The organism is Porcipelethomonas ammoniilytica (genome assembly GCF_025567485.1).
GTDB classification, from domain to species: Bacteria; Bacillota; Clostridia; order Oscillospirales; family Ruminococcaceae; genus Porcipelethomonas; species Porcipelethomonas ammoniilytica.
In genome coordinates, this window is sequence record NZ_JAOQKH010000001.1 from 288,357 (window position 1) to 333,975 (window position 45,619).

At 40.9% G+C, this 45,619-nt stretch carries 51 protein-coding genes and 1 tRNA gene (1 of these 52 running past the window's edge); 7 read left to right on the plus strand and 45 right to left on the minus strand.

Annotated features, from left to right (window positions below):
* Nucleotides 1-87 carry the end of an Lrp/AsnC family transcriptional regulator gene (locus OCV67_RS01320; RefSeq protein ID WP_147642046.1) on the plus strand. The gene continues 351 nt to the left of window position 1, outside the view, so the window shows 87 of its 438 coding nt (coding positions 352-438); the start codon falls outside the window, past its left edge; the stop codon is at nt 85-87.
* Between the two features lie 2 nt (nt 88-89).
* Here OCV67_RS01320 and OCV67_RS01325 read toward each other — a convergent pair whose 3' ends face one another.
* Complete coding sequence (locus tag OCV67_RS01325; RefSeq protein WP_147642047.1) at nt 90-1,070, minus strand: tyrosine recombinase XerC; 981 nt, start codon at nt 1,068-1,070, stop codon at nt 90-92.
* Nucleotides 1,071-1,268: 198 nt separating this feature from the next.
* On the opposite strand from OCV67_RS01325, the gene OCV67_RS01330 reads away from it, so the two are divergent.
* The 3 genes from OCV67_RS01330 to OCV67_RS01340 are packed head-to-tail and all read left to right on the plus strand — an operon-like array spanning nt 1,269 to nt 5,379.
* Nucleotides 1,269-2,936 (plus strand): DEAD/DEAH box helicase, encoded by a 1,668-nt coding sequence (locus tag OCV67_RS01330; RefSeq protein ID WP_262644147.1) that lies wholly within the window; start codon nt 1,269-1,271, stop codon nt 2,934-2,936.
* 14 nt (nt 2,937-2,950) lie between these two features.
* A complete protein-coding gene (locus OCV67_RS01335; RefSeq protein WP_147642048.1) occupies nt 2,951-3,625 on the plus strand; it encodes a response regulator transcription factor in 675 nt (224 codons plus the stop codon).
* A gap of 2 nt (nt 3,626-3,627) precedes the next feature.
* Complete coding sequence (locus tag OCV67_RS01340) at nt 3,628-5,379, plus strand: sensor histidine kinase (RefSeq protein ID WP_147642049.1); 1,752 nt, start codon at nt 3,628-3,630, stop codon at nt 5,377-5,379.
* A 63-nt stretch (nt 5,380-5,442) separates the two neighbouring features.
* Here the strand turns inward: OCV67_RS01340 and nrdG are convergent, their stop codons facing one another.
* The 10 genes from nrdG to OCV67_RS01390 form a co-directional block, all read right to left on the minus strand.
* Nucleotides 5,443-5,967 (minus strand): anaerobic ribonucleoside-triphosphate reductase activating protein, encoded by a 525-nt coding sequence (nrdG, locus tag OCV67_RS01345; protein ID WP_147642050.1) that lies wholly within the window; start codon nt 5,965-5,967, stop codon nt 5,443-5,445.
* Between the two features lie 15 nt (nt 5,968-5,982).
* Nucleotides 5,983-8,160 (minus strand): anaerobic ribonucleoside-triphosphate reductase, encoded by a 2,178-nt coding sequence (gene nrdD / locus OCV67_RS01350; RefSeq protein WP_147642051.1) that lies wholly within the window; start codon nt 8,158-8,160, stop codon nt 5,983-5,985.
* 169 nt (nt 8,161-8,329) lie between these two features.
* Nucleotides 8,330-9,487 carry a peptidase U32 family protein gene (locus tag OCV67_RS01355; RefSeq protein WP_147642110.1) on the minus strand — a complete coding sequence of 386 codons (1,158 nt, stop codon included), beginning with the start codon at nt 9,485-9,487 and terminating at the stop codon, nt 8,330-8,332.
* 62 nt (nt 9,488-9,549) lie between these two features.
* Entirely contained in the window at nt 9,550-11,052 is a 1,503-nt protein-coding gene (mltG, locus tag OCV67_RS01360) for an endolytic transglycosylase MltG (RefSeq protein WP_147642052.1), read from the minus strand.
* A complete protein-coding gene (locus OCV67_RS01365) occupies nt 11,039-11,617 on the minus strand; it encodes a 5-formyltetrahydrofolate cyclo-ligase (RefSeq protein WP_147642053.1) in 579 nt (192 codons plus the stop codon). The genes mltG and OCV67_RS01365 overlap by 14 nt, the downstream gene beginning before the upstream one ends.
* A complete protein-coding gene (locus tag OCV67_RS01370) occupies nt 11,614-12,156 on the minus strand; it encodes a DJ-1 family glyoxalase III (protein ID WP_147642054.1) in 543 nt (180 codons plus the stop codon). The genes OCV67_RS01365 and OCV67_RS01370 overlap by 4 nt, the downstream gene beginning before the upstream one ends.
* A gap of 15 nt (nt 12,157-12,171) precedes the next feature.
* A complete protein-coding gene (locus OCV67_RS01375; protein ID WP_147642055.1) occupies nt 12,172-13,056 on the minus strand; it encodes a DUF2156 domain-containing protein in 885 nt (294 codons plus the stop codon).
* Complete coding sequence (locus OCV67_RS01380; protein ID WP_147642056.1) at nt 13,056-13,724, minus strand: dTMP kinase; 669 nt, start codon at nt 13,722-13,724, stop codon at nt 13,056-13,058. The genes OCV67_RS01375 and OCV67_RS01380 overlap by 1 nt, the downstream gene beginning before the upstream one ends.
* Nucleotides 13,711-14,499: an FAD-dependent thymidylate synthase gene (gene thyX / locus OCV67_RS01385; protein ID WP_147642057.1), complete on the minus strand. Its 789-nt coding sequence runs from the start codon at nt 14,497-14,499 to the stop codon at nt 13,711-13,713. The genes OCV67_RS01380 and thyX overlap by 14 nt, the downstream gene beginning before the upstream one ends.
* A 223-nt stretch (nt 14,500-14,722) precedes the next feature.
* A complete protein-coding gene (locus OCV67_RS01390) occupies nt 14,723-15,934 on the minus strand; it encodes a cofactor-independent phosphoglycerate mutase (RefSeq protein ID WP_147642058.1) in 1,212 nt (403 codons plus the stop codon).
* A 144-nt stretch (nt 15,935-16,078) separates the two neighbouring features.
* Between OCV67_RS01390 and OCV67_RS01395 the strand changes: the two genes are divergently transcribed.
* Nucleotides 16,079-16,165, plus strand: a tRNA-Leu gene (locus OCV67_RS01395).
* A 146-nt stretch (nt 16,166-16,311) separates the two neighbouring features.
* Here the strand turns inward: OCV67_RS01395 and OCV67_RS01400 are convergent.
* From OCV67_RS01400 to OCV67_RS01450, 11 genes are all read right to left on the minus strand, one after another.
* Nucleotides 16,312-17,505 (minus strand): site-specific integrase, encoded by a 1,194-nt coding sequence (locus OCV67_RS01400; protein ID WP_147642059.1) that lies wholly within the window; start codon nt 17,503-17,505, stop codon nt 16,312-16,314.
* 99 nt (nt 17,506-17,604) lie between these two features.
* Entirely contained in the window at nt 17,605-17,823 is a 219-nt protein-coding gene (locus OCV67_RS01405; RefSeq protein WP_015523979.1) for a helix-turn-helix domain-containing protein, read from the minus strand.
* Nucleotides 17,824-17,834: 11 nt separating this feature from the next.
* Nucleotides 17,835-18,359 carry a type II toxin-antitoxin system PemK/MazF family toxin gene (locus tag OCV67_RS01410; protein WP_147642060.1) on the minus strand — a complete coding sequence of 175 codons (525 nt, stop codon included), beginning with the start codon at nt 18,357-18,359 and terminating at the stop codon, nt 17,835-17,837.
* 610 nt (nt 18,360-18,969) lie between these two features.
* Nucleotides 18,970-19,419: an RNA polymerase sigma factor gene (locus tag OCV67_RS01415; protein WP_147642061.1), complete on the minus strand. Its 450-nt coding sequence runs from the start codon at nt 19,417-19,419 to the stop codon at nt 18,970-18,972.
* A gap of 562 nt (nt 19,420-19,981) precedes the next feature.
* Complete coding sequence (locus OCV67_RS01420; protein ID WP_262644149.1) at nt 19,982-20,386, minus strand: winged helix-turn-helix domain-containing protein; 405 nt, start codon at nt 20,384-20,386, stop codon at nt 19,982-19,984.
* Nucleotides 20,387-20,436: 50 nt separating this feature from the next.
* On the minus strand, nt 20,437-21,213 hold the full coding sequence (locus OCV67_RS01425) for a methyltransferase domain-containing protein (RefSeq protein WP_147642063.1): 777 nt from the start codon (nt 21,211-21,213) through the stop codon (nt 20,437-20,439).
* Entirely contained in the window at nt 21,210-21,743 is a 534-nt protein-coding gene (locus tag OCV67_RS01430) for a methylated-DNA--[protein]-cysteine S-methyltransferase (RefSeq protein ID WP_147642064.1), read from the minus strand. The genes OCV67_RS01425 and OCV67_RS01430 overlap by 4 nt, the downstream gene beginning before the upstream one ends.
* 2 nt (nt 21,744-21,745) lie before the next feature.
* The gene (locus OCV67_RS01435; RefSeq protein ID WP_147642065.1) at nt 21,746-22,336 is read right to left on the minus strand and encodes a GNAT family N-acetyltransferase; all 591 of its coding nucleotides are present in this window, start codon (nt 22,334-22,336) and stop codon (nt 21,746-21,748) included.
* Between the two features lie 15 nt (nt 22,337-22,351).
* Nucleotides 22,352-22,708: an antibiotic biosynthesis monooxygenase family protein gene (locus tag OCV67_RS01440; protein WP_147642066.1), complete on the minus strand. Its 357-nt coding sequence runs from the start codon at nt 22,706-22,708 to the stop codon at nt 22,352-22,354.
* Nucleotides 22,709-22,945 carry an Ada metal-binding domain-containing protein gene (locus OCV67_RS01445; protein WP_147642067.1) on the minus strand — a complete coding sequence of 79 codons (237 nt, stop codon included), beginning with the start codon at nt 22,943-22,945 and terminating at the stop codon, nt 22,709-22,711. It abuts the gene before it with no gap.
* On the minus strand, nt 22,908-23,591 hold the full coding sequence (locus OCV67_RS01450) for a DNA-3-methyladenine glycosylase family protein (RefSeq protein WP_147642068.1): 684 nt from the start codon (nt 23,589-23,591) through the stop codon (nt 22,908-22,910). Before OCV67_RS01450 ends, OCV67_RS01445 begins: the two co-directional genes overlap by 38 nt.
* A 127-nt stretch (nt 23,592-23,718) precedes the next feature.
* Here OCV67_RS01450 and OCV67_RS01455 point away from each other — a divergent pair, with 127 nt between their 5' ends.
* Entirely contained in the window at nt 23,719-24,603 is an 885-nt protein-coding gene (locus tag OCV67_RS01455) for an AraC family transcriptional regulator (RefSeq protein ID WP_147642069.1), read from the plus strand.
* 185 nt (nt 24,604-24,788) lie between these two features.
* Here OCV67_RS01455 and OCV67_RS01460 read toward each other — a convergent pair whose 3' ends face one another.
* From OCV67_RS01460 to OCV67_RS01475, 4 genes are all read right to left on the minus strand, one after another.
* The gene (locus OCV67_RS01460) at nt 24,789-25,187 is read right to left on the minus strand and encodes a winged helix-turn-helix domain-containing protein (protein WP_262644153.1); all 399 of its coding nucleotides are present in this window, start codon (nt 25,185-25,187) and stop codon (nt 24,789-24,791) included.
* A 98-nt stretch (nt 25,188-25,285) separates the two neighbouring features.
* Nucleotides 25,286-26,386, minus strand: coding sequence for an aldo/keto reductase (locus OCV67_RS01465; protein ID WP_147642070.1), 1,101 nt, complete (start codon nt 26,384-26,386; stop codon nt 25,286-25,288).
* Between the two features lie 76 nt (nt 26,387-26,462).
* On the minus strand, nt 26,463-27,830 hold the full coding sequence (locus tag OCV67_RS01470; protein WP_147642071.1) for an MATE family efflux transporter: 1,368 nt from the start codon (nt 27,828-27,830) through the stop codon (nt 26,463-26,465).
* Nucleotides 27,824-28,657, minus strand: coding sequence for an aldo/keto reductase (locus tag OCV67_RS01475; RefSeq protein ID WP_147642072.1), 834 nt, complete (start codon nt 28,655-28,657; stop codon nt 27,824-27,826). Before OCV67_RS01475 ends, OCV67_RS01470 begins: the two co-directional genes overlap by 7 nt.
* Before the next feature lie 125 nt (nt 28,658-28,782).
* On the opposite strand from OCV67_RS01475, the gene OCV67_RS01480 reads away from it, so the two are divergent.
* Nucleotides 28,783-29,208, plus strand: coding sequence for a MerR family transcriptional regulator (locus OCV67_RS01480; protein ID WP_147642073.1), 426 nt, complete (start codon nt 28,783-28,785; stop codon nt 29,206-29,208).
* A gap of 135 nt (nt 29,209-29,343) precedes the next feature.
* On the opposite strand, the gene OCV67_RS01485 is transcribed toward OCV67_RS01480, so the two are convergent.
* The 19 genes from OCV67_RS01485 to OCV67_RS01575 all read right to left on the minus strand — a co-directional run bounded on the left by OCV67_RS01485 (nt 29,344) and on the right by OCV67_RS01575 (nt 45,447).
* Entirely contained in the window at nt 29,344-31,089 is a 1,746-nt protein-coding gene (locus OCV67_RS01485; RefSeq protein WP_147642074.1) for a CHAP domain-containing protein, read from the minus strand.
* Nucleotides 31,077-31,871: a phosphoadenosine phosphosulfate reductase domain-containing protein gene (locus OCV67_RS01490; RefSeq protein ID WP_147642112.1), complete on the minus strand. Its 795-nt coding sequence runs from the start codon at nt 31,869-31,871 to the stop codon at nt 31,077-31,079. The genes OCV67_RS01485 and OCV67_RS01490 overlap by 13 nt, the downstream gene beginning before the upstream one ends.
* Nucleotides 31,861-32,661, minus strand: coding sequence for a class B sortase (gene srtB / locus OCV67_RS01495; RefSeq protein WP_147642075.1), 801 nt, complete (start codon nt 32,659-32,661; stop codon nt 31,861-31,863). The genes OCV67_RS01490 and srtB overlap by 11 nt, the downstream gene beginning before the upstream one ends.
* A 24-nt stretch (nt 32,662-32,685) precedes the next feature.
* Nucleotides 32,686-35,031 (minus strand): VirB4-like conjugal transfer ATPase, CD1110 family, encoded by a 2,346-nt coding sequence (locus tag OCV67_RS01500; protein WP_147642076.1) that lies wholly within the window; start codon nt 35,029-35,031, stop codon nt 32,686-32,688.
* Nucleotides 35,028-35,375 (minus strand): PrgI family protein, encoded by a 348-nt coding sequence (locus OCV67_RS01505; RefSeq protein ID WP_147642077.1) that lies wholly within the window; start codon nt 35,373-35,375, stop codon nt 35,028-35,030. The genes OCV67_RS01500 and OCV67_RS01505 overlap by 4 nt, the downstream gene beginning before the upstream one ends.
* A gap of 15 nt (nt 35,376-35,390) precedes the next feature.
* On the minus strand, nt 35,391-36,227 hold the full coding sequence (locus OCV67_RS01510) for a hypothetical protein (protein ID WP_147642113.1): 837 nt from the start codon (nt 36,225-36,227) through the stop codon (nt 35,391-35,393).
* Complete coding sequence (locus OCV67_RS01515; protein ID WP_147642078.1) at nt 36,217-36,801, minus strand: MT-A70 family methyltransferase; 585 nt, start codon at nt 36,799-36,801, stop codon at nt 36,217-36,219. The genes OCV67_RS01510 and OCV67_RS01515 overlap by 11 nt, the downstream gene beginning before the upstream one ends.
* A 71-nt stretch (nt 36,802-36,872) precedes the next feature.
* The gene (locus tag OCV67_RS01520) at nt 36,873-37,088 is read right to left on the minus strand and encodes a hypothetical protein (RefSeq protein WP_147642079.1); all 216 of its coding nucleotides are present in this window, start codon (nt 37,086-37,088) and stop codon (nt 36,873-36,875) included.
* A gap of 17 nt (nt 37,089-37,105) precedes the next feature.
* Nucleotides 37,106-37,456, minus strand: coding sequence for a glutamyl-tRNA amidotransferase (locus OCV67_RS01525; protein WP_147642080.1), 351 nt, complete (start codon nt 37,454-37,456; stop codon nt 37,106-37,108).
* A gap of 14 nt (nt 37,457-37,470) precedes the next feature.
* Nucleotides 37,471-39,258 (minus strand): VirD4-like conjugal transfer protein, CD1115 family, encoded by a 1,788-nt coding sequence (locus OCV67_RS01530; RefSeq protein ID WP_147642081.1) that lies wholly within the window; start codon nt 39,256-39,258, stop codon nt 37,471-37,473.
* Nucleotides 39,242-39,436 carry a hypothetical protein gene (locus tag OCV67_RS01535; protein ID WP_015523962.1) on the minus strand — a complete coding sequence of 65 codons (195 nt, stop codon included), beginning with the start codon at nt 39,434-39,436 and terminating at the stop codon, nt 39,242-39,244. The genes OCV67_RS01530 and OCV67_RS01535 overlap by 17 nt, the downstream gene beginning before the upstream one ends.
* 2 nt (nt 39,437-39,438) lie before the next feature.
* On the minus strand, nt 39,439-40,323 hold the full coding sequence (locus tag OCV67_RS01540) for a hypothetical protein (protein WP_147642082.1): 885 nt from the start codon (nt 40,321-40,323) through the stop codon (nt 39,439-39,441).
* 145 nt (nt 40,324-40,468) lie between these two features.
* Nucleotides 40,469-41,293: a PcfB family protein gene (locus tag OCV67_RS01545; RefSeq protein WP_147642083.1), complete on the minus strand. Its 825-nt coding sequence runs from the start codon at nt 41,291-41,293 to the stop codon at nt 40,469-40,471.
* Nucleotides 41,277-42,695 carry a relaxase/mobilization nuclease domain-containing protein gene (locus tag OCV67_RS01550; RefSeq protein WP_147642084.1) on the minus strand — a complete coding sequence of 473 codons (1,419 nt, stop codon included), beginning with the start codon at nt 42,693-42,695 and terminating at the stop codon, nt 41,277-41,279. The genes OCV67_RS01545 and OCV67_RS01550 overlap by 17 nt, the downstream gene beginning before the upstream one ends.
* The gene (locus OCV67_RS01555; RefSeq protein ID WP_147642085.1) at nt 42,695-43,024 is read right to left on the minus strand and encodes a MobC family plasmid mobilization relaxosome protein; all 330 of its coding nucleotides are present in this window, start codon (nt 43,022-43,024) and stop codon (nt 42,695-42,697) included. Before OCV67_RS01555 ends, OCV67_RS01550 begins: the two co-directional genes overlap by 1 nt.
* A complete protein-coding gene (gene dcm / locus OCV67_RS01560) occupies nt 43,021-44,493 on the minus strand; it encodes a DNA (cytosine-5-)-methyltransferase (protein WP_147642086.1) in 1,473 nt (490 codons plus the stop codon). Before dcm ends, OCV67_RS01555 begins: the two co-directional genes overlap by 4 nt.
* Nucleotides 44,490-44,603, minus strand: a complete 114-nt coding sequence (locus OCV67_RS01565; RefSeq protein WP_147642087.1) for a DUF3789 domain-containing protein — start codon at nt 44,601-44,603, stop codon at nt 44,490-44,492. Before OCV67_RS01565 ends, dcm begins: the two co-directional genes overlap by 4 nt.
* Before the next feature lie 187 nt (nt 44,604-44,790).
* On the minus strand, nt 44,791-45,168 hold the full coding sequence (locus OCV67_RS01570; RefSeq protein WP_178084954.1) for a DUF3846 domain-containing protein: 378 nt from the start codon (nt 45,166-45,168) through the stop codon (nt 44,791-44,793).
* 39 nt (nt 45,169-45,207) lie between these two features.
* Nucleotides 45,208-45,447 carry a DpnD/PcfM family protein gene (locus OCV67_RS01575; RefSeq protein ID WP_262644161.1) on the minus strand — a complete coding sequence of 80 codons (240 nt, stop codon included), beginning with the start codon at nt 45,445-45,447 and terminating at the stop codon, nt 45,208-45,210.
* Between the last annotated feature and the right edge of the window lie 172 nt (nt 45,448-45,619).

Consider the following 45,619-nt stretch of genomic DNA (forward strand, 5'->3'; position numbering starts at 1 on the left):
GGGAAACTTCAGCACTTTGGAAATACATCGACACAAATTGTTTTTTCAACACCTGTTCCAAACAGAGAAATTAAAATTAGTGAATAAATTTATTTTTTCTTATTTTTAATATTTGCAAGAGGTGAACTGTCTGCGGCATTTTTTAGTATATCGTTCGACAAATGAGTATATATCTCTGTCGTTGCAATACTTTTATGTCCAAGTATTTCTTTTAGAGTTAACGTGTCAACATTTCCGTATTGATACATCAATGTTGCAGCAGTATGTCTTAATTTATGTACTGAAATTCCTTTTCCAGATAATCCCGTTGCTTGTAAAGTTTCTTCTACAATTTGTTCAACACGTCTGCGGCTGATACGTCTGCCTTTTTTACTTAAAAATAATGCGTCAGGTTCTAATATTGAATTTTCACGTGATTCTATGTAGTCCTGAAGCGATTGTATGCATGCGTCATTGAGGTAGATCATACGTTCTTTATTGCCTTTACCCAATAATTTAATTTTTCGTTCCTTAAAATTAATATCAGATATATTGATTCCAACTAATTCACTTAAACGCATACCACAATTTAAAAAAAGAGTAATCATACAGTAATCACGCAATGAATTAAATTTATTATTGGCAGCATTTTCAAGAAGCTCCTGACTTTCTTCAAGTGTTAAATATTTTGGTAAGGATTTTTTTAGACTTGGAAGCTCAAGATTTACGGTAGGATCGTTTTTTAATATACATGCTTGCTTAGTAAGATACTTAAATAAACTTTTAATAGAAGAAATTTTTCTTGCGATAGTTTTGTCGTTGTTTTTACGTTCATCTCTTAAAAAATAAATGTATTCATATATTTTATGAAGATTTACATTTTCAAGAACTTTTAAATCAAAATTTTGTATATCAATTTTATTAAAATCTATATCTTCGGATGAATTCATATATATCAGATATCTAAAAAAAACTCTTATATCTATCAGATATCCTTCAGCTGTTCGTTCAGATTTTGCTTTTACTAGTGTTAAATGAAACCAGTAATCATTAATAAAATCCGGAAATTCTTTTAAATTAATTTTTTTCATTTTTTTGCACCTCTAATTTCGCTAAATTTGTATTTAGCGAAATAAATAAAATTTTATTTTTCTTCTTTCCTACCAGTTTTTAAATTAAAATTCAATTTTATTATATCATATTTTTTACAGAATTTTCAAGGTACTATTTGACTTTTTTTAAAAATTATGATATGATTAATTAAGTATAAGATTGAAAGGAACAAACAAATGCAATTTAAAGAATTAGGATTATCAGATGAATTATTATCTGCCGTAAAATCTATGGGATTTGACGAAATGACTGAAATACAGGAAAAAAGTATTCCAGTAATTATGAAAGGTTTGGACATAATTGGCCGTTCAAATACAGGAACTGGAAAAACTGCTGCTTTTGGTATTCCTGTTATAGAAAAAATATTACAAAATGATTCGGATTTTATTCAAACACTTATTTTATGTCCAACGCGTGAACTGGCTCAGCAAGCATGTGAAGAAATAAAAAAATTCAGTAAATATAAAAATTGGGTTAAACCATTAGCTATTTTCGGAGGCGTTTCAATTGATAAACAGATATATCAATTGAAACGAGGAGTTAATATTATTATAGGTACTCCGGGCAGAATTATTGATCATATAAATCGACATACATTAAAATTGCAAAATTTAAAAACTATAGTACTTGACGAAGCCGATGAAATGCTGCAAATGGGATTTCGTGAAGATATTGAAAATATTTTGCAATATATTCCTAAAGAACGCCAAACTATACTTTTTTCCGCAACAATGCCTCCTGAAATTTTGGCTATCACACATAAATATCAAAATAATCCTATTTTAATTAAAACAAATACTAAAAGTAAAACCGTTGAATCTATCGAACAATACTATTATATAGTGCCAATGGGAAAAAAATTTGACGCTTTAGATTTGCTATTAATAAAAAATCAGCCAAAATCTTCTATGATTTTTTGTAATACAAAAAAAATGGTTGATGAATTAACAAATATACTGGTTTCAAAAGGATATAAGGCCGCAGGAATTCATGGAGATATGAAACAATTACAGCGAACTTCAGTTATGAATTCTTTTAAATCCGGTAAAACTTCTATTTTAGTTGCTACAGATGTTGCTGCCCGAGGTATTGACGTTAATGGAATTGATGCTGTTTTTAATTTTGATTTACCACAGGATAATGAATATTATATTCATCGTATCGGCCGAACGGGACGTGCCGGCAAATCCGGAACAGCATATACATTAGTATGTAACCGTAAACAAGTTAGCGATTTAAATATGATTGCTAAAAATACTAAATCTGTAATAAAAGAAAGTGAATTACCAAATAAGTCTGAATTAGTTGATATTGAAATTGAAAATTATGAAAAATTTATTTCACATCTTGCTGATAAAAAAATTTATAAAGAATCATATGATCTTATTAATAGCCTTTTGGAAAAGGGCTGGACTTATGAGAACATTTCAGTTTATTTATTAAATTACTTGTTTGGGGCAAAACTGCAAAATATTCCTGATGTTAAGGTAATTAAATATAATAATTTTTATTTACCAGATAATAAAAATATTAATAAAAGAACTGCTAAAGTCAATATTAATTTAGGAAAAAATCAAAAAATAAATCCTAATTATATTTTAGGCGCTTTAGTTGATGCTACTGGAATTTCCGGTAAAAGTTTTGGAAAAATCAATATCCATGATAACTTTACTACCGTTGATGTACCAATTAATAAAATAGACTATATTGTGAAGTCTATGAAAAACAGTAAAATTAACGGAAATAGGGTCATTGTAAAAAAAGTAGATATGAAAAAAGATATTAGAAATGTTAATAAAAACAAAAAGCAAAAAAATAAAAGCCAGATCTATAAAAAAGGCTGATATTGAGGGAATTTATGAAGATCCTTGTTATTGAAGATGAAGAAGCTATTGCTGATGCTCTTATTCATATGTTGATAAAAAATAAATATCTTGCTGATGCATGCTATGATGGCGAAAGTGGTCTGGACAATGCGTTAACAGGTATTTATGATTTGATAATTTTAGATATAATGCTTCCTAAAATAAATGGATTGGATGTTTTAAAACAAATACGAAATCAACATATTAAGTGTCCTGTTATATTATTGACAGCAAAAGATGAAATTTCAGATAAAGTTACCGGATTGGATTACGGTGCTGACGATTACATAACTAAACCTTTTGCTATTGATGAATTACTGGCTCGAATAAGAAGTATACAAAGAAGAATGAATAATAATATTACAAATGAAAATATTATTAAATTTTCTGATATTTCACTTGATCTTCAAACGTATACGTTATCTTGTAATTCAGATTCTCTTCACCTTGGTCTTAAAGAATTTTGTATTATGGAAGTTTTCATAAATAATCCAAATAAAGTTATAAGTAAAGAACTGCTTATTGAAAAAATTTGGGGATATGAAAGCGATGCTGAATATAATAATGTTGAAGTTTATATTTCTTTTTTAAGAAAAAAACTAAACCATATTCATTCTAATTCATTTATAAAAACTATTAGGGGCGTTGGTTATCGTTTGGAGGATTAAAAATGATAAAACGTCTTAAGCTCAGATTTATTATTGTTAATATGAGTATATTAACATGTGTTTTAATTAGTATACTCGTATCAATTTTCATTCTAATGTACAGTTCTGAAGTAAAGTTATCATATGAATTGATGGAATCCATAAGCAATCAAAAAAATAAAGTTATAAATAACTTTGATAATGTTAGCTCAAATATTATTGATTATGGTACTAATGAATTTAGATTACTTAATAATGAATTTGATGATTATTTCAATAAGGATGAAAAAAACCAAGAACCTCCTTGGCGTCCGCCTGATTCGGATCCAAATAATTATCCTGATGACAATATGTGGCCATTTCCAGATGAACATCCAAAAGATGATGATAAACCATTTGTATATACTAGTCCCCCGCTTACTTCTGAACCTTACAATATTATTACTGAATTTCAAAATAATCAAAATAATACTGAAACAACTGTAGTTAAAGATAAAGAAGAAACAAAAAAATATAATTCTGTAACAGAACCTGCAATCACAAATCCAGTTAATGAAAACAATGTTAATAATGAAACAGAGAAAAAAAATCAAAATGACATAAAGAATAGTACTGAATCATCACAAAATAAAATAACAAAAGTTTCATCTTTATCTAAGACAACGGTTGTAACAAATATCGTTTCTAAAAAAATTCCCGATGAAAAACAACATGATGAAAATTTTCCGGATCCGTTTAAAGGGAAAGTAAAAAGAACTTATATATATATAGAATTTAATGATATTAATCATGTAGATTCCATAATTTACCAGTATTGTGATTCTGAGAATGATGAAGCTGTAAAAAAAGCAGCTGTACAAATTTTTAATTCAAAGAAAGATCGTGGGAAAATAAGTATAGATAAAAACAAATATCGATATCTGTTAAAATACAATCCTCCAAAAGATAATTATTCTATAGTTTTTTTAGACAGAACATTAGAAATATCTACAATAAACAGGCTCTTATTTATTTTTATAATTATTACTGGAATAGGATTAATTTTTATATTTTTTATTAGTGTATTATTAGCTAATTGGACAATAAAACCGGTTGCGAAGGCTTGGGATCAGCAAAAACAGTTTATCGCCGATGCTTCTCATGAGTTAAAAACACCGCTGACAGTTATTTCAACAAACACAGATGTTATTTTATCTAATTCAAGCGATACAGTCGAAAGTCAATCAAAGTGGTTAAATTATATAAAAAATGAAACGATCAGAATGACTAAACTTGTAAATAGTTTACTTTACATTGCCAAATATGATGCTAATGAAACTAAAATTTTATTTAAAAAAATAAATTTAAGCAATATAATTTCTAGTATTTGTCTTCAATACGAGCCTTTAATTTATGAAAATAATAAAAAGTTAATAACTGATATAGATAATAATATTACAATTATGGGTGATGAAGATAAAATTAAACAGTTGTTAAATATATTAATGGATAATGCTTTAAAGTATTCATTAAATAATGGTATTATTAAAATTTCACTGAAAAAAAACAAGCAGTCCAATGTTTATATTACCGTATCAAATTCAAGTGAAACAATCAATAAAGAACAACTCAATAAAATATTTAATAGATTTTTCAGAATTGACAGTTCAAGGAACAGAAAAACCGGTGGTTCAGGATTAGGTTTAAATATCGCTAAGTCAATCGTTGAAATTCATAAAGGTTCAATTAATGTTATGAATAAAGATAATATTACAAGCTTTATTATCACATTTTAAAAAGTGTAAAAAGACCTGAGAAAAGTTATTTTCTTCTCAGGTCTTTTTAATTGCCATAAATTTTCAGTTTAAATCAGATAAGATTGTTGTTTTAGCTTTTAATGATTCTTGAACTAAAATAATTCTTTGATTTTCAGAACCACGAAATTTTAAATTTATATTTTTTTTATTTATTTCAAATTTACCGTCTACTAATATATCAATATAACTTAAAAGTTCATCTGTAAATTGACATCGTACCCTGCTATTTTGTAATAAATCATTTTCAAAATTATAGCCTGTATAACACCATATATTTTTATTAGGAAATATATTTTTTGATTCTTTTACTAAACCTACTAATACTTCTTGGTTTGATGGTTCAAAAGGTTCTCCTCCTATGAGAGTTAATCCAGATATATATTCATGATTCAGGGCTTCAATAATTTCTTTTTGAGTTTCAGACGTATACTTAATTCCATAATTAAAATCCCATGTTTCTTGATTAAAACATCCTGGACAATGATGTGTACATCCTGAAACAAATAGTGAAACTCTTACTCCTAAACCATTTGCAATATCATGTTTTTTTATAGAACCGTAATTCACCTGACCACTTCCCTTTTAAAGATGCAGAACTCTTTCTTTAATTTCCTGTGTTCTTCCCTGATTCCAAAATTGTGTTCCTATATAACCGCATGTCCTTCTTGCAACATTCATTTTATCTTGATCTGTATTGCTGCAATTAGGGCATTGCCAAATTAATTTTCCATCTTTATCGTTTACGATCTGAATTTCACCTTCATAGCCGCATTCACAGCAATAATCGCTTTTAGTATTTAATTCAGCATACATAATGTTCTCATAAATATGTTTCATTAATGTAAGAACAGCTTCAATGTTGTTCTGCATATTGGGTACTTCAACATAGCTTACAGCACCGCCAGGCGATAATTTCTGAAACTTTGATTCAAATGTCAATTTACTGAAAGCATCAATTTCTTCAGTAACATGAACATGATAGCTATTTGTAATATAGTTTCTGTCAGTAACTCCTTTAATAAATCCAAAACGTTTTTGCAGACATTTTGCAAACTTGTAAGTAGTAGATTCTAATGGTGTTCCATATAGACTAAAATCAATATTAGTTTCCTGTTTCCATTTACTGCACACATCGTTTAAGTGCTGCATTACCTGTAAAGCAAATTTTGTACCCTCTTCATCAGTATGTGATTTTCCTGTCATGTATTTAGTACATTCACACAACCCTGCATATCCCAGAGAAATTGTCGAGTAACCGTTAAACAGTAATTTATTAATGGTTTCACCTTTGTGTAATCTTGCTAATGCACCATACTGCCATAGTATCGGGGCAACATCAGACGGAGTATCTAATAATCTTTCATGACGGCACATTAATGCTCGTCTGCATAATTCTAAGCGTTCATCAAAAATTTCCCAGAATTTTTTTTCGTCTTTATTTGAAGAACAAGCCACATCCACCAAATTAATTGTAACAACACCCTGATTAAATCTGCCGTAATATTTCGGATTACCATTTTCATCTATATAAGGGGTAAGAAAGCTGCGGCATCCCATACATGGATAGCAGTGCCCGTTTCCGTTTTTGTCGACTTTATATTCAAGCATTTTCTTTTCAGAAATATAATCAGGAACCATTCTTTTAGCAGTACATTCAGCTGCAAGCTTTGTTATTTCCCAATACTTAGAACCTTCTTTTATATTGTCTTCTTCAAGCACATAAATAAGCTTTGGAAATGCAGGTGTAACATAAACTCCCATTTCATTTTTTACGCCAAGAATTCGCTGTTTTAACATTTCTTCAATAACAAGTGCTAAATCGTCTCTTAAGCTTCCTTCTTCAACTTCATCAAGGTACATAAATATAGTAACAAAGGGAGCCTGACCATTGGTTGTCATTAGAGTAATAACCTGATATTGAATCATCTGAACGCCGCGTTTAATTTCTTCCTTAACACGCATTTCAGCTACTTCATTAATTTTGTCTTCATCAAGAGACAATCCAGCAGCCTTAAATTCTTCAAAAACAATTTTACGAAGTTTTTGACGGCTTATATTAACAAAAGGAGCAAGATGGGATAACGTAATACTCTGCCCGCCGTATTGTGAACTTGCAATTTGTGCTATACATTGTGTTGCTACATTGCATGCAGTAGAAAAGCTTTTGGGTTTTTCAATCATAACTTCACTTATAACTGTTCCATTTTGAAGCATATCTTCTAAATTTACTAAGCAGCAGTTATGCATGTGCTGAGCGAAATAATCAGAATCATGAAAATGTATTATACCTTCTTCATGTGCCTTTACTATCTCTTCGGGTAAAAGAAAACGTTTAGTTATATCCTTGCTGACTTCTCCTGCCATATAGTCTCGCTGAACGCTGTTAATAACCGGATTTTTATTAGAATTTTCCTGTTTTACTTCCTCATTATTACATTCAATAAGGCTTAATATCTGTTTATCTGTAGAATTTGATTTTCTGACCAAATAACGTTTATATCTGTATGTTATATATTTTCTTGCAACCTCAAAGGATTTGCAATTCATAATCTGATTTTCTACCAGATCCTGTATTTCTTCTACATTTAACGTTCTATTCATATTCAGACATATTTGTTCAACATTTCTGGAAATTTCATCAATTTTTTGTTCTGTAAGTCTTTCACTTTCTGCAACCTCTTTATTAGCTTTTCTTACAGCGGCTATAATTTTTTCTATGTTAAAGCCAACTTCAGTACCGCTTCTTTTAATTATTTTCATGTATACCCTCCTAAAAAACACCAAACACAATATATAGTGTTTAACTTCCCGTCCAAACACTATATATAGTATTATATCATAGAATTGGAAAAAGTCAAGTGAAAAAATTACCAAGTTTTATAAAGCTCATATAAATTGGAGTACAAAATTTTATCGTACTCCATAAATTTTAATTGACTTTTTTTCTTATAATTGAATTTTTCGGAAATTTATGATTACACTGAAAATAAAATTTCATCATAGCATGATTTACAGAAGTAATTTCTTCATGTTTTTCATTAAATATTTTTTCCGGTTTAACAATTACTGGTTTACAACCAGGTGAAAAAATTTCAAGAGTATCGCCCAGAAAGAATCTATTACGCTGTGTTGCATAAATAAATCCACCACAACAATTTTCAATTACAGCTACTACATCATAGTTTCTTATATAACCCCCATTTTCATAAAACTGACAATCTTTGGGGTGTCCAAAAAAGAATCCAGTACAATATTTTCTATGACTAACTTTAAAAACCTCTTCTGAAATCCAGTCAGGAAGCGGTTCACCAAAATGTTTCTTATGCCAATCTACTGCCATTCTATAAGCATTGGTAATAACGGCAACATAGTAAGCAGATTTAGCACGTCCTTCTATCTTAAGGCTGGTAACACCGGCTTCTGCAAGCTTATCTATGTGATTAATCATGCACAGGTCTTTTGAATTTAAAATATATGTCCCTTTATCGTCTTCAAATACTGGAAAATATTGTCCGTCTCTTTTTTCTTCCATCAGATGATATCCCCAACGACATGGTTGAGCGCATTCTCCCCTATTAGCGTCTCTGTTTACTAAATAACTTGAAAGAAGGCATCGACCGGAAAAAGAAACGCACATTGCACCGTGAACAAAAACTTCTATTTCCATATCCGATGGCGATTTTGCTCTGATTTCTGAAATTTCTTCTAAAGATAATTCACGGGCAAGCACTATGCGCTTTGCTCCCATATTATATAATTCGTTTGCAGTAATATAATTAACTATACCGGTTTGGGTAGACATATGAATTTCCATATCAGGCGTATATTTTTTTATTAACGACATTAAACCCAAATCTGCAACAATTACGGCGTCCACCATACACTGTTGAACATTTTTTATAAAGTCTTCAAATTCTGGAATTTCATTATTTCTTGGTAATGTATTGCAAGTAAGATAAATTTTAATTCCTTTCTTATGAGCGATATCCACAGTTTTTTTTAATTGTTCAAATGTAAAATTATCCGGAGACGCTCTCATTCCAAAATTCTTGGCACCTAAATATATAGCGTCTGCACCATAATCCATAGCAGCTTGAAATCGTTCCCAGTCGCCTGCTGGTGCAAGAACCTCTAAATTTTCAAATTTATTCAACTTTCCTCATCATCCTCATTCTCATTTTCTGCTTCTTCATATTGCTTCTGTACAAGTTCCTTATTTTTCTCATGTTCTTCATTTGTCTCAGCAAAATATGTTTCTTTCGTATCAATATTGGCATAGAAGAAATAATAGTTAGTATCGGCAGGATATAAAACAGCTTCTATTGCATCAAGTCCCGGATTTCCTATAGCTCCTGAAGGCAATCCATTACACTGGTATGTATCGTAAGATTCAAATAAAGCTTCTGACGGAATTTCTATGTTTGGTTTTATAATTTCATCTACATAATAAGTTGTAGGATCAGATTCAAGTTTAGGAAAATTATCTGGATCGGCAAGACGATTTTCAAAAACTGATGCAACCATTTTCATCGAATCTTTTGAAGCTGCTTCTGCTTGAACTATTGAAGCCAAAGTAATCACTTCGTCCAGAGTCATTCCAAGCTTATCCATTTGATTATAATATTCTTCCGTTATTTTATTCTCAAAATTTTGATATATTTTCATACATACTGATTCAGGATCAGAATCCACATAAAATTTATAAGTGTCAGGAAACAAATATCCTTCCATTCTATAAAATTTTGATGCAGAAGATGACGGAAGTTTGCTTTCAAAATTAAAACCGTATCCACCGGCATTAAAATAATATAAGAATCTTTCAGCGTCACATACTCCTTCCTCTTCAAGTTTCTGTGCTGCTTCAAATATACTTATTCCTTCAACAAATGTAATATCAACGGTTTCTTTATATTCAGACATATCTGTAGTAAGCTTTGTGAGTATTGTTTCGTATGCATCACTAGGACTCAGTTCATATTCGCCAGGAATAAAGTTAGTATCAGCTCCGCTCATCTTGGCTATGATTTCAAATGCTTTTGGAATTTTTATTATTTTTTCATCGGCTAAAGTTTGTGCAACAGATTTTGCATCAGCACCTTCTGTTATAGTAATCATTTTAAGTGAATCATCCTTGCCAATAGCAAGCATGTCTCTGCCTACTGCAATAATTAAAATTGAAAGGCATATAGCCACAGTAAAAATAAGTGTTGTAAGCATGAGAACCAATGGCAGACGTGCTGATTTTTTTTTCTTCTTAGTTTTTTTATTTTTTATTGATTTATTATCAAAATTTGTTTTCTTTTTTTCAGTTTCAGATGTAGAGTTTATTTGGTTTTGAGATGTATTGTTTGTATCATCAGCTAAACCTACAGGTCTTCTTATATTAACAGTATATTCTCTGTATTGGTTATTTTCTATTTCATTATTGGAATTTTGATATATGCTTCCTGTATGGTATGTGCTGTCTTTTTTGTATTCTTTTTGAACTGATACAGAATTAACATCGCTGGAACGGTTTAAAGCTGCCGGATTTACATTCTTTCTTGGAATATGCTGTTCATATCTTTTTCCGGAAACTGATGATTTACTCTGTTTTTGGTTAGTTTGATTAAGAATATCTTCAAGTATTTTATTTTTTTCATTTTTTTCCATTACATACCTCCAAGGAGTTTTCAGTAATTATATAATTGACCGGCATATCATATTGATTAATAATAAGTTTATCAGTCAAATTATTCTGATAACATAATCCTACTGTTATGAGTCTATTATTTTCACATAAAAATCTATCGTAATAACCGCCGCCATACCCCAAGCGATAACCATTTAAATCAAAGGTTAACCCTGGAACAATACAAATAATGTTTTCTGATAAATCCACAATATCGTTTTCTGTACCATAAGGTTCCAAAATTCCGTTTTTGGATTTTCTTAATAATGTTGTTTTATCATAATAATAGAAATTCATATTATTATTCATACATTTAGGCAGGGCAATCTTTTTTTTATTATTTAAACTGTATTCAATTATTTGGTGCGTGTCAATTTCCATCTTTGTAGACATGTATGTAAGTACTGTATCTGCTTGCTGAAAATCCTGAAATTTCAGCAAATTATTAAATATTTGTTGGTCATATTGTTGCTTTAAAGAGTCCTGCATGCCTTTGCGCAGATCTTTATATTTTAAGCGTAATTGATTTTTAATTTCATCTATCATAAGTACATAATAGCTTCTTTCAAAAGATTACTTTTTTCTTCGGAAATTAAATTTTTCACAATTTCAAAAGAAAATTCCAATGCTGTTCCGGCACCCTTAGATGTAATAATTTTACCGTCAGTACAAACTTTTTTATTTGAAATTAATGCGCCGTTCAGCTGAGTTTCAAATCCCATATAGCATGTTGCTTCTTTATTTTGTAAAATATTTTTATGTCCCAGAATTGATGGAGCTGCACATATAGCCGCTATATATTTATCATTTTCAATACAAAAATCTATTGCATTCTGAACATGTCCGGACGCTTCAAGATTCAAAGTGCCTGGCATGCCTCCGGGCAATATGATCATTTCAACATTATCGTCAAGATTTATATCGTTTTCTGAAATATCCGAAACAACAGATATACCGTGAGATCCTCTTATAACTTCTCCTCCGACACCAACCGTAATTATGTCAAGTTCACATCTTCTGAGCATATCAACCGGTATCAACGCCTCAGCTTCTTCAAATCCATTTGCAAGAAATAAATAAATCATTATACTTTCCCCTTTTTATTTAATATAAATATTATATTTATCAATCATAAAGATAGGATTATAAGAACGCTTTGCCTGTCTTAATCCTTCAATTCCTAAATCCTCTTCCCTATTAACATATTTTAATCCTTTTGCAGCATATTTAACAAATTCATTATTTATAGCGGGATATAACCCGTTTATATCAGGATCAGCCTTTTCAATATGCACACATAACGTATTGCTGTTTAATTGTTCACCAATAGTAAACGCTTTAACTTGTCCGTCAATAGTTATTACTCCTCCGCTGAGTTCCATTTCATCAAAATAAGTAAAATACGTGTGTATAGCAAATTGCTCAACAACACTTGAACGATCATCATAACCGTTTTTATTGTTATAGCTAACTGTACTGAACGCAATACAATCATCAAAATCATTTTTAGTCATGGGATGGAACTCCCAATTATAATTATTTATTTTTGACAGATGATTTCTTTTTTTATGAAATTTTTTTCCTTTAAGATAAATTAAATCTTCAGCAAGATATATATAATCACTGTTTGAATCAAATTTTTTAATTATTATCTGATTGTTAAATATATTTTTTATTATACTCAGTCCGTAATCTGTCACACCTGTTATTACCATTTTTTTATTTTTATATTCAGAATACTTTAAAAGTTTATCAAATAAATCTTGGTAATCGCCATTTCCGGCAGGAAAAGTAAAATATACATAATTTTTATCTTCCGATTTTACAATATAAAAATCATTTAAACGTGAAATTGTAGAATCATTCATTCTGCGCCATGCCATATTATTGGCAAAACTGTATTCACATCCCATAAAATCAGATTTTTTTAATAATTTATTAATCCAGTCTCTATCATCTATATTTATTTCACGAAACTCAAGCATCAAATTACCTCAATTATTTCTTTTAATACTTTATCAGATATTTCCTCTACAGATAAAGGATTTCCATTTTTTGAACAATTTATTACGTTCCATGATAATTTTTTAGCTGCATACAAAGCTGCTTTTCTGCAATTTAAAAGATAACTCATATGCGATTCATGAATATCTTTTTTTGATTCGTCACCGTTATATCTCAATGACAAAAGTCTCTGCGATACTTCGATAGGCATGTCCAGAAAAACAATTTTATCTGCTTTGGGAAGACTCAACTTCTCATATTCATAGTCATAAAGCCAATTTAAATAATCATTCCATTCAGTTTGTTCAAGCTTTGACATTTGATGCAAAGCGTTGGAACTCACATACCTTGCAGCAAGTATTACACAGCCATTATTATAATCATCTTTCCAATACTTAATATAGCTTGCATATCTGTCAACAGCATAAAAACTAGAAGCGGCATAGGCGTTCACATCATTGGGATCAGAAGAAAATTCTCCATTTAGATACATTTTAACTAATGCTGAAGACTCACTATTATAGTCGGGAAAACTTATAGTTTTTACATTGTATCCCTGTTTTTCTAAATAATCCTGAGCGATTTTAAGCTGAGTAGTTTTTCCGCTTCCATCCAAACCGTCAATAACAATTAATTTACTTTTCTTCATCTTTTAAGCTTTCTTTAATTTTACTAAATGTTTTTTTCACTTCACTCATTTTACCGCATGACATTTTCCCCTCAGAGCATGAACCATTGCAGCATGCCGGACCGGCAGCAGAAAAAATTGACGGAGCAGTCTTATAACATAGTTTTAGCATCTCAATGGCAACTGCTCTGATTTCCCATTGTGCCCGATTACAGCATCTGAGTCGGAAAAAATTCAGCAAGCTTCTGGCATTCATTGTTACAACCATTTTAGTTTCACATGCGTTCGGCAAAACAAAACGCGCATCTTCAATTGCTTTTTTTTCAGCTTTGGAACGGGCTTGTTTTTCACTAACGCCGCTATTGATAAATTCATTATAATACTTTTCAGAAAGCATATCAGCAATTTTATTATACTGCTCAAATGAATCTAAAATTGATTTTTCATAAATATTATTTATTTCTCTATTCTCACTAATAGCAGGAGGCGTAATATAAATAAAATTATCTTTTTTAACGTATCTTTGACTTTGTACAGAAAAAGAAGCTATCCGGTGTCTTGTAATTTGAGCCAACAAAGAACGTGAAACTCCCTCAATACCAAATGTAAATGAAATATGCTCAATAGGACTTTGATGACCCAAATCAGAAAGCATTTTAACAAAATTTATGGTTTTTTCTTCATCTAATCCATCCATAATATTTTCACAGCTACTGTCTGAGTAGCATAGTTTTGCTGCGGCAGCAATAAGTTTTTCAGGTTCAGGCGTATGCTGAATTAAAGTTACTTTCAAAATAAGTACCTCCGATAATAACGTAGATTTATTATATCATTTTTACGGATTTTCGTCAAGAAATAAAAATATATGTATTCAAATGATAAAATGTTTCAGACATAAAACCGTATCTCAAACTGATTCTCATAGATTTTGCACTAAAAGACCGAATTAAAACTTATTAATAAAACCCGAAAGTCACATTAATTGTAAAATTATAGTTTCTTTCGGGGATCAATAATATTTATTTATCTATAAATTCTTCCATAAGCGTATAGCCTTTGTCAATAAAATATCCGGTAGATTTTGCAGTTCTCTCATTAAAATGTTCCACACCGTCACATACCTTTTCACTGTCATAAATAAAAAACGGTACAGGATCATTTGTATGTGTTTTAAGTGATAGCGGTGTAGCATGATCAGGCGTTACAAGAACTTTAAACCTCTCCCCTGTTTTTGAAAGATAATCAGTAACTGGCCCTAATATATACTTATCTATAAGTCCGATAGATTTAGATTTATTTTCTATTTCATGTCTGTGACCGCATTCATCAGGGGCTTCTACATGAATATATACGAAGTCCTGTCCATTTTCAAATTCATTAATTGCAGCCTTTGCTTTTCCATCAAAATTGGTATCAATATATCCTGTAGCCCCATCAACGTCAACAACATTCATTCCGGAAAATTTACCTATTCCTTTTAATAAATCAACAGCAGAAATCATTGATGCTTTAACATTAAATTTTTCTTTAAAATTAACAAGATTTGCTTTCACACCTTCTCCCCACAGCCAAATACTATTTGCCGGACGCAGTCCCTTTTCAATTCGGGAAAGATTTACCGGATGGTTTTTGAGCAATTCATATGATTTTTTCATTAAATCATAAAGTTTATGAGCATTTGGATGTAAAGGTATATAATTTTTAATAGGCTTTCCGGTAATATCATGAGGCGGAGTTAAAGTTCCGACATTTAGAGTGCCATTATTCCAAATTAAACAATGGCGATAGCTTACTCCGCTGTAAAATCTAAATTCATCATTGTTAAGTTTATCAGCCAAAAATTTTATTAAAATTTTAGCTTCATCAGTAGAAATATCATCTGCACAGTAATCTAATATTGTTTTATCTTCATACTTTTCTTCATCTGATAATGTAACTAAATTACACCTTAAAGAAACATCCGTATCCAGCATATCAATACCGATACTTCCGGCTTCAAGAGGAGAACGTCCGGTATAGCATTTATTTGGGTCATATCCAAGAACTGACAAATTAGCCACATCACTACCGGGTTTAAGACCATCATCAACTGTTTTTATGAGACCAACAATTGAGTTTTTTGCAAGTCTATTCATATTTGGAATTTTCGCAGCTTCAAGAGGCGTTTTATTTCCCAGTTCTTCAACAGGATAATCTGCCATACCATCACAAAGAACAACTAAATATTTCATAACAATCAACCTTACCTTATTTTTATTTATTATATTGTAGCATATTCTAGTTTTTTTTTCAATATAATTCTATAAATCCATTTAATTTAATTTTTTAATTGTTGACATTTCTATTTTTATATGATATAATAAATTTGTTGATTTGCCGGTGTGTCGGAATTGGCAGACGAGACAGACTCAAAATCTGTTATCCGCAAGGGTGTGTGGGTTCGAGTCCCACCACCGGCACCAGACCTTAACAGCTCGTAAACCCTTGATATATCGGGGTTTGCGGGCTTTTCTTTATGCCCTGCACTCTTATGTAGCGTCCCTCGCACATCAGCAAATTTGCCGTTTTAGGGCTCATTTTAGGAGGGACATTGGAGGGACATAGAGCATTAAGCGGAGGGATATACGCCTAAAATTGCGTTGGCAGACGCAACCTTTGAAGTGAAATTCAGGTGGGTATAGATGTTTGAGGTCGTCGAAATATCGCTGTGACCTAACCACTCCTGAATTTCTTTCAGGCTGACACCGTTTGCATATAAAAGGCTTGCGCAGCTATGCCGCAAATCGTGGAAACGAATCTTCCGCATACCGTTCTTTTGCAGAATCAGCGGAAAATGCTGTGTGATATAGCCGGGCTTTACAAGCTCACCGATTTCGTTTACATAGATATAATCGGTGTATTTCCTGCAATAAGATTTCCCGCACAGCTTGCGGTTTAGTTCCTGCTCCGCTTTCAGACGGTGCAATAATTCCTCGAACGGCGGTACAAGCGGTAGGCTGCGGTAGCTGGCCTTTGTCTTTGTCCGATCCTTTTGAATAATCTTGCTCTTGCCGTCTATGGTCGCCTGTGTAACCGTGTGACGAATGGTGATTGTTTTCCTCTTGAAATCAATCGCGTCCCACTTTAAGCCGACCGCTTCACTTCGGCGCAGTCCGTAAAATGCACCGAGGATAACGCCAAGTTCTATGGGGTCGCCTTTGACGATTTCAAAAAGATGGTTTAGCTCATCTTCCTCGTAAACGCTGCCGACAAATTTTTCTTTTTTCGGCCGTTCAATACGATCCGCTGGGTTCGTATCAATCAAACCAAGTTTGAAAGCGTGCTGTAAGGCTTTGCGGATATTGGCGTGGCGGTGTATGACCGTGTTTGCGGAAACGCCCCGCACCGTTAATTCGTAGGTGTAGTAGTCTTGTATATGCTTTGGTGTGACCTTGCACAGAGCCAGTCCGGGGTGGTGTTCTTCAAAGTACGGAATGATTTTGCTTTTTATCGCCATAGAATACGCTCCGTAAGTTGTTTCCTCCACATTCTTTTTTGTCATTTCCAGCCAGTCGAGCAGAAAAGCCGTAAAAAGAATTGTGCCTGCGGGGGCTTTGCCTGTGCTGCGTTCGATTGCTCTTGCCTCTAATTCAGCTTCTTTTGCGGCACGAGCTTCGGAAAGCATTTTTTCGGCACGCTTTTTGTTTCCCTTTACTGTTAGACCCGTGGACTTCGACGGCGTGTGCCGTTTGCCGTATTCGTCCACATAGTTCAGTACCATATGATAGTACCCGTTCTTTTCTCGCAGATGTCCTGCTACCATAATAAAACCTCCTTTAAGTGGTACAGCGTAGATTCATCTGCCATTGACATTTATATTGTAGCAGAAAGAACCCCATAGGCCAAATGTACAAACGAGGTTTTACGCAGTAGATTTATCTATCAATTCCAAGTATTCCAGAATATTGAGCTTCGGGATTCGATAACGGCGGCCGACGATAAAACTTTTGATTTTGCCGGACTTCAAAAGCCGATAAGCGGTTTTGTCACAGATACCGCCGAGCATTTCACACATTTGCTCAACATTGACTACATCGGGATAATCCGTAAATAACATTTTATAGGCTGTCTGTGATTCCATAGGCAGCCTCCTTAACGGTTCTTCGGGATAATCTCGTAGTCATATCCTTTTCGCTGATTACAATAGGTGCAAGTGTCTTTCTCGGTCTGCTGGGGGTCAATCCTGCGTAAAGAATAAGCGCCCGTACCGTAGAAATTGTCGGCACAAGCGCTGCAAAGGCAAAGGATTAACTTTTTCGGCACTCTCTCAATCAGACCGATACTGACTGCCAGAGCGTGATTGATACCTTGTATATGCTTTTCGGACAAGTGACCGATAAAATCACCCAAGCGGCGTTTATCCACGGTTCGCAGTTGTTCCAAAAGAACGATAGAGGGCAATTCCAAGCCGTTTTCGGCGTCGATGTAGTAGTGGGTAGGTAGTTTCGGCTTTGCGTCCTTTTTGCTTGTGATAGAAGCGATAATCACCGTAGGGCTGTGCTTGTTGCCGACATTGTTCTGAATGATAACGACGGGACGGTAGCCCTCTTGTTCCGAGCCAATCCCGTGTCCTAAATCGGCGTAATACATATCGCCTCGTAAATATGTGTGATTCATAATGTTATGACCTCCTTTGAAAATTTAGGCGGTTAGCCGCCTATGTAGAGGTCAAGGGCAGAACAGAATTAAGGTCGGAAAGATATAAACAATTCTCCGTTTCAGTAGACCCGTCCTGCCGTTGACCTTGTATAAAGAAACAATCCTATTTGTCCTCGACACCCCGGATTGCTGCGGGAAGTCATCAAACGGCTGACGGCTTGTCAGCTCCACGGGAATCTCACCCCCCCGGCAGGTTCTCTGTCGGCTGCTCTCATTGCCTGCGACGGCTCACGCACGAAAAACGCTTCAACGCTCGGACTGTGACTGAACAGGAGTATCATTGTCCCTATTGCCTGTCGTCGCCATATCGGGAGCCGCCCGATACTCATAGCCGACTGTTATTCGCTCCTTGCAGAAAATGAAAGCCAAAGACCTAAAAACATACAGGTGAAATCTCGTTGCTTTCTTTCCCGCAGATCGTGGCGCAGCCGCTAATGTGGCTTATGCTCATCACAATAGCAATAGGAATGTGTTTGATGAATGGGTATTTAGTTGTCAAAGAACGCCGAGAAGTCAATAGAAAAGACCCCTCGCTGTATTTGCCGTTCAGCGAGGGGTCTGCACACCTTTATTCCAAAAGTTTTTTTAGTTTTTCAAGAATACGCATTTTCTTCTTATGAACAGCATTGCGATATACGCCCAACTGTTCGGCATATTCCCGTTCTGTCATTTCTTCAAAGAACAATGCTTGAATCAAAGCCCGTTCCTTTTCAGTAAGCTGGGAAAGCGCAGTATGTAGCTTGTCCACCATAATTTGCCGAAACACTACATCTTCAACGCTTTCCTGTCCGTTGGAGAATTGCTGCGCATTGTCCTCCATAAGCCTGTCTAACGAATCTTCACGGCTGGGTATGATTTGTTCAATCCGTCCGTCTTTGGTGAGAAGAAAACGCTCTGTTTTCAGGTCATTTTCAAAGTAACGCATTTTTCGGTCGCCTTTTGTATAGGCGGCATAAACTTCATCCGTTACCGCGACAAGCTGACCGCTTATCCATATTCTTTTTTTGTCAGCACTCACGCTGTTTACCTCCGATCAATCTGAATTTTTGGGGATTCAGATTGACCCGGAGGGCTGCGCCCGCTACGGAATATCAAAAAACGGCATATTATGACATAAAAGAAACGCACCCACTTTACAGCGGGTGCGTCATTTTGTAGAGGACTGCCATATATTAGCCTGTATGGACTGAATAAGCAAAACGGTGTCGAACAAAAAAATACCGCAATCCCCTTAGAGATTGCGGTATGTAAAAATTGATATTTAAGTTTTTTATCAGGCGGTATTTTCGGCGGTTCGTTTTTTCTGTGTTTCATTATATCCCCTTTGCGGGGATAAGCCGACAGGCATTTTCAGTTTTCCCCTATCCGTTTTGTAGATAAAGGGATTATACTGTATGAAAAAGAGATTTCACCGAGATAAAACCGAGATTACGCCGAGGAATATCGCAAGTTCAGACAATATGCGAAAGCAATATGTCATACCAACGCAGAATATAGAGAACCGTTGAAAAATTGCCCGAAATATCTTCTGTAAAATAAGAAAAGCAGCAGCCTAATGAAATAGACTGCTACTTGTATTTTTAATTATACTGAAACCGATAGCCAACATCCCGAATACTCTCTATTTGATACGCAGGCTCTTGGTCGGTATCAAATAGTTTTTTGCGGAGATTACGGACATGGAAACCGATTGTTTCCCGTTCATCACCCGAAGAAAAATCACCCCATACCTTTTCATAGATTTGGTCGTAGGTCAGCACACGGTTTTTATTAGCTGCCAACAAACAAAGTATGTCATATTCCTTTGCTGTTAATTGAACCTCTCGTCCATCACTTGTAATCTTCCTACGGGCAAGATTTATTTCAAGTCCGGGAAGTGATAATATCGGCTCATCTCGAAGTTCCCATTTTTTCAAATCAGGGTGGCGTGATAAAAAGGATAGAATATCCTCAAATGCAGAACTGTCACGCTCTGTCAATTCCAAAATGATGATTCGTCCGATATTATCGCCTCCCTGTGTGATTTTCTATAATCTCAACTCTTTTTGCCAGTTATCATAACCCACCGATGATTAAAGAAGATTTCTCCGTTTTTCATATAGGGTTGAAATCCTGTCGATTGACCGCCGTTTATATCGTTCTCAAGTCGTTTCAATATATCTGCTGATATTTCCGCAGGCGTATTGGTAAGAGCAAGCCAAGCGGATAAAGAAACAGGAAGTTCCGTACAATCCATTGTCGTAATTGTCAAATGACTCTCTCGGAACATTTCTGTAAATTCGTCTTTGCTCAAATTATGCATATGTGAGGGATCACGCAAGGTTTCTATTTCATCTTCTGTATTGCGCAATGTTTCTTCGGCTGCTTCCATATCAATGACAATCAGCTTACCGCCTGTTTTCAAAACCCTTGCCATTTCTGAAAAACATCGTTTCGGATTTGGGAAATGGTGAAAAGCAAGGCGGGAGATTACAATGTCAAAGCTGTTATCTGAAAACGGCAATTTCTCGGCGTCACCTTGCACAAAGTCCATATTCAAAAGTCCTTGTTTTGCGGCTTCGGCTTTTCCAACTGCAAGCATAGCCGTTGTCATGTCAAGGCAAGCCACTCTTTCTACAAACGGAGCAAGAGAACGCCCGCATATACAAGTTCCTGCCGCCACCTCTAAAACGGTGTCTGACCTTTGAGGAGCGACACACGAAACCATATGCTCCAAATATTCTTGCTTTGTAAAATTCATTGATTTTGTTTCAAAGTTCTTCGCCTGCTCGGTAAAGGATTTTTGTATTGTTTTTGCATTTGATGAAATCATAAGGCTGTTCCTTTCTTCGGTACGAAAAATGATGACATATCGGTTTTTTCCAATTTGAGAAGTTGTACTTTTTTTTCAATGCCGCCTGCATAACCTGTCAGACTGCCGTTTGTGCCAACAACACGATGACAAGGGATAATGAGTGAAATGGAATTATGCCCTACTGCACCGCCAACAGCCTGTGCGGACATTTTAGAAAGTCCTTTTTGATTTGCAATTCTATCCGCAATTTCGCCGTAGGTCATTGTTTCCCCAAAAGGAATTGTCAGCATAATTTCCCACACGGCTTTACGAAAAGGCGTTGTCTGCATACATAACGGCGGCGTAAAATCAGGTGCTTTGCCGCTGAAATAAATATCCAGCCAGCGAACAGACAGTTCAAATACCGGCAAGCTCTTTTCTTCATATTTTTTCGAGAGCGTATCTCCAAAATATTTTTGCCCGTCAAACCAAAGCCCTGTCAGCTCTGTTCCGTTGCTTGAAAGCGTGATACCGCCCAAAGGCGATTGATAATGATATGTATAAACCATTGTTACACCTCCGTATTTTCGGCATAGAGCATTGTATTCTGAACAAACCTTACGGGCATTTGTTCCTTTTTATGTTCTCCTATGACCTTTTCCATCCAAATCATATTGTACCAACGACCGAATTTATATCCGCATTTATGAAATTCTCCGACTTTGTGAAACCCTAAATGCGTGTGAAATTCTGCACTGTTATTATTTAAGTATTCATCTGCTGTTTCGGGACAAGCGATACAAGCATACATATTCAAAATTCCCATACCTCGCAGATATTCTTCAAGTGCTTCATAAAGCTTACGCCCTAATCCGTTCTTTTGAACGGCACAATCCAAATATATGGTCGTTTCGCATGACCATTCGTATGCTGCCCTTCCTATAAAAGTCCCTGCATAAGCATAACCGTGAACTACTCCATTCACCTCAACTACTAAATAAGGATAACGCTCCATTATGCTATATACCCTGTTTTGAAATTCCTGCAAATTAGGAACATCATATTCAAAGGTGATTGCTGTATTTTTAACATAATGCGCATAAATTTCTAAAATGCGTTTTATATCTTCCTGTTTTGCAGCTCTGATTATGACCGTATTCATAGGTTACATTTCCTTTCATTGTGCTTCCCAATATTTATTGGAATCCGCAGGTGCTTCTGTTCTGTCGGTCATCGTATAGGTGCGGACAGGCGTTACAACTGTGATTTTGTAATCTGCAAAATCATTTATTCTGCCGTGTTTTTGTGCCATACGATGTGCAGTAAGATTTCGCCATTTTGAAACACATTCTTCGCTTTTCCAGACTGACATACTAAGCAGTTTGCCCTCAGCAGCAAGGGAAGAAAAACGCTCGGAACGAATGAATCCCTCTGCACTTGCAAGGCTTTCTTTCAGCGAACCCGCCATTTTCAAATAGTCGTCCATTTTTCCGTTTTTAACGGTCACTTCAAATAATACGATGATATTATTCATTTACTTTTCCTCCTGTGATTGATGAACAAATTTCGGCTTACACCTTTTGCAAGGTCGATAGCCTTTTTCTATTGCTTCTTCTATCGTGTCAAAAAACATTATATTCTTTTCAAGCGGTACTTTGGCGGGACAGCCCGGACGGCATATAATCTTTGTTGTTTTCACACCATAGATAAACTTTCCGTCATAAGAGGTGTCCCTATTTTGAATTGCCAGCATTTTTTCTTGTTCGTTCATTTTCATTGCGACTCCTTTTCGGGGCATAATCTTTCATTTCGGGTATTGCACCGCCTGCCACCGCCCAAAAGTACAGGCTTGCTACGCTGCAATAGGGGCTTAATCTTCTACGATATTTTTCAAACAGTTTGCGGTCGATTTTTCGGTGGTGATATACCATGCGCATACCACGCAAAATAGCTAAATCACCGTAGCTGAACACATTCGGACGCTGCATACAAAAAAGTAAAATCATTTCGGCTGTCCAAACGCCGATACCCTTTAATGCCGACAGTTCCGCTATAATCTCGTTATCTGATTTATCCCAAATTCCCTCTAAATCAAAAACTCCGCTTTGTACTTTTATCGAAAAGTCTGTAATATACTCCGCCTTTTTGAAGGTCATTCCAAAAGACTGTAATTTATCTATCCCTGCGATAAGGATGGTATCGGCGTTGACGATACCAAGATCATCTTGCATTCTCTGCCAAATAGTTGCCTGTGCCTTTGTTGAAATTTGCTGACCGATAATATGATGAACAACGGAAGAAAACAGATCCGTATCCACTTCACGCTCAATCTTTCCGACTTTATCAATTACTTCTGCAAGGTGTTTATCTTTTTGTTTCAGGTATGTAACCTCTTTTTCGCCATATTGGAAAAACATATCTGTTTCACCCCCTGTCTTGACTTGGACTTCTTTTTACAGTATAATATTATCATAAATCAAGGCGATATAATATTGAAATATCGTCAAATAGTATCACAATATCTCCAAATAAGAAGGAATGGAAATGAAAAACCTGCGAAACAATTATATAAACTCCGTAAATCTGAATGCTGAATCAAATTTTCCGTACCTTGTGCTGGATGTAATTAACGACCAAAGTTATCCGAGAAATCCCGGATTTCAAGTTATGCACTGGCACGAGGATTTACAGTTTATCTATGTACTTGACGGCGAAATAGAAATAAAGACTTTAGATACATCGGTGCGGATAGATAAAGGCAGCGGTATTTTTATCAATAAAAATGTGATACACCTTGTTAAAAAATCCTTTTCCTGTCACTACAACAGTTTTATTTTTCCTGATTACTTTCTTAAATTTTATTTTGGCAGTCCCGGAGCGGATTTTGTGGAACGCATTGTCGGTAAAGACGAATTTCCGATCTGCTGCTTTTCAAAAGAAACAGAGTGGTGTAAATCTATTTTATCTGTACTTTCCCATCTTGCAGACCTTGAAAAAAGGAAAACCGAATTTTACGCCTATGAAGTGCTTTGTCTGCTCTCCACACTTTGGCTTGAAGTGTGTCGTAATATTCAAGTTCCAACTGAAAACACCGATACGGTTATGGGCGTTCGTATGCAGAAATTTTTACAGTACATAAACGAACATTACGGAGAGGATGTTTCTCTTGACAAACTTGCAGGGAGTGCAAATGTCAGCAAATCGGAATGTCTGCGTTGCTTTAAGACAAGTATGCAGACCACACCTTACAAATATCTGACCGAATACAGGCTTTCAAAAGCTGCTGAATTACTGAAAAATTCTGACGAACCGATAGGCAATATCGCTGACAGCGTAGGGTTTCGCCAAGTCAGCCATTTCGGAAAGTGTTTTAAGGAAAAAACAGGACTTTCACCGAGAGAATATAGAATGAAAAATGCGAATGGATAAAGTATTTTAGTATGTAGAAAAAAGCGAAGGGATGAATACCTCCGCTTTTTTTACTGTATCTTAATACTGTGGCACACCGTACCCAAGTATCTCGTAATACCCTACGGCGTAGTGATTTTCTCGGCAGCTATCGCTGTAATTAAAAGAGCAGCAGCCCGATGAAACAGGCTGCTGCTTGATACTTTTTAATTATACTGAAACCGATAGCCGACATCCCGAATACTCTCTATTTGATACGCGGGTTCTTGGTCGGTATCAAATAGTTTTTTGCGTAGATTTCTGACATGGAAACCGATTGTTTCCCGCTCGCTACCCGAAGAAAAATCACCCCATACCTTTTCATAGATTTGGTCGTAGGTCAGCACACGGTTGTTATTAGCCACTAACAAACAGAAAATATCGTATTCCTTTGCCGTTAATGAAATTGCCTGTCCGTTACTTGTAATTTTTCTACGGGCAAGGTTAATTTCAAGTCCGGGAAGTGATAACATCGGCTCATCTCGAAGCTCCCATTTTTTCAAATCAGGGTGGCGTGATAAAAAGGATAGAATATCCTCAAATGCAGAACTGTCACGCTCTGTCAACTCTAAAATGATGATTCGTCCGATACTCTCACCTCCCTTTATATGAATATTAAGATATGTCAACAATGTATTAAACGGAAAATTGTTACTCCTTCAATTTATTTTGCAGAGAAAAATTTCGCTATGTCTTTCATTCGTTTTGGCATATTTACATGAAACGGGCAAAACTCTTTGCAATGTCCGCATTCCACACAAGCGTCTGCCTGAACCTCTAAATTGCGGTAATGGTGGATTGCCATCGGATCACCGGCTTTGACTAAATCAAAATAGCGGCTGACCGCATTGATTTCTATTTTTTGTGGGCAGGGCATACAATGTCCGCAATAAGTACAAACCCCTGCCATATCCTTTTTCTGCAATGCGCCTATAAAAGAATAATCCCTTTCTGCTTGAGAGGTTTCATAAAAACGCAGAGTTTCTTTCATTTCCTCCGAGGTGACAGCGCCCGCTAAACAAGATACAACGGCAGGGCGGTCAAGGGCATATTGCAAACATTGTGCCGGCGTCATCGTTCTTCCAAAAGGTGATAATCGTGCATCCAAAAGCTGTCCGTTATTATAGACTTTCATAACTGTAATGGAAATGCCTCGTTTGGAACATTCCCGATATAGTTCAGTCCGTTCCTCAGAAAGTACAAGTCCATCGTCAGATGGTTCATAGTCATATCCGGCGTTTACCCCGAAAAACATAGCGTCAAAATCAGCGGCATCCAGAGCCTTTTTTGCCACAGAGGGCGTGTGGGAAGAAAAGGCAACATTACGGATAACGCCCTGTTTTTTCAGTTCAAACGCATAATCAATCACACCTGTATCAATCAGTCTTTGCAAATCGTAATCTTCATCCACAAAATGAATTGTTCCAATATCACTATAATCCGTACCGTATTTTTTCAGTTCTTTCCCAAAGGCGTCTTTTATCTCGGACAATTTCAGCAAATGCTGATATTCGCCCTCCGGGTAGGCTACACACAAATGATTTTGCATGACAAGCTGATCTCGCTTGCCTTTAATTGTCTCCGCAATGACTTTTGCAGGCCATGATACAGACATACAGGTGTCAAAGAAATTTACGCCCTGTTCAAATGCTGTCTCGAAGATACGCTTTATTTCCTCCGCAGAAACACTCTCATATCCGTAATTACCTACGCCTATTCCAATTGTGCTAATTTTTTGTCCATTGCGCAAAGTCCTGTATTCCATCAATCTATCCTCCTTAACTTTGCAATATCTGCGTCTGTTCGATTTCCTAATTTCCTTGTTTTCACCTTTAACCCTCCTAATTCATTTTTATAGCGCTGGCCGTTTCCCACTTTCCCTTAAAGTAATACATATAATTGACTGCGGAGATAATCGCCCATGACATCGGTTTGCAGATAAAAAGCGACCTATATCCGATAGCAGGTATATATTGCAGCGTATATGCAAAAATCAGACATATCGTTAAAAAGGCGGATGACAGCGCCGTAGAAATCATTCCTTTACCAACGCCTTGATATAAACCTGTGCATGGGAAATATAGGGCAAAGAGTAAAATCGGGAACGATAGCCATTTAATATTTTCTGCACAATAAGAAGCGGAAAGACCTTCTATTCCAAAGGATGCCGCCAACGGTGCTGCAAAGAAGAAAGTAATTACCGATATAATAAAGGTTGAACCTACTGCAAGAATCACCGTATGTCTCAATCCAATGCGAATGCGTTCTCGTTTTCCTGCGCCAATATTCTGTGCCGTATAGGTTGGAAGCGCTTGATACAATGTGGATGTGGGCAGATGCATATAGCCCTCGATCCGGCTTACAACTGTATAAGACGCAATCATTGCCTCGCCAAAGCTATTTACCAATCGCTGCACAAAAAGATTAAATACTGTTCCGACCATAGACTGCAATGCCATCGGCAAACCTGTCTTAACGATAAGAATTACATCCGATATGGATACTTTTATCTTTTTATTAAAAAAGCGGAGTATTTCATATCTGCGATACATATAAACAAAGCTTACCACACAGGCAAAAAGCTGTGATATTACCGTTGCCCATGCAGCACCGACAACACCCATATTCAACCACGCCAGAAAACAATAATCCAAAATAATATTGATTACAGTGGAGAGAAGCAGAAAGTACAATGAAGCTTTGCTGTCTCCTATGGAGCGCAATAAAGCCGCCACTCCATTATAAACAAATTGAAACAAAAACCCGATTGCACAAATTCTAAAATAAGTCTCGGAATAATCAAGCAGAGAATCCGGTACAGACACGAGATAATGGAGCATGGGCCTACCGAATCCAATACTCAAGCCGCCGATGCAAAGACCGAGGAAAATCAAACTAAGCATAGAAGCGAGGGCGTTTTTCGCAATTCCTTGATATTGCTTCGCTCCAAAATATTGTGCAGATATAATGCTGGAACCGGCAGAAAAGCCAACCGAAAAAGCAATCAGGAGATTCGTCAGCACCGCACAAGTTCCAACGCCGGAAAGAGCCTGCTCGCCTGCAAGATGTCCTACCATCATGGCGTCCACCGTATAGTACATCTGCTGTAATAAACTTCCGAAAAACAGAGGAAGCGCAAACCGCAGAATACATTTCCACGGTCTGCCTTCTGTCAAAACAATTACGCCGCCTTTTTCTGATTTTACCATTTCATAGCACTCTCGACCAATTCAGGCGTTTCAGGATTTCCGATCATAGCTGTTCTTTTGTCCAAAGCCCTTATTGCTTCCAGTTCATTTGCAGTCAACTCAAAATCAAAAATATCAATATTTTCTTTCATCCGGCTTTCGTGTACGGATTTCGGAATGATAACGACATGGTTTTGCAGCAGAAAACGCAGCGATACCTGTGCTGGTGTTTTCCCATACTTATTCGCAATCCTTTTTATGACTTCTTCCTCAAACATATCGTTTGCACGGCCTTGACCAAGCGGAGCGTATGCCTGATGCGCTACGCCGTATTTATCTTCCCATTCATGCTCGGTATGACGCTGGCAGTAGATATGCGTTTCGATTTGATTGATTGCCGGTTTTACTTTATTAAATGAAATGAGATCAATCAGTCTGTCCGGTTCAAAGTTTGAAACACCGATTGCTCTGATTTTTCCTTCTTCATACAGCTTTTCCAAATCACGCCAAGCAGCGTAAACATTTCCGAACGGCCAATGGAGCAGTACCATGTCAATATATTCCGTTTGTAGTTTTCTCATAGAGTTTTCCACGGTTGTTCTTGTGTTGTCATAGGATTTGAAATTAACTTTTGTGGTAATAAAAAGCTCGCTTCGTGATACACCGCATCTTGCGATAGCGTTACCTACCGTTTCTTCGTTGCCGTAGGCCTCCGCTGTGTCGATCAGACGATAACCTGCTTTGATTGCGCTGAGAACACTTTTTTCGCATTCTTCGCCTTGTACCTGAAATGTTCCAAAGCCAAGCATAGGCATTTCAATGCCACTATTCAATTTTACAAAATCCATAATAAAACCTCCGTATTTGATACTTGCACAATCCTCAGATTTGTGTTATTATAATTATAACAAGTTCGTGTAACACGAAGTCAATAGGCTTTTCAATTTTTTCAAAAATTTTTTTGGAGGATACCATGTACTACACAATCAGGCAGTTTGCAGAAATGTTTGACACTACCGAACATACCATACGATATTATACGGATATTGGATTGCTCCCTTGCCAACGAGACGGAGGAAACCGCCGTGTGTTTGACGAAGAATCTGTAAATTGGATGCAGGGGATCACCTGCTTAAAAGGCTGCGGCGCTTCTATTGAGGACATCAAAGAATACTGCCGCCTTTGCCATTTGGAAGAATCGGAAGAAAACCTCCGAGCAAGGTATCAAATTATTCTCCGTCAGCGGGAACAGGCATATAAGCGAATAGATGAAGCCAAAGCAACAGCGACTTATATGGACGAAAAAGTAAAGCACTATGAACAAATTTTGTCTGGACTTATTCCGGATGACAGCAATCCAAAAACATGGACACCAAAAACACGCCCCGAACATCATTGAATAACCTATATGTGCTTTTTCGGGAAGTGCATAAAAATCTTAGTCCATTCCTGAAATAATTCCCTTTTCATTAAAATGATTTAACGCTTTATATGAAAATATGTAAGCCGTCTGCATTTGCAGGCGGCTGATTTTCTAATACTGTGGCACACCGTACCCCAATATCTCATAATACCCTACGGCATAGTGATTTTCACGGCAGCTATCGCCGGAATTGCCCTCCACGGTGTAAACTATGCCGTTCTCGACTTTCTCAACGATCCCCACATGATCGGATTCTCCGTCCTGCGGGCCTGACGAGCCTTTGTTATCCCAATCGAAAAAGATAATGTCACCGGGACGGGGTTCGTAGCTGTTATCCTGCCATAGTCCGCGATCTCTGAACCATTCGACACCCCAGACACAGCCTGCAAATTTCGGGATAACGCCTGCGTCGATATATCCGCACTCATTAGCGCACCACGAAACGAAACAGGCGCACCATTCCACACGGGAGTTAAAGCCGTACCACGACCAATAAGGCGCACCGCCTACATTGCCGATCTGCGACAAAGCGACCGTCACAATCTCACCGTCGCCTGTGCCGATACCGTAAAGAACAGCGCTCCACATACTGCGGTTTTCATCGGCAAGAAGTTCGGCAAGCTGCTTTCGCTGGTCGGCGCTGAAATTGTACTGATCCGCCATTTCCTCGGCGGTCTTATGGCTGACCGTGATATACAGATAGGTTCGTGTAACGGTGGTCGTTGTTTCCACAATATTCCCGTGGCCGTCGTCGGTTTCGGTAATCACTTCCTCGGTCTTTGTTTCAGTACGGGAAGATATTTCATTCATCTGCCAGAAAATATCTTTTAGAATCGCCTTTTTGGAATCGTCCATCGTGGCAACCTCTTGTGCATTGTCGGGGTCGGTGGTCGTCTTGACCGCATAAATAGCAAGCACTTCCGGCCATACGGCGCGGGAGCCGGACATTTCCAGCACATCATAGGAAATATTCGCCTTTGTCGTGTCAAGCTGCGTTTGATAGTCGGTATTGATTTCCTGAACGACCGTCTGCATAGTCTGACCCGATCCGCTGTCCTCGTTTGAAAAGAAGATACCGAAACACGAACCGACAATCAGGCCGATCAGACAAATAACGATAATGACAACAACCGCAACCCAGCCCCCGGCGGCAATAGCGGCAATCAGCGCCTTTGTTGCGGCGATAATTGCCTTGACTGCCGCAATGGTGGCTTTGACCGCAGCTTTTACACCCGTTGCAACCGCTTTCGCTGTGGTGCGGGCAGCCTGCGCCGCAGCTTTGGCGGCCTTTGCCGTAGCCTGTGCGGTTTTCTGCGCCGTTTTCGCTGCCTGCTGGGTCGTCTTGATTGCCGCTTTGGAAGTACGCTCGGCGGTCTTAACGGTTTTCTGCGCGGTTTTGACGGTACCCTTTGCGGTCTTGACGGTTGCCTTGCCCGTAGATTTCGCCGTTTGCTTAATAGTCTTGCCGCTGTGTTCCACCGTCTTGATAGATTGTTTCGCAGGTTCGGCAGAACGGCGAAATTTCTGCATAGATTTTTGAGCCTGCTTTTTCGGGAAGTCGGCTTTCTTTTGCTGAAAATGGTCTTTTGCTTTGGAAATATTCTCTTTTGTGTCCTTTATGCCCTTTCGCCCGAACTTGTCAAGCCGGTGGACGGCTTCACGGGCGGCGGTTTCCGTCCCGCCCGAAATACGGTCGGCGGCGTATTCATCGGGCGAACCCTCTGCAGAATAAAGGCTGTGATCCGCTTTGTCTTTGGTACGGATATAGGCTGATTTCATACGCTCGGCGGCAACCGCCGATTTATCAATCGCCTTAACTGTCCCTTTCGCAACCTCCCTTGTCTTTATCTCCGGCATTGTGTCACCTCCGATCCGAGCCGTGAAAGCTCCTGCCGCAGAGCAGAGTAAAACGCCCTGCTTCGGATATTGCCGCCTGCGGCTTGCCATTTGTCCTCAAAATCAAAACGGGCGGCAAGCTGACGGACGGAATAGTTTTTTAGAAATGTCCTCCAAGTGGATTCGTCCCATTCTTCAAGCTGCCGCCATAGGTCGGGAAAATGCCGATACAGCTTCCGCAATTCCTCCAAACTTTGCAGAGGGCAGCACCAGCAGGAAACACGGCTGAAAATCTCATATAAACCGCCCCAATCAAAACCCCGCCTGTAACAATAGGAAAGACAGTCCTTTTCTGTCATTCCCCATTCTACAAGCGGGTAATTTTTGTCCTTGATTCGCTTTGTTTCATCGGCGGCAATCCCCACATACTCAATAACCGTATATTCCTCTTTCAGCTTTTTCAAATAGGCGGCAACGATACGGGTTTTGAGAATCCCCGTACACCAGCGGCCACGGGGACCGGGCCAGCTCATACCCCTGTACTGCGACAGCGCGGGATTCTTTCGTTTCGGGTTGTACTCGTAAAAGTAGTATTCAAAATCGTGCGCCGCTTTCAGCCGGATAATGGGTCTGCCGATATACGCCTCCAAGCGGTCAAGGTGTTCGTACATCTGCGGAAATTCAAGCCCCGTGTCGCAGAACAGAATCAAGTCAACAGGTCGTTTTTCTTCCAAGAGCCGTAAGAGCATAGCCGTTGAATCCTTACCGCCTGAAAGAGAGAGGACATATTTTTCAGGCTTCATTTTCGCCCACCTCCAAAGAGGGCGAAACAATCTTTTTCGCTACAACGACCATGCGGCCGTTTTGTCTGCTGTATTCGCAGGTGGAAAGGGTTATCAGCTTGTCGCCGTATTCTGCGGTCACGCCCGTATCATAGAAAGCAAGCTCCTTGCATTTAGAGATATATTCGTTAAAGGCGGTTTCGTCCTCGGCATTGACAAAGTGGTAATATTGAAAGCCCTGTTCGGAGTAAGCGACGGTCTTGAATACCGCCACAACCTCATATTCTCCAAAGCCGGACAGCGTATCAAAGCGGATTGTTTTGTGCGCCCGGTAAAAATCCTCGTCGGCATATTTGCAGAGATCGGCAAACATACTGCCGTTATTCATATGATGGCCGTAAATAACGCAGTTGTCGGAAAGTCCGAGGTCGCAGTTTTCCTGCACATAGGGAACGCCGTAATCGCTGTACTGCTTTTCAAAGCTGTGTTTCAGGTAGTAATTCGGGTTGTCAATCGTCTGCATAACGGGATAGTCGATGTTTGTGCCGCCAACAGAAATCCAGCCCACGAAATCGCTGTTCTGCTCATAGACCGCAGCGTACTTTTCAAAGGCGGTTCGTTCGGGCTGCGGGGATTCGGATTCCTGCGGCTCATCGACGGGCGGCGTTTCGTCCTGCACAAGCGCAGCGATATTGTCAAAGGCTTTGGCGCTCTGTTTCTCGTCTGCATACTGCCGATAAAGCATAACGCCGGAGAAAAGGAAAAGGGCGGCACATACAGCCGCCCCGATCATCAGATATTTGCTTTTCATAAGAATTGTCCTCCTGTTTTAGATTTAAGAAGCGTCCCCGCCGCCGAACACGCCCTCGCCGGGTTTGGTTGTCATAAGCTGATACAGCTTTGTATCTCTCGGAAAGCGGTTGATAAAGGGTACAAGAGCCGAGCCGTATTTGATAAGACCGCAGCCTGCGTCCGCGTTGGTAACATAGCTCATCTGCTCGTCGGAGATATTTAAGAGTTTCGAGAGCTTGGAACGGTCGGAAAACGCCTGATTGAGCATAACCACAAATTCAGAGTTGGAAAGCATTGTGCTTGCCTGTACGGAATCAAGCAGATATTCCACATTCTGCGTAATAGCGGTCGGATAGCCGTTTCTCTTTCTGAACTGCCTCCAAGCAGAGTTAAAGAAAATGCCGCTTTGCTCGTTCTCAAACACAACATGGAACTCGTCGATAAACACATGGGTACGCTTGCCTTTTTTCCAGTTGAGCGTAACCCTGTTCAGAATCGTATCGGTGATAACCAAAAGTCCCGTGGGCTTTAACTGATCGCCCAAGCTGTGAATGTCAAAGACGACAATCCGCTTGTCGAGGTCTACGGTGCTTTCGTGTCCGAAAATATCAAGCGATCCCGTGGTGAACAGTTCCAAAGACAGGGCGATTTCCTTTGCCTTTTCTTCGGGCTGTTCCAATAGTTTATTGCGGAGATCGCAGAGAGTAGCGGTTTTGCCCGTCGCCTCGGCCTCCTGATACACAAGGGCGGTACAGCGGTCGATAATAGATTTCTGCTGCGGGCCGACCCCGGTTCTGTCGATCTGCTCTACAAGGGACATAATAAACTGCGATTTCTCCACAATGGGGTTGTTCTCGCCGTAGCCGTCAACCATATACATGGCGTTCAAGCGGTCTTTGCCGCCTGCCGCCATATGAATGACGGTCGCCGTTTCATCACCCAAAGCCGCCGCCAGAGCGCCAAACTCATTTTCAGGGTCGCAGATCAGCACATCGTCCTCGGTGTTGAGAATCAGAAAGGCAATCAGTTCTTTTGCGGAAAAGGATTTACCCGAACCGGGAACGCCGAGCAGAAAAGCAGACTGATTCAAAAGGTTCGCCTTGTTGCACATAATGAGATTATGAGAAATGGCGTTTTCCCCGAAATAGATACCGCCCTTGTCCTGCACCTCCTGTACCTTGAACGGCATAAACACCGCAAGGCTCTCGGTAGTAAGAGTACGAAAAGCATTGATTTTCCTTGTGCCGATTGGCAGTACGGTATTCAGGCCGTCGAACTGTTGGAACTTCAAAACGGCAAGCTGGCACATATGCTTTCTTGCAACGGACAGCACCGTTTCGGTGTCGCTGTCAAGCTGCTTTTTATCGTCGGCGGTGATTACCATAGTAATGACGGCGAACATCATGCGCTGATCCCTCGTTGTCAGGTCGTCCAAAAATTCCTTGCTTTCCTTACGCTGGAGCTCCATATCATACGGGACGACTGCGGAAAAATTGTTGTTGGCGTTCTGCCTGCGCTGCCAGTTGGTAATGTTTGTTTCGACCCCTAAAAGGCGGTTTTCCACCTCACGCACCGCCTCGTCGGTGGGTACGGGGACAACATCAATAGACAACATCATATTGCGGTTAAAATCGGTGAGCTCCGTTACCATACTGTCTTTTATATACGAAGCATAGTCTTTCAAAAAAAGAACCCGGCAATATTTCTCGCCGAGCTTCAGATAATCGCTGTTCTTTTCCATAGAATCGGGACAGATATAGTCCCTGAAATCGTGTCCCTTTTTCATCATATCCTGCGGGTCGAAATGAAAGGCGGCTTCTTCGCCCTGACGGTAGAAGTCGTGAAGCACCCGCAGCTTTTCGCCTGCGTCAAGCTCGGTACACTTTGAGCCGAGGGCGGCAAAGTGGGAAATCAGGTCTGCGCCCACACGGGAAAAGTAAGTGCGGGCTTCCTCAATATCCTTTTTGGCAACGGAGATTGTGATATATTTCTCCTGCATAATGCCGTTTGCGCCGGTGGCCTTGTCAAGCAGCATTTGATTATATTCTTTGCGGTACACATCACGGGAATCCCCGCGCATAGGCATTAAAATCGACTGCTCAAAATTTGCCTTGTTCAGTCTGCGGTTGTTGATGGTGATTTTCGTGGTAGCGCCGGAATCCAGCGAATTGAGCAGTTCGGAATAGGCGAGAAACATAGCCTCTTTATCCTCACGGCTTGCCACGAGGTAGTTTATATCGCTGAATTTATAGGTCTTGGAAAAGCGGTTTCCCACCTGAAAAATACCGTCTTTCCAGATACGCTGAATCGGGATAATATCCTGCACCTTGCGGGGGACGGAATATCGCTCTTTATCCTGTTTCAGCAGGTTTTTTAAGGTCTTAATCATCGTTTACCTCCTGTATCAATTTTGTCTTTGAGCGCTTCATAGTAGAAATTCGAGGATTCAAAACGAAGCTCTTTCGGCTCTAAAAGCTCCGAGCGAATCCATGCCCAGATAAATTGCTCGGCGGTCATGCCGTGATAGGTGATAAATCCCAGCGCCGCAAAGGGAGCAGCGCCGAGAATACACATCCACGACACAGTTTCCGTCCCGACATAGGGCTTTAAGAGAAAGTACAGCCCTACGGCGACAGCGACCGCCAAAATGGAAAAAATGAATTGCCGCATACTTAACCCGAAAAACATTGATTCGGTGTAGTTGCGGATTTCACGGTTGATCTTGACTTCCATAATCTTTGCACCTCCTTACAGTCCCATCATTTCACGCACAACACGGTCGGCCATTTTGACCGCGCCCACGAGGACGAGCATATTAAACACAAGCTCCCCGATATAGCTCCATACCATAGAAACCGCCGCAGCGTTGGGGTCAACTACGGGCGGGGCCGAAGCGAACAGGGAGAAGATAATGCAGGCAAGCACGATAATTGCCCCCTCCAAGCAAACGGCGGCGTAGCTCTTTATAAAGCTCTTGCCGACATTCTGCGAGGGTTCGCCTGCAAAGGCAGACAGCGGCACCGGCGCAATCGCCGTGTAAAGGTAGAGTTTGAAAAATCTGCCGTAGACCGTCATTATCATAATAAAAGACAGTACCGTAATGAACAGGCCGCCGATCAGCGTCACCGCCCATAATGGGATAGATTCAAAAAATCCGCAGTCCTCAACCGCTGTCACGATTTCAGCGGGCAAAACCGTCTGACCTGCTGCACCAAATCCCGCAGCGGTCATAATGGTGGAAATAAGCCCCTGTACGATATTGAACAAAGCCATCATCAGTTCCAGACCATAGGTGACGGCGGCCTTTGCCAACGCAAAGCGGATAAAGACCTTTAATGCGTGCTCCGGCTTTTTCAGTTCTGCAAACGAGCCGCAGGTTTTCATCACACCGACAACAAAGAACAGCACGAGCAGGGCAAGCCCTATCGCCTGTACTGCGCCGTGGATATTGACAATGACATTCCAAATCGTGCCGCCCTTAAACTGTTCGGGGGATTGGGTGATAAGCTGCCATATCTCGGCAAGTTTGCTGTTCCATGTTTCAAGGGCGTTTTCAAGGTTTTGTACGACCCAGTTATCCGACAACAAAATCACCCCCCGACCGTTCACGGTAGCCCTCGATTTCAATATCGCAGTCAACCTCGTTGCCCCAAGCGTCCCAGCCGTCCGCTTTTTCTCTTGCGAAAAGCTCTACACGGGGCAGGTCGCCCACAAGCTCAATGATTTTATGACGGACAATATCAGGCTTTTTGCTGTGTTCCTCAATATGGGAAATAATCACCTGATGAACGCCTGCGGATTTTCTTTTTGGGCGTCCTTTGGTAGCAAGCATACAAAATTCCGCATTAGCTCGCGTCCAGTGTCCCATACCCCAAAAAAGAGAATCAGATTTTCGGTTTTGCTTGATCCAGACAAAGGCGACCGTCTTATATTCAAAGCCCCACGCTTTCATAACGGAAAAGCAGTCTTTCAAAAGCGGAATTGTCGTCCACATAAAAAGAACGCAATCCGTATCGGCTAACTCTCCGACAGGCAATGCCTGTATATCTTCAAGTTCCATTGTCGGATAGTGGCTTTCTGCCGAACGCCCTAAACCTTTTTTGGAATACACTTTATACCGCCACGGCGGATCTGCGTAAATAATGCTGTATTTCTTCACAGCGTCCTCCTTTCAGGCATAGTAAGGGCAGGCCGCCGCTTGCAGCCTGCCCCGTATGCCGTATCGTTCTGTTATCTGCTGTCCCGGTCGGGCGAACTGCGGATAACGCCGTACACATCGTCCACAAAATACCGTCCGGCAAAGGGATTGAATATTGCGTGACATTTCACGCCGTTATACTCTGCCAGATAGTCGTTGTCGCCCAAGCGCCTGATAATCGTCGCTTCACCGAGAACATGGGTTTCTCCCTGTTTCAGAGAGTGGATATAGCACTCGCATTTTTCCATTGCGATCTTCCTCTCTTTCAGCCTGTAATCAGGGTAAGGATTTCTTTTGCAAAGGTAATGACAATGCCGCCTGCAAGGGTGAGAAATCCGTTGGAACGCTGGCTGGGGTCGTGGGACTGAAAAGACAGGCCAACCTGCACAATACCCCAGCCGAGCAGAATCAAACCGACCGCACGAATCAGGCCGAAAATAAAATCACTTAAATTGTTTACAACGGTGATCGGGTCGCCTGCGGCAAAGGCCGTCATCGAGCATCCGAGGGTAAAGGCAAGCGCCATAACGACAGCGCAGTAAAAGCGGAATCCCTTTTTCACCTTGCCGGGCATAGGCAGCTTGTTCGTGGTCTTGTTCTTGTTAAAGTTCTTCATATTGCAATACCTCCTTAAATTGAAAACAGAGCTTCTATATCCTCATCGGAAAGAAGCTCGTAATCGGGTTCTGTTTCTTCCATATCGGGAATGTCCTCTGCGGGGATTCCCGCAAGGGAGAGCGTAGCAATGGCGTGTTCCGTCCCGCCGTGTTCATAAGGTGCGGCGCTGCCGTCTGTGGTAAGAGATACATTCGGGTGTTTCAAGATGTCGTATTTCTCGTCCATAATCGGCAATTCACCGCGGATAAACAAAAGGGCGCAGCAGTTATCCAGCATACGAACCTCGTCCGGCGTCATAAGCTCACGCCCGGAAATCTGATAATTTGTGCTGTAATTGCCGTTACGCCCCGACGATTTGCCGTAGGTGTTGGTATCAATGGTGGCCTTGCCTAAAAGCTCCGACACATATTTATGCGTGGATTGCTCGTTGCCTCCGAGATAAAGAAATTCGTCGCAGTTGCCGACAATGCTTTCCCATTGCTTTTCAAACAAGGTCTTTAACTGCGCTAAATTTTGCAAAATAATCGAAACAAACACCCGCCTTGAGCGCATAACGGACAATATCTTGTCAAAATCATCCGGCAAGCTCACATTGGCGAATTCGTCCATCAGGAAGTGAACGGGGACGGGCAGACTGCCGCCGTACTTGTGGTCGGCCAAATAAAACAACTGCTGAAAAAGCTGCGTGTATAAAATGCTGACAAGGAAATTGAACGAAGTGTCGTTATCAGGTATCAGCGCAAACAACGCAACTTTCTTTTCACCAAGCGACGGCAAATCCAATTCGTCCGTAGCGGTCAGCGCCGCCAAAGAGGACAGGTTAAATTTTTCAAGCCTTGCCGCCAAAGTGATTTGAATACTTTTCAGGGTCTTTGCCGAGCCGGAATGATAGTCCTTGTAATACTTCACGGCTATATGGTCGGGATCGCGCATTTCCAGCCGTTCAAAGAGTTCGTCCAGCGGCGAGGTGTATTCGTCCATATCCTCTCTGACATCAGCCGCACGCAGCATTTCCATAACCATTGAAAAATTCTGTTCATCGGGCGGCGCCTCATACTTCAAATAGAAAATGAGAGCCAAGAGCAGCATACTTGCCGCCGTGTCCCAGAACGGGTCATTGGATTGACTGCCTTTCGGCGTTGTGCTTTTGAACAGGTTTGTTACAAGCCTCTGCACATCGTTATCGTCACGGAGATACACAAACGGATTGTAGCAATGGCTTTTCTCCATATTCAGAAGATCAAGCACACGCACCTCATAGCCTTTTTGTTTCAGCAAATATCCCGTGTCCCGCAGCATTTCCCCCTTGCAATCTAAACACAGGTAGCTGGTGGTGGACGCTTGGTATAAATTCACTTTACCATAGAACCTCGTTTTTCCCGCCCCGCTGCCTCCCACGACAATCGTATTGAGATTGCGGCGGTGCTTTCGGTCATCCAAGCCCATACGAACATTTTGTGTGAATATCTTGTTTTCCTCCGGCTTTATCGCCCGGTATTTTTTGTTGACGGCTCTTGCGTTGCCCCATTTCGCCGAGCCGTGTTCTTCACCCCTGCGGTAGTTGCGGCGAGAAGATAGGAATACGCCGATAGAAAGACCGTATACACAAAACAAAACGAGGACAGTTTTTACGCTTTCCCCGCAAAGCTCTATATGAAACGGGTCGTTCATTGCCGCAGGAAACCGGGCAAGGATTTCGGGCAGTCCTCCATGTGCGGCGGGAGCGATCAGAAGCCCCAGCCACACAACGGGAAAAATCCCGAACAGGCAGAGGACAAGAGAGTTATTCCCTCGCTTCATCGTTCCTGCACCTAACCTTTTTAGTAGGGGCGTCGATTGCTTTCAAAAGAACCTCGTCAACAATATCGGTGGGGCGTTCTTCCTCCAGCAGGTCGTTTCGCATTTCATTTAGGGCATTGATAACAACGCCGTGTTCGTAGCGGTCGAGCGTCAGCACCCGTTTTTCTGTTTTCTCCATAATCAGCGCTCCTGTTCCGTATGGCGGGGCGCTTTGCTCTGTTCCAGCGACCTTGCCATTCTTGCGGAAATGTCAAAAGCTGTGTCCCGAATGTCGGAGAGTTCAGCACGAAGCGTCTGCGGATCGGCTTCCTGCATATCTGCGGGAATATCATCAAACGCATAACGGCTGACATCTACACCGAATTGTTTACCGAGAATATATGAAACAGCTTTTGCCTTAAAATCAGCGGTTTCGGGGGTACTGTCACCTGCACGCACAAGCTCCGCTTCGGCCAATGCTTTGGAAACGGAACAAAACAGGTCGTTTGCGGGAAGTCCTCGGCAAACAAAAATAGCCTGCTGTTCGGGGTCATACAATGCACCCATACCGTCGGGCAGCTCATCGACAGACTGAATCGGCACAGGCTTTTTGTAAATAAGTGCGCCGAGCAAAGCCCTTTCGTCGTGAGAAACAGGCGGCTGCGCCCTCATGCGGGAAGTGGTCTGCGAAATATCATACACTCGCTTGATGTTATATGACACGCCGATACTGCCGTCGTCACGGGTGTACTCGCCGTTAGATTCCACGATCTTAATAGGACGGCCAAATTCCTGCCTCTTAATATACACGCCCTGATCGCGCCAAAAATCCTTGTCGCCCAGCCTGCGGGCGTCGGGTTTCGTCGCCAGAATCAACAGGGCGTTGGTAGCGGAGTAGTGACGGAAATTTGCCTGCACATCCAGATAGTCACGGAACTTGCCGCCGTCTGTGCATACTTCCTCGGCGGTGGCGTCGGCAAGGGCGTAAACCTCGTCACGCTCAGCCTTTTTCTTTGCCGCCCAAGCCTCTTTGTCAAAATCTTCGGCTTGCGGGGCGGGTTCAAAAATATCGTCAAAATTGTTCATTGTTAGTACCATACCTTTCTAATGAATTTGTTTCGGTTTCTTTCTGCTGATTAGCAGAAAGAAATTTTGTGCCTCTGCACAAAAAGGAACAAATTGGGGCCGAAAGCGGCTAATGCGCGTTTAGCGCTCGTTTCATTTTTCGGCCTTATCTCTCCTTTGATTTGGGTTTCTTTTTTCGGGACGGCTGCTTGTGGGCGGTCGTCTGCTGTTTGGTCGGATTTTTTGATACGGTGGGTTCTTCTTTGGCGGTAGCCGCCGCCTCTTGCTGTTTCGCCTTGATTTCCCGCAGTTCTTCACGAACAGAGGGGCGTTCTTCGGGCGGTTTAACAGTACCCTCGGCGGTTCTGCTTTGCTTCTTTGAGATAGGCGCGGACGGATGGGATTTCTCCGCCGCTTTCCCAAAAGAAGCATTTTTGCTGACTTCGGGATTCTGCGGTGTCCGTTCCTCCTTTTTCACAGGCGCGCCCATTAAATCGTCAAGCAAACGGTCGTCGGCCTCCTTGTCGGGTTTCTCCTGTTCGGGAGCAGAGGGGGCGGCAGTTTTCTCGGCTTTGGATTTTTCAATATCCCGCTTAATAGAAACAGTATCGACTGCCGCCAGCTTGAAGCGTTCCACAATACGGTTGATTTTGGAAGCGTCCTCGGCACGAACCATAATATCTACCATACCGTCAGCGGATTTTTCTTTACCCCGCAGAGCGCAATAAACAACGCCGTACCGCTTGGCTTCGGCGGCAAACTGTTTCAAATGCTCCTCGCTGACGGTAAACACTTTCAGTTCCTTGCCGCTTTTGAGCATAGCGGTCAAACGCTGCCTGCCTTTGGTCTTGTTCTTATCCCTGTTTTTCAGAACAGTATAAATCATTGCGGCGATATTCTTTGCCGCAGAGCCGGTCAGCTTTAAGGCAACTTCCGTACCCTCTAAACTGATCCTTACAATTTGTTCCGCTGCGTCACCGGAATTGTACATGGTCGGTTCTCTCCTTTCCTTTGATTTGCTCGTCCTCTCGGACGGCTTTGATTTTCTCTTTGATAACGCCGGAGCGTTCGGCTATATCGTCACATAAAGACACCTCCTTTCGCAGAGCGGCAAGCTCTTTTGACAACACGGATATTCGATCTTTGATTTCCGCCGCCTTTTTGGGATTGGCTTTAACCGCCGTCGTTCGCTGCAATTTGTAAAGCTGCTTTCGTTCGGCGGTCAGAGCCGTAATTTTGTCTTTCACCTCGGATTGATACGAAAAAAGCTGCTCGGCGGTATCAATACGATGACCCACAAGCAGCCTTGTTTCGGCGGTGATAGCGTCCAGCTTCCGCAAGTCCTCTCGCAAGAGGAAATGAAGCCGCCTATTTTGTTTCGGATTGTTTTTCGGGAAGATCCCCAGCAGGTAGCAATAGTGAAAATACAGCGCCCGAAAACCTGTGATTTTGCGGGTCTTTTCCAAGCTGCCGAACAGCCGAATCCGTATCACTTGACGGGTCGGTGCGGACGGTTTCTTTTCAGCCCGTGTCTGCGACAGAATCCGTCTGCGGATTTGTTCAATGGAATAGTCCTCACCGAAATTGCGTATCAGCCTTACAAAGCGCTCTTTGCCCGGCGGCCGTACCGAAATATCCTTTCCGATCTTGACCTCATAGCCTTTTTTTCGCAGGTTATCGAAAAACTGCCGTTCGGTCATAGACTGCCGTATAGCCTCGTCCATGTCGGCGCGAATCAGCCCCCGCCAAGTGGGGCGCTGTTCCTGCTCGGCACGCCATTCGCCGTATTGCTTGGCTTTCCCGTACTGCGGATTTTCAATCACCGATAAACGGTACTCACGGCAAAGCGCATCGGAAACGGTCTGCATATCGTGATAATCTTTTTTGGTGCGGTGGTATTTGATTCCGTCCACAAAGGACACCGTATTCAGCACAAAGTGATTGTGCAGGTGATTTTCTTTGTCAAGGTGGGTCGCCACAATCACCTGATAACGGTCGCCCCACAAACGGGCGGCGAGCTTCATCCCGATTTCGTGTGCCATTTCGGGGGGCGCCTCACCGGGGGCAAAGGATTGATACCCGTGGTAGGCAACCGTCCCGTTTTCTTTGCCGAACCGCTTTTTCACGGCAAGCATTTCATCACGGGCGGTAGAGGGAGAGCAGTTGATCCCCGACACAAAACGGTGAACTACGGCGCAGTCCTCGTTATCTGCTTTCTGTGTTTTTCGGGAATTGACCGCATAGCGGATAACATCGGAAAGCTCCTGTCCGTCCTGTTCGGTCATATCTTCATCGGTATAAAATTTTGGGTTCATTGTTTTATCGGGATTTTCCACATAGACAACCACCTTGCCGAGCCAGCCTTTCACACGCCAAATAGAGGTAGTAGCCATTACTTCATCGGGCGGGGCAAAATGACCGCCTCGGTGATTTTCCTGATAGCCGTATCAATCTTGCGGCAGGCCTCGTCGTACCTCTGCACATCGAGAACATTCAGGGTGTGGGCTTTGACGGCAATCTGATTCAGGTTGTTGCCGATCCCGTGAAGTTCCCTCATCATGGCGTAGTAATCGGGCGGCGGGGCGTCCTGCGGTTCAAGCCCATTTACCAAGTGCCGCAAATACGCCTCACGGGAAAGACCGCTGCGCTTTACTTTCTTTTGAAACGCCTCGGCTTCCTTTTTATCGAGCCAGAATTGAATGTGAACATTGCGTTTTCTCATAAATCCTCCTTATCTAATTCCTCTTGAATTTCAACAATACGCTTGCCGACCGCGTACACAACGGGAATCGTCACGCCGTTGCCTGCCTGCTTATATAGCTGGGCGTCGGAATTGACGGCAGCCGCTTTATCAAACATATCATCGGAAAAGCCTTGCAGCCGCCAGCACTCACGGGGCGTCAGCTTGCGGATTCGTCCGCAGCCAAGCGGCACGCCCTGATTGCAGGAAGTATCAAGCGTCTGCGCACAGCCCTTACCCACACGACCACGGCGGGTATTACTGTCGGGGAAAGCAAGATTGATACTGTCGCCGCATTTCGCCTCGGCATATCCGGCGGCGGTGGCGTTCTTTATTTTCAGAGCGTGTTCGCAGGAATCACAGGCGCAGAGATAAACGCCGTGTTTGTCCTGCGTATTCAGGCAAAAGGCGGGTTCGCCGCACTCCTTGAAACGGCGGCCGTTCTGCCTTTTGTTTTCACGGTCGGGGGTCAACACAGCGCGGCAGCCATAAAAAACGCCGGAGCTTTCGCCCCGGTTGCTTACTCCAATTTTGTTGTAGCCTGCGATCAAGCATTTGGTGTAATCTTGTTCCCGGATTTTCGGCTCGCTTCGTTTTAGCTGAATCAGCGCCGTTTCCTCGGTGCGGTCGGGACAGTCTGCACCCATACAAAGCACGCCCGAATTATCGGCGCTGCGGTTTCCGATCCCGCTGTCATATCTCGCTTTGATACAGCGGGCGTTTTCCGTCAGCTTGGGATTGCCTTTGCACAGGTCGATAAAATACATTCCCGTCCTGCCAGCAAAGCCACCGCCTTCGCTCATCAGCGTACAACTAATACCTGCGGGGTCGTAAACACGCTTGCCCTGCGTGCCGCCAATTAGCTGTATAAGAGCCTTGCCGTCGCTTGCGGTGACAGGAAATATTTTTCGTCCACCGTCGGCTCTAAAATGTCGATAAGCGACAAGGTAGATTCGTTCTCTGTTTTGCGGAACGCCGTGGAAGCGTGAATTAAGCAGTCCGTATTCGATATGATAGCCGATTTCGGCCAGCGAATTGAGAACGGTTGCAAAGTCCCATCCCCGATTAACGGAGAGCAGATTTTTAACATTTTCAAGGACAAGCCATTCGGGTCTATCTTCGGTAGGCGTGCCTTTGAGCAGTCTAATGATTTCAAAAAATAGAGAGCTTCGTTTTCCGGCAAGCCCTCTTTGCCGGCCAGATACAGAAATGTCCTGACACGGGAATCCGCCTGCCCATAGGTTGACCCTCGGCAGGTCTGCGGGTTCGGTTTGGGTAATATCTTCTCCATACCATTCATCCTCCTGTATATCGTGTATGGCGCGGTAGCTGCGGTCTGCGAATTTGTCTATTTCGCAATGACCCTTACAGATCATGCCGCAAAGCTCAAAGCCCTTGCGGAAACCGCCCACGCCGCTGAAAAAATCTAAAAAGGTTAAAGGTTCGGTCATTTGTCGTCGTCCTTTCCGCGCAGGCGGCCACATTGAAACAGGCACATTGTCACAATGCCGATACAACCGCCGAGCATAGTCCCGATGATGAAAAAGAGCAGTTCGCTCATACATACGCCTCCTTTCAGCGCATAAAAATATCGCCCTCCGTTTATTACGGGGACGAGCGGATTAAGGGTTTCAGGGGTTACCCCTGACAAGTTTTTGCCTTTGTGGTATCACAAAGGCGATGCTTGCTGGTATATCGCATAGCGTTCGTCCCATAGGCCGAACATTTTGCCACCGACCGAAATATATTCAGCGTTCATGCTCCCGCTGCGGGTTGAACGGGATTCTGATTAGCTGACCGTTCAGCTTTACCAAGTGTTCAGGATAGCGAAACATCTTTGTATAACGGGCAAGTTGTTCATCGGAAAGACTGTCAAAGCTCTCGCCCCGGCAGTCGCAGATAAAGGCAGGACCGCAGATGAAATCCACCATAACGCCGTCCTCGTTTTTTACGCTGCGGTTCGGCTGCATACCGTTGATTTTGCCTTCCTCATTGCAGACGATACAGACCTGTTCCTCAAACGGATAATAGGCTTCGATCAGTCCGTCAACGATTTTCTGCAAATCTTCAAGAGAAGTGCCGATTTCAGCGGTGCGGGCGAGCTTGCCCGGTTCCAGTAATACCACCTTGATTTTCTTTTCCTCACTCATAGCGGAAAGCTCCTTTCATCGTTCATAATCACGGCTGCGCTCATTTGACCTTGCGGAGAAATCCACCCCGACAAAAGAATCGGCGTCGAGGATATATTCGCTGTCGTTCCATTTTTGCTCAACCTGCCTTTCGGCTTCTTCACGGGAATTGGCTTCGACCTCAACCGTCTTTTGCAGGGTTTCGGTAATCGTAACTTCATAGGTTTTCATCATTCTTTGCTCCTTTTCCATATGATTCATAAATCGCTTTGGCATTATCGGATTGCGGAGAAAACTTAATACCGCACTCGTCCTCCAGCGCAATCAATAGACAGCGTAATTCGTCGCTGTTTTTGATACGGGGATGGTGCTATACTAAAAAAGTGGACAGCAAAAAGCGAAAGATGGTATAATAATAAAAAAAGGAGAGAAACACATGGAAAACACC

What these genes read in the sequence shown, in the direction of transcription:
- OCV67_RS01325 (WP_147642047.1), bottom strand. Translation starts at nt 1,070, where the DNA reads ATGAAAAAAATTAATTTAAAAGAATTTCCGGATTTTATTAATGATTAC.
- OCV67_RS01330 (WP_262644147.1), top strand. Translation starts at nt 1,269, where the DNA reads ATGCAATTTAAAGAATTAGGATTATCAGATGAATTATTATCTGCCGTA.
- OCV67_RS01335 (WP_147642048.1), top strand. Translation starts at nt 2,951, where the DNA reads ATGAAGATCCTTGTTATTGAAGATGAAGAAGCTATTGCTGATGCTCTT.
- OCV67_RS01340 (WP_147642049.1), top strand. Translation starts at nt 3,628, where the DNA reads ATGATAAAACGTCTTAAGCTCAGATTTATTATTGTTAATATGAGTATA.
- nrdD (WP_147642051.1), bottom strand. Translation starts at nt 8,160, where the DNA reads ATGAAAATAATTAAAAGAAGCGGTACTGAAGTTGGCTTTAACATAGAA.
- OCV67_RS01355 (WP_147642110.1), bottom strand. Translation starts at nt 9,487, where the DNA reads ATGGATTATGGTGCAGACGCTATATATTTAGGTGCCAAGAATTTTGGA.
- mltG (WP_147642052.1), bottom strand. Translation starts at nt 11,052, where the DNA reads ATGGAAAAAAATGAAAAAAATAAAATACTTGAAGATATTCTTAATCAA.
- OCV67_RS01365 (WP_147642053.1), bottom strand. Translation starts at nt 11,617, where the DNA reads ATGATAGATGAAATTAAAAATCAATTACGCTTAAAATATAAAGATCTG.
- OCV67_RS01370 (WP_147642054.1), bottom strand. Translation starts at nt 12,156, where the DNA reads ATGATTTATTTATTTCTTGCAAATGGATTTGAAGAAGCTGAGGCGTTG.
- OCV67_RS01375 (WP_147642055.1), bottom strand. Translation starts at nt 13,056, where the DNA reads ATGCTTGAGTTTCGTGAAATAAATATAGATGATAGAGACTGGATTAAT.
- OCV67_RS01380 (WP_147642056.1), bottom strand. Translation starts at nt 13,724, where the DNA reads ATGAAGAAAAGTAAATTAATTGTTATTGACGGTTTGGATGGAAGCGGA.
- OCV67_RS01390 (WP_147642058.1), bottom strand. Translation starts at nt 15,934, where the DNA reads ATGAAATATTTAGTTGTTCTTTGTGATGGTATGGCAGATTATCCTGTT.
- OCV67_RS01400 (WP_147642059.1), bottom strand. Translation starts at nt 17,505, where the DNA reads ATGGTAGCAGGACATCTGCGAGAAAAGAACGGGTACTATCATATGGTA.
- OCV67_RS01405 (WP_015523979.1), bottom strand. Translation starts at nt 17,823, where the DNA reads ATGGAATCACAGACAGCCTATAAAATGTTATTTACGGATTATCCCGAT.
- OCV67_RS01410 (WP_147642060.1), bottom strand. Translation starts at nt 18,359, where the DNA reads ATGAATCACACATATTTACGAGGCGATATGTATTACGCCGATTTAGGA.
- OCV67_RS01425 (WP_147642063.1), bottom strand. Translation starts at nt 21,213, where the DNA reads ATGATTTCATCAAATGCAAAAACAATACAAAAATCCTTTACCGAGCAG.
- OCV67_RS01430 (WP_147642064.1), bottom strand. Translation starts at nt 21,743, where the DNA reads ATGGTTTATACATATCATTATCAATCGCCTTTGGGCGGTATCACGCTT.
- OCV67_RS01435 (WP_147642065.1), bottom strand. Translation starts at nt 22,336, where the DNA reads ATGAATACGGTCATAATCAGAGCTGCAAAACAGGAAGATATAAAACGC.
- OCV67_RS01440 (WP_147642066.1), bottom strand. Translation starts at nt 22,708, where the DNA reads ATGAATAATATCATCGTATTATTTGAAGTGACCGTTAAAAACGGAAAA.
- OCV67_RS01445 (WP_147642067.1), bottom strand. Translation starts at nt 22,945, where the DNA reads ATGAACGAACAAGAAAAAATGCTGGCAATTCAAAATAGGGACACCTCT.
- OCV67_RS01450 (WP_147642068.1), bottom strand. Translation starts at nt 23,591, where the DNA reads ATGTTTTTCCAATATGGCGAAAAAGAGGTTACATACCTGAAACAAAAA.
- OCV67_RS01455 (WP_147642069.1), top strand. Translation starts at nt 23,719, where the DNA reads ATGAAAAACCTGCGAAACAATTATATAAACTCCGTAAATCTGAATGCT.
- OCV67_RS01465 (WP_147642070.1), bottom strand. Translation starts at nt 26,386, where the DNA reads ATGGAATACAGGACTTTGCGCAATGGACAAAAAATTAGCACAATTGGA.
- OCV67_RS01470 (WP_147642071.1), bottom strand. Translation starts at nt 27,830, where the DNA reads ATGGTAAAATCAGAAAAAGGCGGCGTAATTGTTTTGACAGAAGGCAGA.
- OCV67_RS01475 (WP_147642072.1), bottom strand. Translation starts at nt 28,657, where the DNA reads ATGGATTTTGTAAAATTGAATAGTGGCATTGAAATGCCTATGCTTGGC.
- OCV67_RS01480 (WP_147642073.1), top strand. Translation starts at nt 28,783, where the DNA reads ATGTACTACACAATCAGGCAGTTTGCAGAAATGTTTGACACTACCGAA.
- OCV67_RS01485 (WP_147642074.1), bottom strand. Translation starts at nt 31,089, where the DNA reads ATGCCGGAGATAAAGACAAGGGAGGTTGCGAAAGGGACAGTTAAGGCG.
- OCV67_RS01490 (WP_147642112.1), bottom strand. Translation starts at nt 31,871, where the DNA reads ATGAAGCCTGAAAAATATGTCCTCTCTCTTTCAGGCGGTAAGGATTCA.
- srtB (WP_147642075.1), bottom strand. Translation starts at nt 32,661, where the DNA reads ATGAAAAGCAAATATCTGATGATCGGGGCGGCTGTATGTGCCGCCCTT.
- OCV67_RS01500 (WP_147642076.1), bottom strand. Translation starts at nt 35,031, where the DNA reads ATGATTAAGACCTTAAAAAACCTGCTGAAACAGGATAAAGAGCGATAT.
- OCV67_RS01505 (WP_147642077.1), bottom strand. Translation starts at nt 35,375, where the DNA reads ATGGAAGTCAAGATCAACCGTGAAATCCGCAACTACACCGAATCAATG.
- OCV67_RS01520 (WP_147642079.1), bottom strand. Translation starts at nt 37,088, where the DNA reads ATGGAAAAATGCGAGTGCTATATCCACTCTCTGAAACAGGGAGAAACC.
- OCV67_RS01525 (WP_147642080.1), bottom strand. Translation starts at nt 37,456, where the DNA reads ATGAAGAACTTTAACAAGAACAAGACCACGAACAAGCTGCCTATGCCC.
- OCV67_RS01530 (WP_147642081.1), bottom strand. Translation starts at nt 39,258, where the DNA reads ATGAAGCGAGGGAATAACTCTCTTGTCCTCTGCCTGTTCGGGATTTTT.
- OCV67_RS01535 (WP_015523962.1), bottom strand. Translation starts at nt 39,436, where the DNA reads ATGGAGAAAACAGAAAAACGGGTGCTGACGCTCGACCGCTACGAACAC.
- OCV67_RS01540 (WP_147642082.1), bottom strand. Translation starts at nt 40,323, where the DNA reads ATGAACAATTTTGACGATATTTTTGAACCCGCCCCGCAAGCCGAAGAT.
- OCV67_RS01545 (WP_147642083.1), bottom strand. Translation starts at nt 41,293, where the DNA reads ATGTACAATTCCGGTGACGCAGCGGAACAAATTGTAAGGATCAGTTTA.
- OCV67_RS01550 (WP_147642084.1), bottom strand. Translation starts at nt 42,695, where the DNA reads ATGGCTACTACCTCTATTTGGCGTGTGAAAGGCTGGCTCGGCAAGGTG.
- OCV67_RS01555 (WP_147642085.1), bottom strand. Translation starts at nt 43,024, where the DNA reads ATGAGAAAACGCAATGTTCACATTCAATTCTGGCTCGATAAAAAGGAA.
- dcm (WP_147642086.1), bottom strand. Translation starts at nt 44,493, where the DNA reads ATGACCGAACCTTTAACCTTTTTAGATTTTTTCAGCGGCGTGGGCGGT.
- OCV67_RS01565 (WP_147642087.1), bottom strand. Translation starts at nt 44,603, where the DNA reads ATGAGCGAACTGCTCTTTTTCATCATCGGGACTATGCTCGGCGGTTGT.
- OCV67_RS01575 (WP_262644161.1), bottom strand. Translation starts at nt 45,447, where the DNA reads ATGCCAAAGCGATTTATGAATCATATGGAAAAGGAGCAAAGAATGATG.